Source organism: Paenibacillus sp. HB172176, assembly GCF_011947265.1.
In the GTDB taxonomy this organism is placed as follows: Bacteria; Bacillota; Bacilli; order Paenibacillales; family Paenibacillaceae; genus Pristimantibacillus.
Genome location: NZ_JAATHD010000004.1, coordinates 57,672 through 115,342, shown reverse-complemented (window position 1 = coordinate 115,342; position 57,671 = coordinate 57,672). Strand labels below are relative to the sequence as shown.

40 protein-coding genes (1 of these 40 only partly in view) are annotated in these 57,671 nt (G+C 54.2%); 15 read left to right on the top strand and 25 right to left on the bottom strand.

The window, feature by feature from the left end; all coding sequences use genetic code 11:
* Positions 1–12: 12 nt before the first annotated feature.
* Genes HFP08_RS07800 through HFP08_RS07785 form a run of 4 tightly spaced genes read right to left on the bottom strand, consistent with a single transcriptional unit; the run spans position 13 to position 6,390 of the window.
* Positions 13–2,952, bottom strand: coding sequence for a polysaccharide lyase 8 family protein (locus HFP08_RS07800; RefSeq protein WP_168120027.1), 2,940 nt, complete (start codon positions 2,950–2,952; stop codon positions 13–15).
* A gap of 34 nt (positions 2,953–2,986) precedes the next feature.
* On the bottom strand, positions 2,987–4,033 hold the full coding sequence (locus HFP08_RS07795; RefSeq protein ID WP_168120026.1) for a sialidase family protein: 1,047 nt from the start codon (positions 4,031–4,033) through the stop codon (positions 2,987–2,989).
* Positions 4,034–4,065: 32 nt separating this feature from the next.
* Positions 4,066–5,448, bottom strand: a complete 1,383-nt coding sequence (locus HFP08_RS07790; protein ID WP_168120025.1) for an FAD-dependent oxidoreductase — start codon at positions 5,446–5,448, stop codon at positions 4,066–4,068.
* Positions 5,449–6,390 (bottom strand): N-acetylneuraminate lyase, encoded by a 942-nt coding sequence (locus HFP08_RS07785; protein WP_168120024.1) that lies wholly within the window; start codon positions 6,388–6,390, stop codon positions 5,449–5,451.
* A gap of 142 nt (positions 6,391–6,532) precedes the next feature.
* On the opposite strand from HFP08_RS07785, the gene HFP08_RS07780 reads away from it, so the two are divergent.
* Genes HFP08_RS07780 through HFP08_RS07770 form a run of 3 tightly spaced genes read left to right on the top strand, consistent with a single transcriptional unit; the run spans position 6,533 to position 8,746 of the window.
* The gene (locus tag HFP08_RS07780; protein WP_168120023.1) at positions 6,533–7,411 is read left to right on the top strand and encodes an AraC family transcriptional regulator; all 879 of its coding nucleotides are present in this window, start codon (positions 6,533–6,535) and stop codon (positions 7,409–7,411) included.
* 16 nt (positions 7,412–7,427) lie between these two features.
* Entirely contained in the window at positions 7,428–8,549 is a 1,122-nt protein-coding gene (locus tag HFP08_RS07775; RefSeq protein ID WP_168120022.1) for an SGNH/GDSL hydrolase family protein, read from the top strand.
* 23 nt (positions 8,550–8,572) lie between these two features.
* Positions 8,573–8,746, top strand: a complete 174-nt coding sequence (locus HFP08_RS07770; RefSeq protein ID WP_168120021.1) for a hypothetical protein — start codon at positions 8,573–8,575, stop codon at positions 8,744–8,746.
* 115 nt (positions 8,747–8,861) lie between these two features.
* On the opposite strand, the gene HFP08_RS07765 is transcribed toward HFP08_RS07770, so the two are convergent.
* The 4 genes from HFP08_RS07765 to HFP08_RS07750 all read right to left on the bottom strand — a co-directional run bounded on the left by HFP08_RS07765 (position 8,862) and on the right by HFP08_RS07750 (position 12,836).
* Positions 8,862–9,023, bottom strand: a complete 162-nt coding sequence (locus HFP08_RS07765) for a hypothetical protein (RefSeq protein ID WP_168120020.1) — start codon at positions 9,021–9,023, stop codon at positions 8,862–8,864.
* Between the two features lie 94 nt (positions 9,024–9,117).
* Entirely contained in the window at positions 9,118–9,267 is a 150-nt protein-coding gene (locus tag HFP08_RS07760) for a hypothetical protein (RefSeq protein WP_168119960.1), read from the bottom strand.
* A 171-nt stretch (positions 9,268–9,438) separates the two neighbouring features.
* A complete protein-coding gene (locus HFP08_RS07755) occupies positions 9,439–11,103 on the bottom strand; it encodes a response regulator (RefSeq protein WP_168120019.1) in 1,665 nt (554 codons plus the stop codon).
* Positions 11,100–12,836, bottom strand: a complete 1,737-nt coding sequence (locus tag HFP08_RS07750) for a sensor histidine kinase (RefSeq protein ID WP_168120018.1) — start codon at positions 12,834–12,836, stop codon at positions 11,100–11,102. The genes HFP08_RS07755 and HFP08_RS07750 overlap by 4 nt, the downstream gene beginning before the upstream one ends.
* Positions 12,837–13,119: 283 nt before the next feature.
* Between HFP08_RS07750 and HFP08_RS07745 the strand changes: the two genes are divergently transcribed.
* From HFP08_RS07745 to HFP08_RS07735, 3 genes are read left to right on the top strand one after another with little or no spacing between them, the layout of a single operon-like run.
* The gene (locus HFP08_RS07745) at positions 13,120–14,634 is read left to right on the top strand and encodes an extracellular solute-binding protein (RefSeq protein WP_168120017.1); all 1,515 of its coding nucleotides are present in this window, start codon (positions 13,120–13,122) and stop codon (positions 14,632–14,634) included.
* Positions 14,597–15,619: an ABC transporter permease gene (locus HFP08_RS07740; RefSeq protein WP_240941181.1), complete on the top strand. Its 1,023-nt coding sequence runs from the start codon at positions 14,597–14,599 to the stop codon at positions 15,617–15,619. The genes HFP08_RS07745 and HFP08_RS07740 overlap by 38 nt, the downstream gene beginning before the upstream one ends.
* A gap of 13 nt (positions 15,620–15,632) precedes the next feature.
* Positions 15,633–16,502: a carbohydrate ABC transporter permease gene (locus tag HFP08_RS07735; protein ID WP_168120016.1), complete on the top strand. Its 870-nt coding sequence runs from the start codon at positions 15,633–15,635 to the stop codon at positions 16,500–16,502.
* A gap of 474 nt (positions 16,503–16,976) precedes the next feature.
* Here the strand turns inward: HFP08_RS07735 and HFP08_RS07730 are convergent, their stop codons facing one another.
* From HFP08_RS07730 to HFP08_RS07705, 6 genes are all read right to left on the bottom strand, one after another.
* Positions 16,977–18,254 carry an FAD-binding protein gene (locus tag HFP08_RS07730; protein WP_168120015.1) on the bottom strand — a complete coding sequence of 426 codons (1,278 nt, stop codon included), beginning with the start codon at positions 18,252–18,254 and terminating at the stop codon, positions 16,977–16,979.
* Between the two features lie 260 nt (positions 18,255–18,514).
* Positions 18,515–19,804 carry a hypothetical protein gene (locus HFP08_RS07725; RefSeq protein ID WP_168120014.1) on the bottom strand — a complete coding sequence of 430 codons (1,290 nt, stop codon included), beginning with the start codon at positions 19,802–19,804 and terminating at the stop codon, positions 18,515–18,517.
* A 168-nt stretch (positions 19,805–19,972) separates the two neighbouring features.
* Positions 19,973–25,078 carry a rhamnogalacturonan lyase family protein gene (locus HFP08_RS07720; protein ID WP_168120013.1) on the bottom strand — a complete coding sequence of 1,702 codons (5,106 nt, stop codon included), beginning with the start codon at positions 25,076–25,078 and terminating at the stop codon, positions 19,973–19,975.
* Between the two features lie 83 nt (positions 25,079–25,161).
* Positions 25,162–25,332: a hypothetical protein gene (locus HFP08_RS07715; protein WP_168120012.1), complete on the bottom strand. Its 171-nt coding sequence runs from the start codon at positions 25,330–25,332 to the stop codon at positions 25,162–25,164.
* Between the two features lie 641 nt (positions 25,333–25,973).
* On the bottom strand, positions 25,974–27,302 hold the full coding sequence (locus HFP08_RS07710; RefSeq protein WP_168120011.1) for a 6-phospho-beta-glucosidase: 1,329 nt from the start codon (positions 27,300–27,302) through the stop codon (positions 25,974–25,976).
* Positions 27,299–28,279, bottom strand: coding sequence for an N-acetylglucosamine kinase (locus HFP08_RS07705; RefSeq protein ID WP_168120010.1), 981 nt, complete (start codon positions 28,277–28,279; stop codon positions 27,299–27,301). The genes HFP08_RS07710 and HFP08_RS07705 overlap by 4 nt, the downstream gene beginning before the upstream one ends.
* A 115-nt stretch (positions 28,280–28,394) precedes the next feature.
* Here HFP08_RS07705 and HFP08_RS07700 point away from each other — a divergent pair, with 115 nt between their 5' ends.
* Positions 28,395–29,111, top strand: coding sequence for a GntR family transcriptional regulator (locus HFP08_RS07700; protein ID WP_168120009.1), 717 nt, complete (start codon positions 28,395–28,397; stop codon positions 29,109–29,111).
* A 75-nt stretch (positions 29,112–29,186) separates the two neighbouring features.
* On the opposite strand, the gene HFP08_RS07695 is transcribed toward HFP08_RS07700, so the two are convergent.
* On the bottom strand, positions 29,187–31,739 hold the full coding sequence (locus tag HFP08_RS07695; protein WP_168120008.1) for a two-component regulator propeller domain-containing protein: 2,553 nt from the start codon (positions 31,737–31,739) through the stop codon (positions 29,187–29,189).
* A 15-nt stretch (positions 31,740–31,754) separates the two neighbouring features.
* Positions 31,755–33,536 (bottom strand): S-layer homology domain-containing protein, encoded by a 1,782-nt coding sequence (locus tag HFP08_RS07690; RefSeq protein WP_168120007.1) that lies wholly within the window; start codon positions 33,534–33,536, stop codon positions 31,755–31,757.
* A gap of 585 nt (positions 33,537–34,121) precedes the next feature.
* On the opposite strand from HFP08_RS07690, the gene HFP08_RS07685 reads away from it, so the two are divergent.
* From HFP08_RS07685 to HFP08_RS07660, 6 genes are all read left to right on the top strand, one after another.
* Complete coding sequence (locus tag HFP08_RS07685) at positions 34,122–34,859, top strand: SIS domain-containing protein (RefSeq protein ID WP_168120006.1); 738 nt, start codon at positions 34,122–34,124, stop codon at positions 34,857–34,859.
* Positions 34,850–36,511 (top strand): protein O-GlcNAcase, encoded by a 1,662-nt coding sequence (locus HFP08_RS07680; protein WP_168120005.1) that lies wholly within the window; start codon positions 34,850–34,852, stop codon positions 36,509–36,511. Before HFP08_RS07685 ends, HFP08_RS07680 begins: the two co-directional genes overlap by 10 nt.
* Before the next feature lie 48 nt (positions 36,512–36,559).
* Complete coding sequence (locus tag HFP08_RS07675) at positions 36,560–37,831, top strand: ABC transporter substrate-binding protein (protein ID WP_168120004.1); 1,272 nt, start codon at positions 36,560–36,562, stop codon at positions 37,829–37,831.
* Positions 37,832–37,913: 82 nt separating this feature from the next.
* The gene (locus HFP08_RS07670) at positions 37,914–38,798 is read left to right on the top strand and encodes a carbohydrate ABC transporter permease (protein ID WP_168120003.1); all 885 of its coding nucleotides are present in this window, start codon (positions 37,914–37,916) and stop codon (positions 38,796–38,798) included.
* Positions 38,799–38,816: 18 nt separating this feature from the next.
* Positions 38,817–39,695 carry a carbohydrate ABC transporter permease gene (locus HFP08_RS07665; protein WP_206109204.1) on the top strand — a complete coding sequence of 293 codons (879 nt, stop codon included), beginning with the start codon at positions 38,817–38,819 and terminating at the stop codon, positions 39,693–39,695.
* Between the two features lie 58 nt (positions 39,696–39,753).
* Positions 39,754–41,196: a nucleotidyltransferase family protein gene (locus HFP08_RS07660; RefSeq protein WP_168120002.1), complete on the top strand. Its 1,443-nt coding sequence runs from the start codon at positions 39,754–39,756 to the stop codon at positions 41,194–41,196.
* Between the two features lie 331 nt (positions 41,197–41,527).
* Here the strand turns inward: HFP08_RS07660 and HFP08_RS07655 are convergent, their stop codons facing one another.
* On the bottom strand, positions 41,528–47,524 hold the full coding sequence (locus tag HFP08_RS07655) for an OmpL47-type beta-barrel domain-containing protein (RefSeq protein ID WP_168120001.1): 5,997 nt from the start codon (positions 47,522–47,524) through the stop codon (positions 41,528–41,530).
* A 182-nt stretch (positions 47,525–47,706) separates the two neighbouring features.
* Here HFP08_RS07655 and HFP08_RS07650 point away from each other — a divergent pair, with 182 nt between their 5' ends.
* Positions 47,707–48,510, top strand: coding sequence for a PPK2 family polyphosphate kinase (locus HFP08_RS07650; protein WP_168120000.1), 804 nt, complete (start codon positions 47,707–47,709; stop codon positions 48,508–48,510).
* Between the two features lie 182 nt (positions 48,511–48,692).
* Here HFP08_RS07650 and HFP08_RS07645 read toward each other — a convergent pair whose 3' ends face one another.
* Together HFP08_RS07645 and HFP08_RS07640 are read right to left on the bottom strand one after the other, a co-directional pair.
* Positions 48,693–48,980 (bottom strand): helix-turn-helix domain-containing protein, encoded by a 288-nt coding sequence (locus HFP08_RS07645; protein ID WP_168119999.1) that lies wholly within the window; start codon positions 48,978–48,980, stop codon positions 48,693–48,695.
* A gap of 78 nt (positions 48,981–49,058) precedes the next feature.
* Positions 49,059–49,493 (bottom strand): hypothetical protein, encoded by a 435-nt coding sequence (locus HFP08_RS07640; protein WP_168119998.1) that lies wholly within the window; start codon positions 49,491–49,493, stop codon positions 49,059–49,061.
* A gap of 274 nt (positions 49,494–49,767) precedes the next feature.
* On the opposite strand from HFP08_RS07640, the gene HFP08_RS07635 reads away from it, so the two are divergent.
* Positions 49,768–50,067, top strand: coding sequence for a hypothetical protein (locus HFP08_RS07635; RefSeq protein ID WP_168119997.1), 300 nt, complete (start codon positions 49,768–49,770; stop codon positions 50,065–50,067).
* A gap of 168 nt (positions 50,068–50,235) precedes the next feature.
* On the opposite strand, the gene HFP08_RS07630 is transcribed toward HFP08_RS07635, so the two are convergent.
* The 6 genes from HFP08_RS07630 to HFP08_RS07605 form a co-directional block, all read right to left on the bottom strand.
* Entirely contained in the window at positions 50,236–53,355 is a 3,120-nt protein-coding gene (locus tag HFP08_RS07630; protein ID WP_168119996.1) for an S-layer homology domain-containing protein, read from the bottom strand.
* A 358-nt stretch (positions 53,356–53,713) separates the two neighbouring features.
* Complete coding sequence (locus HFP08_RS07625) at positions 53,714–54,010, bottom strand: hypothetical protein (RefSeq protein WP_168119995.1); 297 nt, start codon at positions 54,008–54,010, stop codon at positions 53,714–53,716.
* A 94-nt stretch (positions 54,011–54,104) separates the two neighbouring features.
* On the bottom strand, positions 54,105–54,566 hold the full coding sequence (locus tag HFP08_RS07620; protein ID WP_168119994.1) for a hypothetical protein: 462 nt from the start codon (positions 54,564–54,566) through the stop codon (positions 54,105–54,107).
* Between the two features lie 210 nt (positions 54,567–54,776).
* Positions 54,777–56,189, bottom strand: a complete 1,413-nt coding sequence (locus HFP08_RS07615; protein WP_168119993.1) for a sialidase family protein — start codon at positions 56,187–56,189, stop codon at positions 54,777–54,779.
* Between the two features lie 38 nt (positions 56,190–56,227).
* Positions 56,228–57,130: a carbohydrate ABC transporter permease gene (locus HFP08_RS07610; protein WP_168119992.1), complete on the bottom strand. Its 903-nt coding sequence runs from the start codon at positions 57,128–57,130 to the stop codon at positions 56,228–56,230.
* A 12-nt stretch (positions 57,131–57,142) separates the two neighbouring features.
* Positions 57,143–57,671 carry the 3' portion of an ABC transporter permease gene (locus tag HFP08_RS07605; RefSeq protein ID WP_168119991.1) on the bottom strand. 428 nt of this gene lie beyond the right edge of the window, so only the last 529 of its 957 coding nucleotides appear in the window; its start codon lies beyond the right edge, outside the window — the gene reads right to left on this strand; it ends in the stop codon at positions 57,143–57,145.

The following is a 57,671-nucleotide window of genomic DNA, read 5'->3' as shown; positions in this document are numbered from 1 at the left end:
GGAAGCTATCGATTAATTGGTAATCTCAATGTCATCCAGCTTCATGGTCATGTTGATGCCGCTGGAATGCGTAGCGAATAGAATCGAATCGATGTCGGATACCGCTCCGGCGAACGCGCCTTGCGACTGGACCAGCACGCCGTCGATATAAATATCGGCCAGATCCGTAGCCGGATCGGCTGCGATCTTGATCGTATACCATGTGGATGGCGAATACCCCTGCAGATCGGTGTAGGTTCCCCCGTTGTAGACCTGAAGCTGGCCGAGGAACGTTCGCAGCCTTATAGCCTCCGCGGAGCCCGATTTCAGCGTCATATAGTACAAGCTGCTCGTCGTTTCCAGCTTCACTTTGAATTCAGCGGTGACCGCCGAGCTCGAAGCCGTGAACGAATGAAGCGCCGACACCCTAGAAGCGCTGCTTGTATCGCTTAGCTTCATGCTTTTGTTCACGGAAGACGGGTCGTCCGCAATATCGACTGTGCCGCCAGACGTGTCGATCGTCCAGCCTGACGGAGCCGCTCCCGTCGTATTCGCGTCGAAGCTGTCGCTCAGCAGCACGTTCTCGGCCCTCTCGAATTTGGCATGGAACGTCTTGCCCCTCGCCCCGGACACATTCACGCTTAACTGGATCGTCGGCTGAAGTTGAACGACCGTCACGCCCGGATCGGCGGAAATCAGCGATGCGGCCGCTTGATTGATTTCAAGCTGGATCGTTCCGCTGTTGGCTTGCGTCGGATCGGCTGCGCCAATCTCCAACTCATCCTCTTGCTCGACCATCACAACGGATGCCTTCGTGCTGCTCGTCAGGACCGGATCCCCGCCGTCATACACCGTCTTGGACGCGGCGTTCCAGAAGTTAAAGCCCGTCGTATGGACGGAACGATCTCTGACCGCCTGCGCTTCATCCGTATTTTCCAGAATATCCACGTCAGGATGGCTCGCATAGTCGTCCAGCTCCGCGGAGGTCACATTCGGCAGAATAACGTAGGAATAGTCACCGTTTACGGGATTTGCCCCATGATCAAACCATAGCGTCAGGAAGTTTCTCGTAAGAATCGTGGAATCCTTTAATTTCACATATTTATTGACGCTTTCCCAAGATCCGGTTCTCGCTTCGCGCAGTCCCTTCACAGTCGTTCCTCCGGGGAAATAATACCCGATATCCGAGTCTGCCGCATTGCCCTGCAGATGAATCCGGCTCACGCCGCTCATCGTCTCGGACCAGCCGAGCGAAGAGGATTTGGCCGAGCCGTTCACCGTCAACGCATTGTCCCCGTCCTCATTGATCTTGCGGTTATCGACGATCGTCTCAATCACATTTCCGTCGGTGGAATGGATTCCCGCTCCCAACGCGACGATCTTGTCGGCGAAGGAGAACCACGACTTCCGGGCGGTGAGGGTGCTGCCGTATGCGTCAAGCTCCATGCCGGCCGCTCCGTAAATACCGGCCGCCGTCGCCCCGCCGACCCAGTTCTTGCTGCTGAGATACGTATTGCCGTCCTTATCCGCCCGCGTTCGGGTATCGACCGTTGTGCCGGGAAGGCGGTAAGGATTCACAAGCCCCCAATATTCATCGCTGTACTGACCGAGATCGCCGTTATACAGATAGGTCATTCCGTCGCCGGTATACCAGCCCTTCAAGTTTTCATTGTTCAGCGATTCATAGTTGTAAATCCGCTTGGAGGACATGCTCAGCGCGAATGCGAAATCCGGGCGGCGCTGCACGGCGCGATCCATCATCGGGAACGAATAATAGCCGAGGGGTTCGCCGCGCGGAACGATCGATGAATCGGCTACGATCGCCTTGGCCAGCGTAAGATGGTAGATCGATCGCATATTGTCCAGCATAGGACGGAACGTATCCGATTGTATCCAATATTTGACCATGCTTTTGAAATTGGCGGCATCCGCCGACGGAGCGAACTGCGCGATCTGGATGACCGACTGGGCGACTCCGCCTCCGGCAGAATGATCCTGGCTCGATCTTCTCGACATGTTCCGTCCCCGCGACATGTCCATCATCGCTCCTTTGTAGAGCAGCGGCTCGAAGGAGTCGTACACCCACTGGAACATATGCTGCAAGCCGGCGGTCGTCACCTCCCAAGCGGAGCCGTTCAGCAGGTTGACAATATTGGCTATGTTGCTGATGAGCGCCGCCCCGTAGCCGCCGGTATAGGCGAATCGACCATGCTGGACAAAGGAGCCGTCCGTATAGAAGCCGTCGCCAATCGTCGGCACGTAAGCAAACACGGCGGTCAGGCCGTCTCTGGCCGCAGCGATCTTGGCGCTGTCCTTCACGATTATGCCTCGAATGGCAATAACGGTCGATTCCCAGACCCGATTCGCTCCGCTCAGGGTTACGGTTGGGTTGAAGGCTTCAATCGCGTCCATGTAGTTGTCAATCTGGGCAGCGGTAAGCTGATCATAGAGCAGCACGGTTATATCGTTCAATTTGAGCGGCGTGCCAATCTCCCAGTCGAACCAGTTGCCGATTTCGGTGCTGCCGGCATTATACTTGTTCGCATGCATCCAATCCAGAGCGCTGATCAGATCCCCCAGCAGCGACGAATCCTGATACAGGCTGGAGCCGGATGTGGCGTAAGCGAGCGCCATTGCCTCAAGCCGATTGTAATTCACTGACATATTGCTCGATTTGGTGGAATTGACGGCTCCCGTATCGTCCAGATCGCTCCATAAGTAGACCCGCGTCGGGGATGTGTCCATCGTGCTCCAGTAGCCTTGCGCGTTATCGGTTATTTCCGTGATAAGATCGGCCACATCGGGATCCGACAGGGAATAAGAACCGCCTGTCAAAAAATCCTTCCATTTGATTCGCAGGTCGTCATATGAATCTGCGGCATACGCGGGCTGAATGAGCCCGTGAAATCCGAATCCGAAGACAAAGTTCAAGGATAGTACGGTCAAGACCACAATGCGAAAACGCTTCCACATTTGAAAAACCTCCCTTATCCAGATATGCCTGCCGCTAAATGCTTAACGTTAGTCCCCACAGTGAATTCGAGCCGTCGAATATGCCGTCATAGAACACGAGAAACCATGTGCCGTCCTCGCATTTGGTCATCCAGGGGTAGCCGAAATCCCGTCTGAGCGGCAGCTGCGGGAATTGGGCGATAACGCCGACCTTCTTCCACTGCAAATCGCCCGCATTCGCCCGGTAAAGCGTAATATGTCCTGGCAAGCTCTTATCCTCCGAAATGACGCGTTCGGTCTGGAAGGCATACACGATATGGGGATTGTCCGGGTCGGGAATAATGGTCGGCGAAGCCGGATTCACTTCCACGCTCAAGCCCGAATCCATCATGTCCCAGCTTGATCCCCCATCCTCGGATACGAACTGCACATAGCCAAGCGCGCTTCCCTTCCTGCCCTTCGCAAGTCCGACGAGCTTGCCCTGGACGCTGCAGAAGGCCGGTTCACCCAAGAAGCGCTTGGTTATGACCTGCGGCGCTCCCCACGACTTCCCGTGATCCTGCGAGAAAGCGATCCACAGCCCCTGCTCTCTAAGCACGGAGCCTTCCCGGAAATGTCCGGTCACGGCCAACCCTCTGCCCGGCGCCTCGAACACATGTCCATACACGCTGCCCCCCGTGTTCTCCAGTTGCTCGGTATTGACGCGCGACCAGGTTGCTCCCGAATCCTCCGAGCGCCAGCCGATAATGGTGCTGCTCTCTCTGCGCTCGCGCAGCGCCATCGCCAGCAAGACGACGGAGCCGTCGGAGGCAGTGCCGAGCGATACATTGCCGGAATGATGGAATTCCATGCCGTCATGCAATTCCATCATCACTTGCGGCTCCGAGAAGCTCTTGCCCCCGTCTCTGGAAACCGCCACAACGGGACAACCGTTTGTCGTATGCGTCGTTCCCGACAAATACGCAAGCACAATCGCGCCATCCCTCGTCCTCACCGCCTTGGGCCAGCCCAAATGCGAGTACCGCGGATTCGCCGGAGCCGGCACGACGAGCCGGGGAAGCCCGAAGTCTCCCGCTTCGGGCGCAATCAACATGTTATTCATAACAATCCTCTCCTCTTGTGTGGAATGACAGGCTAATCAAACGTCCGGCGACCGAGACCTTGTCCGAGCTCCGCGCCTTGGGCGACCAAACGGCGTTGAAGCTCCCGTATGCTCAGCTCGCGAATCGGCTTGCTCTGCTCGACGCTCATCGCCGCGGCGAGACCCGCCGCTTCCGCTTGGGCCATCTGAATCGGGATGACCCGGGTCGAAGCCATCGCTTCATGCGTCGCCGAGATCGGCCGACCCGCCAGCAGCATCCCTTCCAGCCCTTTCGGCAGCAGGCAGGAGAACGGTATTTCGTAAGTGCTGACCTTTTGCGATTGAATGCCTTTATGATCCGGTGAATGCACATCGATGTGATAGCCGCCGAGCGCGATGACGTCGTCGAATGGCTTGCTTGCCGTCAAATCCTCGCCGGTAAGCAGATAATCGCCGACAATGTGGCGGCTCTCCCGAATGCCGATTTGATGTCCCGTATCGATCAGTTGAATCTGCTCGAAGCCCGGCGCGTATTTTTGGAGAAAATCGAATACATCCTTCATCTGAAGCAGCCCCGCCACCTCGCCGTTCGAATAGCTGCGGTTGTTGTTCGGATCCACACCCTCCACTCGGCTTGACACGACGATCATTTGGTCGAATTTCGGAATGCATACGCCGACCAGGTTCGCTCTCGGATAAGGGATGCCGTCGGCGACGGCGCGTTCGATATATTGCTGCAACCCGCCGAGCACGAATACCTCGGACTCCTCCATCTGATCGATCAGCTTCGTGACGACCTCGTCCGTCATCGACCAGGGACGAATCTGCGTCGGATTTTCCCGGAAGTAGTGCAGCAGCGGCTTGAAGTCGATGTTGCGAACCCGGAATACGAGCGTGGACACCTGCGTTTTGTTATCCGCCTTCCTGCCGTACACATACTCCGCTCCGGCGCGAACCGCCGCGTCTCCGTCGCCGCTGCAATCGATAACAACCTCCGCGCTTAACAATTGTCCGCCTTCCTTGTTCTGAATCATGACACCCTTCACCGCGCCGTCCTCCACAATCGTATCCGTCAGCATGCTGTGCAGGAAGAAATCGACGCCGTCCTCCCGAAGCATCTTGGTGACCAGATATTTGAACCAGTGCGGATCGACGCCAAGCACATCGCTTGTAATCGGATCGAGATAAAATTCCGTAGCCGCGCCCATCTCCTGGAGCTTAAGGGCGATTTCGTAAGCAATCCCCCGCACAACAAGCTGACCGTCTTGATTATGATAGCCCAGCAGCGGCAAGCCCGGAATGACATTGCCGCCCACGAAGCCGTTGTATTCGATAATCGCCGTCCTTGCTCCCGCCCGGGCGGCGGCCATGGCCGCAACGATGCCCGTAGCGCCTCCGCCGACGACAACAACGTCGTATGAATATTGTTTGATCAACTAAATCCCTTCCTTTCCTGTCGCTTGCCATGATGCTTCGTTGCGGTAGCTTCCCAGCACGCCGTTCGTCTCGAAATAAGCTCGAATCGCCGCCATTTCGCCCTCACTCAATTGGGTCAGCGGCTGACGCGCTCTCGGGCTGGCGATGACGCCCTGAAGATACAGCATGTATTTCTCGTACGGAATAACGTCGAACTTCAGCATATGGGCGATAATCTCGTTTGCAAGCGCTTGCGGATTTCGCAGCGCCTTCCAGTCTTCCCGGCGGATGCTGTCGAACATGCCTGCATACAGTCCCGGCATCATATTCATCGTGCTGCCGATCGCGCCGTCCGCGCCCATGAGAGCCCCGGCTGCGTACACCTCGTCGTGGCCGTTCAGAATGAGGAAATCGGGACCGCATTTCGCGCGAATTTGCTGCATTTCGAACAAATTCAGGGAAGTGAACTTCACGCCCAGGCACTGAGGATGTGCCGCCATTTCTTCATAGAAGTCCATCGACAGACTGACCCCCGTCGCGCCGGGAAAATGATAAATAAGCATGGGAAGCTTCGTTGCCCGCATGATGCAATCGTAGTGCTTGCGAATTTCCGCCATGCCAAGCTTATAGTAGAACGGAACAACCGCGGAGACGGCGTCCGCTCCCGCCTGCTCGGCATGCTTCGCAAGCCTCGCGCTCTCGTCCGTGCTTATGCAGCCTACATGGGCAATGATCTTGCCTCTGCCGCGATTGGCGCTTAACACGGTTTCCAGCACCGTCTTCCGTTCTTCGCTGGAGAGGATGAAGCCTTCTCCCGTACTGCCGCCTACATAGAAGCCATGAATGCCGCTTGCCAGTTGATGCTCCACCAGACGGACCAGAGATGGCAAATCCAGGCCGCCGTCCTCCGTCATGGGCGTGACCAATGCCGTATAGATGCCCTTAAATGATTCGTGATTCATTGCCGCAATCCTCCAATGCTGAAATTCTACCTTTCTCTATAGTAAAGGAACAGACAGGCGTCAGCCGGTCATTTTTTAGGGGACATATTGCATTTTTTCGGTATAATCAGAAGTAAGACGACCAAGAGAGGTGAGAACGCCGATGAGTGGTTATCCTCGTTACTTGTGGGAATATCCGAACCGAGAAAGCCCCTTTCCTTTCTTCATGGAACGCAAGCTTCGCACCTTCGTCCCGGCCTACCGCGGCGATTTTCTGACGCTTATTCTCGTGCTGGACGGGGAAGGCACAGGCTGGATCAACGGGGTTTCCCATGAAATGGTCCGCGGCACGGCGACCTTCACGCTTCCCTATCAGATTCATGAATATCGCAGCCGCTCCGAGCAGCCGCTCTCGCTCTGGGTATGCAACTTCGACCTCGGCTTGCTGCTCTCTTCCGGCCATAACGATTGGGGCATGGGAGCCTTGCTCGACGAAGTCGACAATCTCGCGCCCTTCTGCCATCTGAACGAAACCGCTTACGGTGAAATGCTGTCGATCTACGAACGGATGTCGCTCGACTATTCGGGGAGCGAGCGCTGGAGGAATGTTTCTCTTCGAGCAAGACTGTTCGAAGCGCTAATTCTGTTCGATCGGCATCGATGCGGGCACCGGCCGCCCGTCAAGGACAGCAAGGACGGGGGAAGCGCTCATGCCAACGGAATTTGGAATGTCATCCATTATGTGCATCAGAACTATCTCGATGCGTTGACCTTGTCCGAGCTTGCCGCGCGCTTTCACTTCAATACGACGCATCTGAGCGAAAAGCTCAAACAAACGCTTGGACAAAATTACATCGATTTCATCCGCGAGCTGCGGATCCGGCATGCGAGCGGCCTGCTCGCCTTCACCGACCTGCCCGTGACGGACATCGCCATGGAGGTCGGCTTCGGCTCCTTCTCCAGCTTCTCGCGTAGCTTTCTCAAGATCCGGGGGAGAAGCCCCAGCGATTACAGGAAAACCATGAAAAACAAACAGGTATAGGAGGCGTTTTTCCGCCATGTCCAATCATTCTACTAAAGTAAACGCGCAGCAGCTCGATCCGAATATGAAGCTGGACGAGAGCCGGCTTCAAGGCTTTGTCTGGCATTCGCCGGACGAAGCTCCGCTCCGTCTGTCCGGCTTTGCCTGGTATCCCCAAGAGGGGCAATATCGCAGAATGCCGATGAATCCGGGCGAAACGCTGCCCCCGGCGGTCGATCAGCTCGCCAATTGCACGGCCGGCGGGCAGATCAGCTTCAGAACCGACTCGCCCCGGCTGGCCGTATCCGTCGAGTTGTCTGCACCGGCGAATATGTACCATATGCCGGCGACCGGGCAATGCGGCGTCGACGTGTATCTCGGAGAGCCCGGGCGGCAGCGGTTCCTTTCAACCGCTCGTTTCGACCGTCAGCAGCAATCCTATGAAGTTATTCTCTATGAACTGCCGCAAGGCGAATCGCGGCATGTCACCTTGAACCTTCCGCTCTATCAAGGCGTGAAGCGGATCATGATCGGCATTGACGAGGGCTCATCCCTGGAAGCGCCCGTTCCTTACGCAAGCGACAAGAAGGTCGTCATCTATGGCACATCCATTACGCAAGGCGGCTGCGCGAGCCGGCCCGGCATGGCATATCCGAACCTTTTAAGCCGCCGCATCCCGCTTGAATTCATTAATTTGGGATTCTCGGGAAATGGCAGGGGCGAGCCCGAGGTCGCGCGGACCATCAGCGAGATTGAAGATCCCGCCCTGTTCGTGCTGGACTATGAAGCCAACGCAGTATCCGTCGAGCTCTATGAAGAAACGCTGCCGGCATTTATCCGAATCCTTCGCGAAGCGCATCCAGACGTGCCGATCTTGGTCGTATCCAAAATCAAATTCGCCGCCGAATTCTGCAAGAGGGACTTGCTGGAGAAGCGACTTGGCATGAAGAAGATCGCGCTTCGCACGATCGAGCAGCTTGAGAAGGAAGGGGCTCGCCAGCTTCATTTCTTCGATGGCGAGCAGTTGCTTGGAGAGGAAGACTTCTATGAATGCACCGTGGACGGCGTCCATCCGACCGATCTGGGCTTCCTGCGCATGGCGGACAATCTCTCTCCGGCATTGCGACAGCTGCTTCAGCCGCATTTGGATAACGACTGAGCTTCCCCGTGGGAAGTCGGCGAATGAGTCTCCTGCCAGCTCGTTATCAAAGACATGAGCCAGGCTGCCTGTTCATCGCGAAAAGAGCTGCCGCTGCGGACGACGAGCCGTCGAGCGCTCTAGCGCTGATCGTCAGCGCTGCAGCTCCGGGCTCCGGGCCGACTGAGGTGTTCTGCAAGTTGGCAATCCACAGTTAATCGGCAGTCTCCCAGCGTTCGTTAGAGCGCCCCCTCTTAACTAGGGAGCACAACGAATAAGAGGATGAAGCCCAGGGCTTCATCCTCTTATTCGTTGTGCTGAAAGGGGTGACGCTCATTTTCGGCTTTTCTTTGAGGCCAGCCAGAATACCAGAATCACGATTGGGATAAAAACAAAAATAGGAATATTAATGGAGCTTTGGGTAATGATTGCAAGCACCAACAAGCCAAGAGAGCCAAGAATGAGCCACAAGCATCCTCTGCCGAACGTTTCCATCTGCATCCATCCTCTCCATGTTGCGAATTCGTTCAGGCGCTGCAAGGGACAGGGTATGATATGACAAAGCAGTTTGTATCATTCTTCTGCAGTTTCATTTCTCTACTACGTTCTCATTCCTCTTTCGTTCCTCATCTCTCTTCATCGCTTCCTTGACATAATCTCTTCGAGGAAGCTTATTATTCATATCCAGCAGGATCCCAATAATAACGAGCAGCAACAGAATGATTACGACATCCACCAAACCTCTGCCTCCCCCTCCTATTTTCCTATAATTGTAACATTATCCTTAATTGTTGTAAGCCCTCTATGCAGAATCCATTCCATTCCTTGAATCCAATTGCCTCGTTCATGATGCCTTCGCGAATACTTGAGAGATATTCTGATCTAACTTCCAAGCTCATCCTCTTGTCCGTCAATCGCGTTCGACTTTCATTCTGCGATAATCCTGAGGGGAAATATTAAGCATGCGATTAAAAAAACGATTGAACGCGATGCCGGACTGATAGCCGACGATCTCGGCGATCTCGTGGATTTTGATGCTGCTGCCATCGAGCAGCTCCCGCGCTTTGGCGATTCGGACTTCCATGATGTAGTCGGACAAGCCAGTGCCGGTCATTTGTTTGTACAGCCTGGACAGATACGTTGGATTCAAATGGACATGCTCCCCGATCCGGGTGAGCGATAAGTCGCCGCCAAGATTCCGCTGAACGTACTGCTGAACCTCGTAGATCAGCTTGCCTCTTCCATGCGATCTCTCGTTCGCCGCATGATTAAACAAGTAGCGCGCGAGCTTGCGATAGAAGAGGGCATGACTGTTCCAGTCGGGATCTTCCTCGACCGGCGGCCATTTGTCAAGGCCCAGCTGCCTTGCCGCGCCGGACAGCAGACCTCTTCGGTTCATGTAGGGGATGAACGCGGAGGCGAGCATATGAATCGCCTCGAGCTTCGGTCCAAGCCTGTCGCCGGCTGCCCGTACGGTTGCCGACAGTTCGTCGAACAACTCGAAGAACCGCTCCTCCTGACCGTCCGCAAGCAGATCCGGCAGCAATGAGAACGTCGTTGCGGGCAGAAGGTACGCCGTTTCACTCTGATCCTTGTCCTCGCCTTGTCTGGAGCGGTTGTTCAGCAGTTCCGCATCGGTCGTGAGCAATTCGACGCTGAGGCCGACGCCGCTTTGCAACAGCAGCTCCAACTCCTGCATATGCCTTCCCAGCGCCTCCCAGCTAGCAGGCTCGGCTCCATGGATGAACGAAACATGCAAATTAAGCTGGTCATGACAGACGTTCTGGACCGTCTCGAGCGTTCCATAGAAAAACCGGAACGCGCGGCTAAGCGCTGTCCTTTCGTCGCCATCTTCTTCCGGCTGCCAGATGACGGCGAGATGGGAGGAGCCGATTTCAAGGATAATCATCCGAACTTTCCGGGACAAGTACTCCTCCATGATGTTCTTGAAGGCATATTTCAGCAGGGCTTTATCCTTCCATGTCATGCTCTGCTTCCATTCATCCATGCGCGCGATCGCGAGGAACGCGGGCTGATCAGGCAGGAACGGCATGCTCAGATCGCGGAATTGCGCTTGCCTGAACGCTTCGTCGGCATGCATGCCTTGAAGCATTTCACGCAGGAATTGCTCTTGCAGCGAAGGCAGTGCCTGCTTGTACTGGGTCTGCACTTTGGCGCTCAACCGCCGGGCTTCTTCCTTCTGCCTCAGCTCGTCGAGAGCATTGTTCACCGCCTGGAGGAGCCTTTGATCGCCTTCGGTTTTCAATATAAAATCGAATACCCCGAGCGTAACCGCTTCCCTCGCAAATTGGAAATCATGATAGCTGGTCAAAAAAATGACCTTGCATTCCGGCCACCTTTCAATAATCTCTCTCAGCAGATCAATTCCGGAATATTGCGGCATGCGAATATCGGAAACGACGATATCGATTTCGTGAGCTTCCATCTGCTCGAACGCTTCCGGAACCGAATAAGCTTTGTATACCTGAACTTGCCCCTTCCATTCCTTGCTGAACAAATCGTGCAATCCGTCGGCGATGATGGCTACGTCGTCTACAACGAGCAATGATTTCATCGCTGCTTGCCCCCCTTCAAGTCGATGACGATCTCCGTCTTCAATCCCCCGAGCGTGCTTCTCGACAAGCGCAGACCGGATTGGCCGCCGAACTTCAGGCGCAGGCGGCGATGGACGTTAATCATGCCGGTCGTCTCAGCCGCAGAAGCGGCTGACTCTCGCAGCGCCTTGTCCAATTCGACGATCCGCTCATCGCTTATCGCCGATCCGCTGTCTTCGATTACGATTCTGCTTATGCTCTCGCCTTGCTCGAACTGTATGCTCATACGTCCAGCCCCAAGCTTGTGCTCGAAGGCATGTCTGTAACTGTTCTCAATGATCGGCTGTACTATCAAGCGAGGCACAAGAATCCGCGCCATATCTCCAGGCAGCGTGTCGAATACGACGATAATGCGGCCGTTGAAGCTGAACCGTTGAATTTCTTCGTAGGTTTTGGCATGGCCAATGTCCTCCTCAAGCGGAATGTCGTCGGCGGATTGTCTGGTGACGAATTGAAAGTATTGCCCCAGATATCCGGTGAATTCGCCGGCGCGATCGATGCGCTTCATCCGTATCAGCGATTGCAGCACGTAGAAATTGTTGTATAGAAAATGCGGGTTGATTTGCGATTGCAGCCGTTTCAGCTCGGAGCGTTCGTTGGCGATTTTCTGATCCGCCACAACGTGGACGAGCTTGTCGAGATTGCCAATCATATCGTTGAATCGCCGGTATAGATAATCGAATTCGTCCTGGCCGCCATGCATGATCGTGAATCGCAAATCGCCGCTCTCAACCTTGCGGATGGCGCCTACGATATTGCGCAGAGGCTTGTGGATCAGCTTGTACAGCCACAAGGAGCAGAGCATGATGATCAAGACAGAGATAGCCGACATCGCATAGAACCATTTGCGGTAGACGCCCAGCGATTGATAGATTTCCGCTTTGGGGGCATACGCGGCCAGAATGGTATTCAGCTGTGAAGAGCGCTGATACGCGACGATATACGGCTCGTCATTCAATCGTATCGTTCGTACTTCCGGGACCGCCAACCCCCTGGTAGGATCGAAGGCCGCAAGCTCCTTCTTTAACTGTTCGGCCGTCCCCGTTCTCTCTTGCGTCGCAATCTCCCACTCTTCCCCGGCACTGTAGTACAGGGCGCCGCCGCCCTTGAAGTTCATGATTTGCGACAGATAAGCCGCGATATGCGAGCTGGACAGGTTGACCGCCAGTATGAAACGGATGGGCCTAACGCTGTTTCTCGTGTCGTACGGCACGCTGACGAACAACTGCTTCCCCGCCGTGACGAACGAAGTCGAATAGTGATTAAGCGACGCATATTCCTCCTGGTCGACGCTGCTCTTCATGCCCTTTGTAGAGCTTATCGTCGTTTGCAACTGGGGGAGCAGAGCGACCGTGTCCGTAATGAAGCGGCTGGAATACTGAATTCGGTTCAGGTCTTTGCGGAAATCCGTTAGTTGGGCTTGCAGAGCGGAATCCGAGCCGCTCACGGCCGTATTCGCATGGGCAACCGCGACATCCCGGGAGAACGCATCCAGCATTTCCCGAATCCGAATCAACTCCCCGCTGACGATATTGTTGTAGGACTTCACCGAGTTCTGCAGCGTCGCCGTTATTTCCTCACGATTTTTCCCGGTAGCCAGATTGTTCAACATGTAATTGAGGGCATACAACGGAATCACGATCAGCAGCAAGCTGACAATCAGCTTTCCCAGAATCGTTGGACGTACAATCATTGCAATAAATCGTTTCCAATGGCGTATCGTAACGCTTCCCCCTCCCGGCGCATCTTCTATCCCTTTCTTACATTATAGTAGAAAAGAGAAAGGGCCGAGCTTAACGGATTTCGCAATTGGTTAACCGATTCATACCTGTTGGGGGAAGAGGTCCTCTCTGCCCAAACGCCTCAAATGCATGACAGCGATACAAGTGTCTATCGATTCATTAATACCGCGTCCATCCAGCTCCGTTATACAATGAAATCAGGCAAAACAATACGACGAGAAGGGGATTGACTACATGTCCAATAAAGGGAGTAAAGCCTTGATCCTTGGTCTCGGCTTAATGACGCTGTTATCGGCTTGTTCCTCCGGGAACGATGCGCCTTCGCGCCAAAGCGGCACAACAGATGGCGGCAAGAAGGCCGCGCCGGTCAAACTGACGATGATGGTGCAGAATCATCCCGCTATGCCGCTCAATCCGGACTGGCCCATCTATGACTGGCTTGGCGAGAACGCGAATGTCGAACTCGAAGTCAGCGGCTTCCAGGGGAACTGGTGGGAGGCGATACCGCTCGTGATCGCTTCCGGCGACATGCCCGACATGATGTGGATGTCGGGACCGGATATCGTGAACAAGAGCGGCGAGGACGGGGCGCTCGTCAATCTGCTTGACTACCGGGACATCATGCCTAATCTGCAAGCTTTCATGGAACAACATCCGGCGGAAACCGAAGCTCTGCTGTCCTCCGAAGGCAAGCTGTTCATGCATCCGGCATACGGCCCCTTCGGCGATGTCGACAGCATGCTCGTCTACCGCAAGGATGTGTTCGACAAGCATAGCCTGAAGGAGCCCCAGACGTACGACGAACTGTTCGATGTGCTGATGAAATTAAAGTCGTTGTATCCGGACAGCTACCCGCTCTTCATCGAGGGACTTGGCGATGTGAACCGGCTGGCGCTTAGCTTCGGGCTCGGCAACAGCCTGTACTATGACGAGGCCGATCAGTCGTGGAAGTATGCGCCGGCGGAGGCGAATTTCGAGAAGCTGCTGTCGTTCATGGCGAACGCCTATGCGAACAAGCTGATTCCGCAGGAATTCGGCAACATGGATATGAAGAAGCGCAACGAGCTTATTGCCAAGGACGAAATCTTCGTCAGCTATGCCTGGTTCGAGCAAGGCGACTTCACGTTTTTCGACTCGTTGAAGAGTTCGAATCCGGACTTCAGGATGATCCAGTTGACGCCGCCGAGCGGTGACGGACATACCGGCTATCACACCCAGCAATATTTGTATCAGGAAGGTCTGACCGTGACCACGACGTCCAAACACAAGGAAGAAGCGCTCCGTTTCATCGATTCGCTGTTCACCGAGAAGGCGAGAGATCTAATGAGCTGGGGCAAGGAAGGCGTCACGTACGAGGTCAAGGACGGTATGAAGCAATACTTGCCCGTCGTCAAGGATGCAGCGTTCCGATCCAACGAATACGGCATCCGCACATCGGCCATGACGGCCTGGTTCGACAATGACGCCAACATCGCCTTGATGTCGGAGGACGAGAAGGAATCGTATATGGAAGCGGTCAAGCATCTGGCGCCCGCGCCGAGAAGCGTCGCGCTGTCCAAGCAGGAACGGGACGCCATCTCGCTCAAGATGACGTCGATCGACAAATACTATCAAGAGAATGTCAGCAAGATGATCGTCGGCCAGCTGCCTCTCGCACAGTGGGACGATTACGTGCAAGGCTTGTACGATCTCGGTCTGAACGATGTGCTCGATGTCTATAACGAAGCGTCCAAGCGGGCGTGGAAGTAAATCGGACGGGGGCGCGGGAGCGCAGGCACAGGCGCTTCCGCGACTGCTTCAGCATGCTCCGGAGAGGTGGAAGCTCATGGCGAGATTGGCAACAAGGCTGCGTGCGAGCAAAATTTTGCTTCTGATGTTCGCTCCGGCCGCGCTTTACTATGCCGTATTCGAATATGGTCCCATGTTCGGCATCGTAATCGCCTTCAAGGACTACAACGTCTTTCAAGGCGTTTGGGCCAGCGATTGGGTCGGTCTGAAATATTTTCGCTACTTTCTGATTGAAAACCCGGACTTCCCCGAGCTCCTTCGCAATACGGCTCTTCTTGGCCTGTATTCGTTGATATGGGGATTTCCCGCTCCCATCGTTCTCGCCCTGCTGTTGAACGAATTTCGGCATCAGCCGTTCAAGCGTCTGGTGCAAACGATCAGTTATTTGCCTCATTTCGTCTCCAACGTCGTAGTCGCAAGCATGCTGATCCTGTTTCTGTCCCCGGACGGCGGCTTGGTCAATAGACTGATCGGCATGTTCGGCGGCGAGCCGGTCTATTTCATGTCGAAGCCGGAATTTTTCCGCACCATCTTCGTCTCTTCCGGCATCTGGCAAAGCGTCGGATGGGGGACAATTATTTACCTCGCCGCGCTGTCCTCCGTCGATCCAAGCTTGTACGAAGCGGCCGAACTGGACGGCGCGGGACGCTGGCGGAAGATGCGGCATGTCTCCCTTCCGGGCATGATGCCGGTCGTCATCATTCTGCTCATCATGGAAATCGGCGGTCTGATGGGCACCGGTTTCGAGAAGGTGTTCCTGCTCTACAATCCGCTCACCTTCGAGACCGCCGATATTTTCTCGACCTATACGTACCGAATCGGTCTGATGCACGGAGACTTCAGCTATGCGACTGCTATCGGCGTATTCAACGGAGCGCTCGGATTCATCCTGATCATCGCTGCCAATTATGCGGCGCGCAGATTCCAGGAAACCAGCCTGTGGTAAAGGAGACTATCGGATGAGAAAGCGCGTGACGGGTTTCGGCATGGCGAACGCCGCATTTATGACGGGGCTCATGTTGATCACGATATATCCCTTCTGGTATATGCTGAACATTTCCTTCAGCAGCGAATTTTATGTTATACGCAACGAGGTGTGGTTTTGGCCAAGAGGCTTTACCTTGATGTGGTACAAGGAAGTCTTCCTTGATGGCCGGATCGGCGCCGGTTACCGGAATACGATCGCATATACGGCGGTCGGCACCGTTCTGTCCCTGATCATCACCTCGCTCGGCGCCTTCGCGCTTTCGCAGCAGAAGATGATGTTTCGCAAACCGCTGCTGCTTGCCATCGTGTTCACGATCTTGTTCAGCGGCGGGATGATTCCGAGCTTTCTGGTCGCCAAGCAGGTCGGCATTCTGGACTCCATCTGGTCGATCGTCTTGCCCGGCGCGGTCAGTACGTTTCACTTGTTGGTGTTCCGCACCTTCTTCCAAAGCATTCCCGAGCCTCTGTACGACGCCGGCAAGGTGGACGGCCTTCAGGATTTCGGCTTGTTCATACGCATCGTTGTACCTTTGTCGAAGCCGGTGTACGCCGCAATTGGTTTGTTCCAAGCCGTGGCGCTGTGGAACGACTTTTACAAGCCTATCTTGTACCTGAAGAGCCCGGACAAATTCCCGCTCACGATTGTCATGCGCGATCTGATTATCCAGGGAACGCTATCCGCCCGGCCGGGCGCGCAATCGGCGGCCGACGCAAGCATGCTCCTATCAGATTCCTTGAAATTCGCCACCATCATGGCGAGCACGCTCCCCATCCTGCTGCTGTATCCCTTCTTGCAGAAATATTTTGTAAAGGGCGTCCTGCTCGGTTCGGTGAAGGAATGAAGAGAGAATAGACAAAATGCTATTCTGACGCAGGGGGTAACGGGCAAGCTGTTGCCGCTCCGTTTCCCTGTCGGGAAACGGGAAGCAACATGGTAGTCCTTGCGCTTAGATCAGGGTCGGATAGACGAAGGCTGATAAACCTGCGGCTCATTTCGCTACATTTATGGAATTGAAGAATCTCAGACCAAGACCATCAGATTCTAAGGAAGATTCATAACGTTATACGCCTGAATCTTCAGCTTGCCTGAATCTAAAGAATATTGATATCGCTATTTCATTAAAGGGAGCAGGATTTCAGCCCAAAACCATGTAATAAGACGATACATCTTCGTTAGATTTGAAATCGATGTCTTTTTATGAGTTTAACGTTATCAATCTTCGTTAGCTTTCCGCCTGGCTGCATCCAAGTCTACTCAAAATTTTATGAATTCTGTAAAGAAACGACAAGGGAATATTCCCTTGTCGCCTCTAAGCTCAGTAAATATATGACTCCAGAAACTCATTTCCGAATTTCCTCTCTGGATCGCATTTGCCGGCAAGCGCTTGAAAATCCGGCAGTTTCGAATATCTCCCTCGAACTGTCTTCGGCTCCATCTCGAACAGCTTGCTCCAATGTGGCCGCACGCCAAAGGGTTCAAGCTTGTCCTCCATTAACGGAAGCAATCGGCGAACCGCAGCCGTATCCGGCTTCCATGTGAAATGGAAGGCGGCGGAGTCCTGATCGTAGCAAGGACTCATCCAGAGATCATCCGCCGCGATCGTGCGAGTCTCCGCAATCATGAGCAGCGGCGCGATCTGCTCCCGGATGCTGTCCAGAGCGCGCAAGGCATCGTAAACATCCTTCCGCGCGACGAAATATTCGCTCTGCAGCTCATTGCCCGAGCTCGGCGTGAAATTCATGCGGAAATGCGGCAGCCGCTCATGCCATGGTCCGGGAATGCCGCACTGCTCGCTGCAATTCAGCGGCGCGCTTCCGGGCACCGGGTTCAGATTGACGCGAGAGAGCGAGGCTCCCAGACCGGCGAGCAATTCTTCGGCATCCGTCTCCTCCCGACCCCTTTTCGCGCCTGCCAGACGCTTCAACCAGACCTGATTGAACGCGGATGCTCGCCAGTCCGTGAACAGGGAGACGCTGTAGCCCAAGGCGAATACTTCGTCGATTCTGCCGTCTAGACGAGCAAGCTGCAGCCCTTCGCAGACATGCTGAGTCATGTCGAAGGAGGGAAGCACGTTCAGCGTCAGCTTCGTCACAACGCCGAGCGCCCCGAGTCCGATAGCCGCTCCCGCCAGCTCGGCATCAGACTGGTCGCGCGTGAACTGTATCGTTTCTCCATTGCCTTTCACAAGCTCCATCGCATGCACGGCAGTTGCAAGATTGCCGTTGCCGTTGCCCGAGCCGTGCGTACCCGTGGCGCATGCCCCCGCTATCGTAATATGGGGCAAGGATGCCAGATTATGCAGCGCATAACCGTTCTCGTGCAAGAAAGTGCATAGCTCGCCATACCGAATGCCGCCTTCTACCGTTACTCTGCCGTTCGCGCGGTCAAGATCTATGACGCGGTCGAGCTTCGCAAGCGACAGATGATCTTCATCCGTATCGCCGATCGAATTGAAGGAATGCCGGGATCCAAGCACCTTGATTCGGCGGCTGCCGGAGACGAGCTCCTGCACCTCCTCGATGCTTTGGGGTTCATGGAAACGTTTGCTGGAATATGAATAATTGCCTGCCCAATTCGATGTCTGTTGTCGCATGTCCTATAACTCCTTCTATGCCATACAAGCCTTCTCCAGGTAAATGGCCAAGATGATGCTTCTTTCAAATGACTCCAGAGCCCTCGCTCATAATCCAGGCTTCGTTTGGAATCCTTCAAGAGAAGGTGATAACAATTCCCCGCTCTTCCTCAGTTTAGCTGAATCGCTGGGAATTGTCTCTATCCGGAGAAAAATCGAATGCGAGCGCAATCCCCCTATTCCTTCAGGCGGCTCCCACTTCCTGTTCGGGATCCTAACGCTTATTCGTACTGACCTCCCGGGTACAAGGTGGACGCGTACAAGCGCTTCTCCTGCTTCAAGGCTCGTCCGGGATTCGAAGGCTTCAGCTTCAGTTCCGCAGCCTTCGAACCTTCCCGGCCGAACACATGAACAGCCTTATTCGTATAGATTAGCACCTGCTCTTCGCCGCTTCCTGTCAGATCGGCATGAGCCGCGTAGCCGTCCACGGGAAAGCTAGCGATCTCTCGCATATACCCATCATAAAGCGTCGGATACACGTCCCCTCCACGGCGATAGGCAAGAATACGATCCAGACCCGAATCATCCCAACCGCGCAGCGTCTCGATAATCGTCAACCAGCCGTCGGTCTTGCGATCCTCCTTCCATACTTCGCGTCCCTGCGAATCCAGCAGAAACATCCCATCCTTGCCGCTCCCCGTCATCCTCGCGCCCGTATCGCCGCGCACGATGCGATCAATCCCCGCGACCTGCAGTCCCGGCAGATCATCTCTGAATTTGCCCAACGCGATATGCTGCGATTCGATCGAGCCCTCATACCGCCACAGCTCGTTGCCGCGGATATCATACATCACCGTCACGCTGCCGCCGATGACGATTTGCTTCTCACCGCCTTGACCGAGCACATCGCCGACCCAGACGCAATCCGCATGATCCTCGAGATCGCGGCATGACCATAGCTTGTTCCCTTTGCTGTCCAGCAAATCGTAGCCGGCCATCACCTCATCTCGTCCATCCCCGTTCAAATCATAGGTCCATGGAAAATGTCCCAAGTTGCCTTCATGCGTCCACATCACTTGGAAATCGCTGTCCAGCGCCCACATGCGGCGATATCTGTCCTTCACGATCAGCTCCCTGGCCGCTTCCCCTCCGCTCAGGTTGGCGATAATGATGCAATCATGCGCTTCGTCATCCGGCAGCGCGCCTTCGCGCTTGACGGCTCCCGTCCGGCCGTCGAGGACGAGCAGCTTCTTGTCCATGACGCAGACAACCTCATTGGCTCCATCCCCGTCAATATCGCATATCTGAGCCGGATAATCCGAGCCGGGTCCGCCCGGCTGCGGATCGGGCTGCCCTGCTTGCCAAAGCAGTTTGCCGTCCAAATTGTAAGCGGTCAGGCACTGCACCTGATGCGGCACATATCTATCGTCGATGCCGCCATTTGCCTGCACCATTAGCAGCTCCATTCTTCCATCGCCGTCCAGATCGCCGAGCAGCAGCTTGCATCTGTCTCCCGCTTCGGCAATGTCGATTTTCCCCACTAATACAGCCTCTCTAGTTGATAGATTCATACCCTTCCGCCTCCTGGTATAAGTTGCGCTTTTGAGCCAAATAAGGTTCTCTGTGCTTTTATCAAAATAGCGCATCTCTTGTCCGTCAAAGCAAGCTGCGTGATTCCTCCTCTGTCCGAGCGCGCAAAGGGGCGGGCCGCTTGCAAGCGGCCCGCCTCGCGAACGCGGTCAGTCCTCCAACTGATAGATGCGGTACAAGAATACAGCCGCTTCCGCTCTGCTCGTCTCGTCCTGCGGATTCAGCATGCCGTCCGCTCCGACGATTAACTTCGATTCAATCAGCGACGCTGCCGCTTCGAGCGCATAATTCGCTACTAATGCCTTGTCGCGATAACTCTCAAGCGCAGCGGCGTCCGATTCATGCAGAGACATACCCGCCGCTTCCAAAGCTCTCGATGCGAGCGTCATCATATCTTGACGGGAGATCGGAGCCATAGGATCGAATCGATTGTCCCCGCTGCCGCTGGCGATGCCAAGCGCTCTCGCCCCGAGCACCGCCTCCGCGTAGTAGGCGTCCAAAGGCACGTCATCGAATGAGTCCGCCCCCTCCGCCTTCAAGCCCAGCGAGCGCATGAGCAAGAGGAGGAAATCCGCGCGCGTAATGGAAGCGTCCGGACCGAACAGGCCGTTCGTCTCGGAGATGCCGCTCACTATGCCCTTGGCAGCCAGCGATTCTACGGCATGGCGCGCCCACTCATGATGCGCAAGATCTCCAAATGTCTTCTGCACAAGCGACAAGACATATTTTCCCGATTGCGCTGCTTCGAAGACGAAAGCCTCCTTGTCTTCTCGATATCTTCCCAGATAAACCGGCTCGCGGCCTCCGTCTTCTCCGATATAGACAACGGCGAGCCGTTCATACTCTCTTGCTTCTTCCTCGGTCAGCGCATACGGCACGGTTACCTGAACGCCTTCACCCTCGAGCGCCAATGGCAGCTGGTTGCCGCCAGCCTCGACGGCAACCATGACTGCCGCGAGCTCCTCCGTCTCGCTCCATGACAGCGCCTGCGCTTCGCCCGATTCTCCAATCCGGTCGACGGAGAATAGAAGATCAATCTCCCCTTCGCCGGATAATGCCGCCTCGCGAAGCAATCGCGCAGGCAGCTCGACAATGCCGGACGCGCTCTCGATCGTGAGCGTGAAGTCGGTCTCTTCGCCGGCGGCCGTCGGAAGCCTCAGCCTGATGGCATCGGCGACATCCGCAAGCTTCAGCTCGATCCGTTTCTTGCCATTCTCGCCGACCGCCGCCTTGGCCAGCGCCGACGCAAGCTCGCTTGCTCCAAGCGTCGCCTCCAGCTCTCCGGTGGAAGCATTCTGCCGTCCCGTTAGCGTCACCAGGACCGAACCGTCTTCCCTTTGCTCCACTGAAGCGGATGGAGCTTGAATGACGCCGCCGGTGTTCGTGCCCGTGTCGTCCGGGCTCTCCGGCTCCTCCGTGGAAGGTCCATTCGTATAGGCAAGCTTCGGCGCATGCAACTCGCCGGCAAGCACCTCATACCTGACATCCTCGCCCAGATAAAAGCCAAGATGCGGCGGCTGATTGTACGCCGTGTTCTGCCAAGCGATCGCGTTGCGGTATACGGGATCATGCATCAGCGTGTACAGGCGATATTCCGTCGGCGTTGTCGTGCTGTATATGCGCAGCTCCGAGCTGTCCTCCGACGGCAGCAGCACCTCTTCGCGCCAATCGCCCAGTATGTCGGCCTGCAGCGACGGCGTCGCCTTTGTTCCGTTGTTGCTGACGACGCCATCGAAGCTACGGATCGTCTCCGCTTGGCCGGTCTCTTCGTTGTATTTTGAAATCGAGGTCTGATCAAGCAGCTCTTGCTGCAGGTCGCCGTCCCAATAGAGCGCAAAGTTGACCGACAATCCCGCATTCCTGAAGCTGTCCGCAAGAACCTCTCCCTGCACGTTGTATATGCCTCCGCCGCTCTCGGCGTCCGCGCCGCCCGTTCCCCAGAATTCGTAGCCGGGAGCGGAAGCGATATTCGCGGCCAACCCGCGGCCTGCATCGACGAATGCATAATAGGAATCAAGCGTCTCTCCAGTTGCGGCATCATGATATTCGACCGAGGCAACCGCCGGAACCTCGTGCACGCCGAATACCTGCAGCCCTTCCCGGTCGGGATCGAACGCGCCGAGATGCAGCGCGTCGCCATGCGAGCCGGTTACGCGTCCCATCTCTCCATCCATCACGTAGAGAATCGATCCGTCTTGATCCAGCGTCAGAGAGCCCGCAACGATTTCATCATACCCGTCATTGTCGACATCGCCGGTCGCAAGGCTATGGTAGCCGAGACCGCCTCCTCTGCCTTCCGCCGCCGAATCGAAGGTCCATTCCTGTACCAATTGATGGTTCACGAGGCTGTACGCGACAAATGTCGTTCTCTCATAATAGCCCCTGCCGAATACAGCGCTGGGCTTCACCCCATCCAGGTAAGCCAGCCCCGCAAGGAAACGATCCGAACGGTTGTACCACGTATCGCCCCATGATGCGACGTCTCCAAGAGGGAACGCATAGTCTACTGTGTCGATGACTTCGCCCGTCTCTCCGTTGAAGGCCGTCATGTATTCGGGACCTCCAACGATGTGGCCTTGCTCATTTACCCAAATGCCGTTGTCGGCAGGGTTCCCAATTTGGGACACCAGCTTGGATTCGTCAGCCATGCCGTCCGTCGCGCCGTATACCGTAGTTCCGTCAGCCGTTTTGATCAGCATCTCGCTCTTGCCGTCCCCGTCGAGATCCGCCACGATGAACTGATTATAGTGGGCGCCCGACGTCAGGTTCAGCCCCATGTTCATACGCCACAGCAGCGTGCCGTCCATTCGGTAAGCATCAAAGATCGTCGGACCCGTCATTCCTTGCTGCGAGCTGTCAATGCTGTTGGTTGGGTACCACTTGACGATCACCTCGTATTGTCCGTCGCCGTCCAGATCGCCGACGCCGGCATCATTGGCTGTGTACGTATAATCCCCCGTCGCCGTCGTTCCTCCTTCCGGCTTCTGCAGCGGAATGGACAAATAATCGTTCTCCGCCGCGATTCGCTCATTCGTTTCCGTCGATGCGCCGTCCACCAACGTCTCGACAGAGTAAGAGTCTCCCGCCGCGCCGGCCTCATCCAGGAAATTCGTCACGGCAAGCGGTGCTTCATTCAGCTTCTCCCCGTTCCGATACAGGTTGAACATCACATCCCGGTCGTACTCGTCGGCAAGCAGCCGCCAGCTGACGAAGATGCCGTCATCCGCCTTCAATGCGATTACGCCGCGATCCAGCCATTCCGCCTGACGTTCCGTATCCGGCGGCAGCAGCCGATTATAGACATAGACAGTCGCGCTTCGTTCAAAGCTGTTGTCCAGCTCTTCCGAATCGGCAAGCTCTCCGCGGAATTCGTACACGCCAGCGACCGCAGGATTCCATGCGCTGCCGATTGTCGTCCATTCGCTAATTTCCGCCTGCGCCTTGGAGCTGTCCGCGAGCGTCACCTGCACAGTCTGCGGAAGCCCGATTGATGAGAAATCTTGACCCGTTTCACCCGCATATACGCGCACATAAGGAATGGGATCGACACTCACGATTGTGTTGTCCGGAATCGATACGTTGTATACGCCGAAATTGTCCAGATACGAGGTCCATGTCTGATTGTTGCCCGAGGTGCGAAGGCCGACAAGCCTGACCGTGGCGACAGAGCCGTCGAACGCGACGCCATCCAGCGATACCGTGTGGGATTCGGTCGACTCGTCCGCAAGGCTCGTCAGCTTCAATTCGGCTGCGTTCCCGGACAGATCGAATTCGATTTCAACGCGATACCATGCCTCCGGATCAGTGAACGCCGTCGCCTCGGCCGTCTCGGCTCGTCCTCCTGCGAAGTAGGTAAATGCCGCGTTATTCGTATAATTCAGCGTGAACACAATGTTGTTCGACGCGTCAAGCACGCGGAACTCACCGCCGTTCTCGTTCGGATTCGCCCCTTTGTCATTCATCTGTCCGGGATACCAATCGAATGCGACGAGAATCCGATTGCCTTTGACAGCCTGCCCGAATGTCTTGGACGCCACGCGTCCTCCGCTTTGATTTTCAATGGCGAATTGCAGCTTGGGCGTGGCGTTGCCGGCAAGATCGCCCTCGTGAATCGAAAGCGCTGCGTTCGCCGTCGCAAAGCCCCAATTCGGAGGAATAACATCTGCCGTATCGCCGAAATCGGTGTAATAAACGGTATCGAAGCCCTCTATTACTGGCAGCTCGGATGAGGCAATCACCGTAACGGCAATTACCGCCTCAACACCGCCGTCATTCGCCACGTTCGGTATGCCCTCCGGGTCGAGCGTTCCCGTGAAGGTGTAGGAACCGAGCTGATTCGCATCATAATCCGCACTGTCCCAAGCAACGGGCATCCCTGATAAGATCGCATCGTTATCCAGCTTGACGTCAAGCTGGGAAGGGAAGGAAGCGATCACAGCCTCTTTCAACGTACCTTGCTCGATCGTTATGCTGCTGTCATACACGCTCGAGATAACGGTAATCTGTTGCAAGCCCTGCGCGGGAGCCGCCTCCGCCGAGCCGTAGATCCCCATATTGTCAATACCGGCAGTGAAGCCCAGCGTGTTGCCGCTCGCCCGGTTTCCTCTAAGGGTAATCGAGGCGATGTGATTCGTATAGTTAAGCGCGCTGAAGGAGATGTCCGAGACCGCAAAGCTGTTCGCCGCATTCGCCTTGTCCGAGACCGAGAGAGACGCCGTCTCCGAAATGAAGTCAAGCCGCATCTCCACTTCAAGCCAGCTTCCATCCTTACTTACACCCGTTACCTCCGTATTGCCCGACAAATCCGTTCCAGTCGTTCCGATGCCGTAGCTGATGCCGCCGTCAGGCCCGCCAGCCTTCGCAAGCCGAAGCAGCGGGCTTCCATTGGCGTCGCTAATCAGTACCTCGCTGGAATTTGTCGCCGTGGAAACCTCCCCGGGCTTCCAGTCGAATTGCATTAGAATCGCCGCTGAATCAGTCGGCTCCACGAGCGTTTTGACAATCTGCCGCGTGCCGCTGCCGCTGCCGCCGGCGTTCAAATAATGGTTCCCTCCCTCCTCCGCATCGACGACGGCCGTGGCGCCTCCTCCGGGAATGAAACCCCAGGTATCCCCATCCTCGAAATCAGTGCTTGAGATAAGCTGATCCGGAACCGGCGCTCCTCCGGTATCCGCCGCCGCGACAAATGCAGCATTGGAACAGAGCAGCGCGAGCGCCAGCAAGCACGAGATATATTTGAGTTTCTTATTCGCCAATGATTATTCACTCCTTATTCTTCAATAGAATTTCGCGAGATTCATCGAGATCATGTATGCGCTTTCGTGATTATGTGTAAGTATTAGCTGGTAATGTGCAGATGTTTTAAGGTATCATGTAGTGCGCTGACATTGCGCTGATGTTCTGCTGATGTCCTGATATCCTGCTGTCCTAATGATCTAATGTCGCTGATGTTGTCCTGACATTCGCTGATTTGTACTACTGTAGAACCGGCAACACGTTGCCCTTCCAAGCCTTACTGTCCCTCCTTTCTCCTGCCCGAGAATGTCCCGCCAAGCTTCTTCTTTCGGCTTCTTCATCAGGCCCTTTTCATCAGCATAAAAATTCCAGGTCGGTTCTAAGGTGGCAACTACCATGCTAGCGGCCTCCAAACCACCTCGTCTATTCCATTTTTTTGCACGCCAAAAAACCTCGCAACACGTAGGATGCCAGGCTATGGAACTATTTTGCAAGATGTCTCTCATTTAGCCGGAATGCTCCAATTGACGCCGCTAAATTCCGTTTCTCAAACACCAGATAGCGTTTTTGAAAACACTCCCCCCTGTAACGGACATTTGGTCCTCTTACACGGCTTTATTTGATGCCTGATTGCTGTAAGGGACATTTGGTCACCTTAGCGGCTAATTCTATCGCACAGACAACTGGATTGAACCGCTAAACGGATCAAATGTCCGTTAAAAATCCGAATTAGAAAAAATGAGCTTCTAAAGGTCGCAAATGTCCGTTACAACTGCGCGGCAGGCGAATCTTTCCGAAGGCCTGAAGGAATCTGTCCGCCAAAAAAGCCCCCTGCGCACCGAAGCGCGCAAAGGGCAACTGAAGCTTGACGCTATGCTGTTATCAGTGCCGCCGATCCGTTACACTCCATTCCCACTACGCCTTCTGCGCATGGAACTGCTTCAAGTAAGGCTCGTTTTCCTTCAAAATATCGTCCAGAACCGCCTTCGCGATCTGCTCGTCGCCGACAAGAGGATGAATCGTGAGCGCCTGCAGCGCTGCATGGTAATCGCCGTGCACGGCAGCTTCGACCGCCAGCTCCTCATAGGCCTTCACCACCTGCAGCAAGCCTCTAATCTGTGGAGGAAGCGGCTTGGTCAGCGCGATCGGATGGGGACCGTCCGACTTGATCACGCAATTGACTTCGATGGTCACGTTGTCCGGAAGGCAGGCGATAATGCCGCTATTTCGGACATTCACCGTTTGAATATCTCCTATATCATTGTAGATCGACTTCATGAGCTGAACGGCGGCTTCGGAATAATAAGCGCCTCCGCGCTGCTCCAATTGCGCGGGCTTCTCGTTCAGCTCCGGCTGCTTGTACAGCTCGAACAATTCCGCCTCCACATGCTTGACCACATCCGCGCGGGTCGTCCCTTCGTTCTTGTATTGCTCCATAATCTCGCGAAGCATCTCTTCCTTCATATAGTAGTAGCGATGATACGCGCAGGGCAGCGCGCCCAGCGATTGCAGAAAGGCGGAATCCCATTCCAGATCGGGAATATTGGCCATCGACAGACTCTTCGAGCCTGACAGTCTCCTCAGGAAATCCTCCGTCATATCCTTTCCTTCAATGACAACCCTGGTTGTCCAGTTCAAATGATTAATGCCCGCCATCTCGATGAACAGCTGGGACTGAGAAATGCCGTACAGCTCCGCAATCTGCATCTTTGTGCTGATTGGCAGATTGCAAAGCCCGACCGACTTGATGCTCGAATATTTGTTAACCGCTTCTGTGACCATGCCGGCCGGATTCGTGAAATTGATCAGGAACGCTTCGGGAGCAAGCTCCTCCATCTCGCGGCAAATATCCAGTATAACAGGAATCGTGCGAAGCGCCTTGGCGAAACCGCCGGCTCCCGTTGTTTCCTGGCCGATCAGGCGATGCTTAAGCGGAATCTTCTCATCACGCGATCTTGCATCCAGCATGCCTACGCGCATCTGCGTCGTGACGAAATCAGCGCCCCGAATCGCCTCCCGTCTATCCAATGTGAGATGAAGCTTAATGGGCTTGCCGCTGGCGTCAATCATTCGCTGCGACAATTCTCCTATAATTTGAAGCTTATTCCAGCCGGCTTCGATATCTACCAAATACAGCTCGGCGACGGGAAAAACATCATGATAACGTATCAGTCCTTCTATTAATTCAGGCGTATAGGAGGATCCACCCCCGATTACCGCTAGTTTCAATTGGTTTCTCTTCATCTGCGATGTCCTCCAAACTTCTCGAAATTCTCTATAATCTCATCTGTAACCTCTATATGCAAATGATCCATCGCCATCATTACGGCTCCGAACACCGGCGCCAGCTCCGGTATAATGAGCTGATACTGCGGATGAGCCGCGCTCACTTCCTTCTCCAGCGCATCCAGCAGCAGCTGGCTTCTGCCCGATTGAAGGATGCTTCCGGTAAGCACAATCGGCACCGTCTCTTCCCCAAAGCCGCCGAGCTTGCGAATAACGGCTGCAGCCGACATGCCCAGCTCCTTACCCATCTCTCCCAACAATTCGCGAGAGAGCCAATCGCCGCTTTCCGCTGCTTCATGAACAATGAACGACAGCTGGAGCGGCGCCGTCTCGATCTCTTCATCCAAATAATAATCCATCATTTCCTGCATGCCCGGGAAGCCGAGCCCGGCAGGCACAAGCTCGACCAACAAACTGTGCGGCTCGCGCCCTTCCCAGGATCGAATCGTTCTGCCGAAGGCTTGCGCGGCCAAGTAATAGCCTCCAGCCCGGTCGCCGAACAATGCGTCAAACCCGCCGACTTGCACGGTTTGCCCTGCTTTGTTCCTGCCCGCCGCATTCGAATTGCTTCCGCAAACCAGCACGACGCCGAGGTGATCGGGGCTGCCGGTCCGCAAGCCCTCAATCGTATCGCATACGACATTCCACTCCCGAAGACGCATCTGCTTCTCGATTTCGGGATGCAATCTATCCATGTCAAAGCGCCTGTCCGCACCCGCGAGTCCGAATTGGACGAAAGAAAGCTGCCCCTCCCTGATCCCGGCCTCCTCCAGCGCCAGAGAGAGCGCCAGCTTCAAATTCGCGACTGCCGCCTCCGCTCCGATCATCTGATGATTTCCGCAACCTGCCGCTCCCGATCCCAGAATCGCTCCATGACTGTCTGACACAACCGCGAATGTCTTGCTTCCGCCGCCGTCCACACCCGCTAGGTACATACATCTCCACTCCTATACTTGACATGATTAGTCTGTCTTGTTCGATAATTTCCTATTTCATCCTTCGATTTTCCATGATATAATGTAACAAATTTGATTTCGGAGGAAAGTTGTAATGACAAAGAGAACGAATAATTCCTTATACTTTAATATTAAAGAACAACTTCTCAAGCAAATTCAATCCGGCGTTTATACAGTCGGAGAGAAATTGCCCACAGAAGCCGATCTATGCGAGCTTTTCTCCGCGAGTCGCACAACCATTCGGATGGCGCTGAGCGAGCTTGAATCGCAGGGCATTCTCGAGCGCTTTCAGGGCAAAGGCACCTTCGTCAAACGCAAGGAGCTTCATCTGATTCAGACGCGCAGCTTCGCTGAGGATGTGCTCATGAACGGCAAGGAGCCTGCCAGCGTTATTATCGAAGCCAAGGTGATGCCTGCCGAAACCCCGCTTCATGAGCTGCTTGGCGTCAAATTGAAGGCTCCAATCAATCAACTGCTTCGCGTTCGCTATGCTGACAACGAGCCGCTTCTCTATGAAACGACCCACATCGCGTGGGATCTGGCTCCGGGACTCGCCAATGATTACAAGGACGGCTCCTTATTCTCGTTTCTCGAATCTGCTTACAAGCTTAAAGCTCATCGCTCCGTGGAGCAATTGAAGCCGGTGCTCGCCGACAAAACCGCCGTCAAGCTGCTTGGCGTGAAGGAGGGCTCGCCTTGCCTTCAAGTCCGCACCTTCAGCTATCTCGAGGACGATACGCCGCTGGAGTACAGCTTCGGCGTATTCCGCGGAGACTTCCCGAGCTATACAATCGAGCGGCAGTTCGAGTGATTGTCTCCATTTTAATAAATTCTAATGTGGTTACAAAGGGGAGGACATTATCCTCCCCCCTTTCTTGCCCTCACCTTATTCTGCAATAATTTCGAAATACCTGCCCATCCAGTACGGCAGCGTGAAGATCGATCCTGCCACGATTTCGCCCGAGCTGTAATTATAGTTTGGATTAACGCCTTCCACTTGATTATCATTCTCGAACGGATTGCCGTTATTTTTCTGACTGCGTCTCTCGTCCGGCGCGAGAACAATGTTCGTCTGCTTATAATCGTCACGATCGCCCGGCTCAATGTAGAAGACATCCTGACGATTCCATTGTACAGGGAAGGTAATCAGATACTCCTGCAAGCGGTACATGAAGTGAACCGCGGACTGCAGATCCACATCCTTCTTGTCCGGATGCGCCAATTGATACAAGAACGTGTAGAACGGATTCTCTTCCCGAACCTCATTCGAATACCATTGATCGAAGGCTTCCACAATCAGCTTATGCTTGGCCTCGTCTTGCTCCAGCGTGACGAGAATGAACACGGGGAACCAGCCCAGCTCTTCATCCGAATAGTTGATATATTGTGTCCAGTCGTTATGCAGGGTCGCGTTCGCGTTCGTGCTGGCTTCGCCGAAATTCTCCGGCGTTACAATCATGTTGTCATTGTCGTTGTATGCATTGGTCGCCTGGCGAACGAGTCTGCGATCGATATAATCGAGCGCCATCTGAATATAGCCCTTGCCGTTCACGTAAGGCTCATCCTTGCTGTAGCTTCCCTCGAAGGTTTGATTGTACGCCTCTTCGTATTTGGCGGAATCCACAGGGAAGCTATCCGCCGTAATGTAGCTCGCCACCTTCAATGCCGCCATAACCTCAAGCGCGTTCAGCGGCCCGTCTTCATAGCCGTAGGACAATGCGTCATCGCCATTCTCATCGACGCCAACCTTCGATTCCCACTGCGCTTGCTGCTCCATAACGCCGATGCTGTCATTGAAATATTTCGCCAGCCATCTCGACCATTGCGTCGATTTGCCGGTTGCGTCTTCAATGTAATAATGATCGTCCTTCAAAATCAATTCCGTCATGCGATGAGTTGCCTCTTCGATAATCGACTTCATCTCCAGCAATTCCGGATCGGTGCTGTCGCCGACCAGATACTTGTAGGCGGTATAGAACATCGCATAATGCCCGTCCACCTCATCGGAGGACGTATCCGCTTTGTACACGATTTGATTCATATCGATATGTCCGTCTACGATGACGCTCTCCGGGAACAAATCATTGAAGAAGGTCGGCATCTGCTCATACACCGGAACGGTCAGTTGGAACAATGGCTTGTTGCTCTCGCCCGTCGTCTTATCCTCAGCCGCATTCTGATTGTTCGTCGCGTTCGTAATGACCGGCAGCACCTGATAGATCGGATTGCCGTCTTCCGTACCGACGATCGTCTTAATGTCGATTCCGAGCTTCTGACCGTCAGGACGCGTCAAGTTAAGCTCATCGATGGCCTCCTGACTCAGGCCAAGGCCATTATAGTTCATTACATCGGTACCGCCGCTCGGGAACAACGTCGAGCCTTGCTTCTTCTCGGCATCCTTCGTCACGCGAACCAGAGAATATCCGATCGGCTCCGCGTCATCGCGCTGCATGCTTGGAATAATGCCGTTCGGATTCACCGCGTCAGGTCCGACGAAATGCTGGAACCAGAAGCCGTTCTGCGACTGATAGCCGTATACGGAATTGCCTACTGTCGCCGCGCTGGCTTCGCTGGTCAGCATGTAAGACCGCGCCGGGAAACCATTGCCGCGCCCCGACACATAATCCAGGAACAGCACGGCCTTCGTTGACCGAATGGCCGTCGCTTTCGCTTCGTCGATCTCCGCTTGCTCCTCCATTGTTGCATTCGCTCCGTACTGCTCTTGCAGAGCTTGATAACGGAATATTTCGCCCATCGCGTACATCGTTGTCCATAGACCGTCATTATCGCTGGTCGTAGCATGCGAAGTGAAAACGCCTGTCGGCGAATTGTAGTCTATTGCGTCGAAGGAGCCATTCGTTTCGGTGAAGGTGAATTTCGTGTCGCTCACCATGCCCCGGCGATCATTCACGGATGCCGTCACATCCTCGTAGATGGCCGCCTTCTCTTCCATCGTTCTCTCCGGCATGGCGATATGCGTAACTCCGCTCGCCGTTCTTGCCCATATGCCGCCCTCGCCATCGCTCGCAAGTCCGGTTACGTGATCGTCCCCCCCGTAGAGATAACGCGGACCCGCCATATACTGCACGATATCCTTCGTATCCGGTTCGCTGAAATTCACTCGCTGCAAGCCCGTTTCGGTGCCAATCCAATAGACCCCGTCTTTATCCTTCACCACGCTGGTCACATCGCCGATCACCGACAGCGGAAGAAAGGCAAGAGCAGTCGAATCCTCGACCCACTCGATGTCGGCGGGAATTGAAGCGGAGCCCGTTTTGTAATACGTCATTTCCTTCGTTTGAACGGCTTCCAATTGTACAGGCGAATAGCTCGATCCCGGCAGCTTCGCAGCGAATACCGAAGCCGTAGGCTGCGCAAGCAGCATCGCAATAATCATTGCGCCGGTAATCGCCTTGCCGCGCTTATTCATTCTCAACATCGCGTAGTCCTCCTCTTATTGATAAATATGTGATACGCCCGTTTCCGTAATCGCGAACACGCCCGTCTGACCGTCCGGTATGAGCAGCAGCACCTTATCATCGCTTAATTGATTATCCTCGGCCTTGTAATCCTTCATCGCATTCGTACTCAGCTTGATCTTGGTCACTCCTTCATCCGTGCCAATCCACAAGTATGTCCGTGATTCATCCAGTACCGATGTGTTCACGCCGCGCATGGACGGGAAGATGGAAGGCTGTACGTCGAATTGATAATTTACAAATGTATTGGCATTCGTCAAATCAGGCATGTCTACGTCGGGATTAGCCGTTGCCGGCGTATAGGTCGGATCCTGCAGGAAGGTCAAATATTGCTTCACGTAGCCTTCGGCGCCAGTAGAGGAGAAGCTGCTTAATGCCTCCTCATAGCTGTACAGCTTCGTTGTCTTGGGCTGCGTCGGCACGACGACGCTGCCGCCGGTTCCGCTGCCGCCCGATACGGCTTCAATATCGGCTTGCGTCATCACCTTGCCCGCGATCGTCACGCTGCCCGCATTCAAGGTCAGATGAGTCGGCATCTTGCTGAATTCGACGCCTTCCACATTAACAACCACAGTATCGATCTCACCCTCTCCCGTAACCGAGCCTGGAGAATCGAATGTCAATTGATTAATCTTCGCTCCTTCATTCAACGTGACATGAGTGCCGGATGCCTCGGCAGTCACCATTAACGCATCAATGCTTCCCGGTCCCACAATTAATTCCGTCTTGCCGCTTACCGTTACCTGGTCCGCATCGCCAGTCCACTGAACGGTTTCGCCATTGTCCGTCATGACATTCACATGCCCGATCGGCGTCGACGACTGATTCTCCACGATGCCCGCAGATTGCACATTCAGCGTACCAGTCGTTGTAGAGCCGCTTGCGACCACGCGAACAGCGCCATTCTTCTTATCGATCACGACTTTGAACAAATCGCTGTCGACAAAAGTGATGCTGTGCGTACCCCCGCCATTGACGTACACCGTCCCGCCGACTTCTGCATTCGTCAAGCCAAGGTTTCCTTCTCCTACACCGGATGTAATGTACAAATTGCCGCTCAGATCCAGATCCGACAACTGTCCTCCAGGCGTATTCACGACCAAATTTCCGGAGGAAAGCCCCTCATGATCTTCGCTGTCCGCAATGAGCTCGCCCATGGCATTGTTGATCATCTTGACCGCTTCGGCGCGGGTCAAGGCCTTCTGCGGAAGAAAGTCGCCTTGCGGCGTGCCGTCGACATAGCCTTCCTCTTTCATTGCATAAACGGCAGCCTTCGACCAATCCGCGATATCCGCATCATCCCTGAAGCTTGACGGCGCATCCGTCCCCGCTTCGGCATGGAATACTCTGCTCAGCATCAACGCGGCTTTCTCGCGGGTCAGAATCTCAAGCGGGTCCCCGTTCCCGTTGCCGCTGCCGACAATGATGCCGGCGGCTGCCGCTTTGTACATATCGGCTGCGTACCATGAGGACAACGGAACATCACCAAAGATCTGGCCGCTCTCTTCGCTGAATCGAAAGATACGATTGATCAGCGCTGCGAATTCCGCTTTCTTAATGCCGTCATTCGGATGAATAAGTCCGTTCTGATCTCCCTCGAGCAGCCCCATGCTTTGCCATGCGGCTATTTCCCCGGATGCCCACGCGGGAATCTTCTCCGGGGCGGCTGTCGACGCAGCAAATACTGACGAGAACGACAACGACAAGGCCGATGTCATGGCAAGAGCTGATACTGTCTGCTTCCATTTCAACTTCATTACGCGCTCCTCCTTCATTTCTCCATCTTTTCAATTACAGTTACAAAGCATTCTTCAACATTCGGCTCTGGAACAAGCATTTACAGCCCCAATCACTTTTGTCCTTCTAGCGTCCCTCCCATACGCGTCACCTCCATGTCAACTTTTATTACTATTTTGTAGTAACAATTAAGTCTATTCTATTTATAATCACAACAAATTGTCAACTATTTAATTTCGTCATATCCAATTTACATATTTTTCTTCTTACAAAAACTTGAATTTCGTAACAATCGTTCAATATCAATATTAGATAACGCTTACAGGATCTAGCTGGATAAACGTTCCAAGTCATGTACTCTTCTATCTATTCCAATTAAAAATAAAACAAATTCATAAAAATAGATTGACTTTTTGTTGCGATCATTACTAATATAGAGTTATGTTGTCATTACAAATTTGCGGTTAGTATTGATTTCCCATCATTTTCCCTTAGTTGTATTTTAAATTACGTCATTTGTATGTAAGGAAATATGACATTAGGCTGATTAACTAAGGTAAATGAAGGCAGCATGTCCCAGGTTGAGAAAAAAGGGGGGATAAGGATTGACAGCAGGCTTGCGATATATGGAAGCCATTACTCGATTGATGCAATCCGTCCAAGATGAGGAGCTGCCTGCTATTAGGCAAGCGGCCGAAAGCACGGCGGACGCCATCCTGCAAGGAGGCAAGCTGCATGTATTCGGAACGGGGCACTCCCATATGCTTGCCGAGGAGCTGTTCTACCGTGCCGGAGGACTCGCTTGCATCAATCCCATATTAGAAGAAAGCCTCATGCTCCACCGAAATGCTTCACTCAGCACAGCCATGGAGCGTCTGAGCGGTCTGTCTGCTTTATTGCTGGCGCAGCAGCCGGCAAAGCCCGGAGACGCCATTCTGATTGCATCGAATTCCGGCCGGAACGCGGTTGTCGTAGAGATGGCACTGGAAGCCAAAGCGATTGGCATGACCGTTATCGCGCTGACCAGTCTGAAGCAAGCCGCGAGCTCGGCCTCCAGACATGCGAGCGGCCTGCGCCTGCATGAGATTAGCGACATTGTGATCGACAATCATGGCTGTATCGGAGACGCCGCCGTTCGCATCGATGGACTCCCGGAGTCGGCGGCGCCCACCTCCACCGTCATTGGCGCCTTCATCGTCAATTTGCTGGCAGCCGAAGCCATTGAATTGCTGCTGCAGCGCGGCTTTCATCCCGAGCTATTCGCAAGCAGCAACTCGGACGGCGGAGATCTCCGCAATGAGCGCCTCATTCAGAAATACAAGGGGGAGATTCGATGTCTATGACGCTATCCGCCGATTGCGACAATTCGACGGATCTTGCTTTCATTCGTTACTGGAGCAATCGACATGGTTATCGCTTCACTACGACGGGTGAGGGGGATATTCATATTCACGTCGTGCGCTCGAACGCAAGAAGATTCACATACATCGAAGAGCTCTGCAGAGCTTCGGACGAAATTTACGAAATGGCTTTAGAAGGCGCGCCCGCAAAGGCTGTACTGAAGATTATGTGCTCATCCATCAGGGGATTGAGATACGCGCTCAACCTCTTTCGCAAGAAGCCGCGACAATCCGTCTGGAATAACGACGTTGCTTATGAATATCCGCATTTCCCGCTGCGGGGCATTGTTGAAGGCTTCTACGGGAAGCCCTGGACGTTCGCGCAGAGGCTGGATATGCTGCAATTCATCGCGGATCAGAATATGAATGCTTACATCTATGCCCCGAAGGATGACGCCTATCACAGAGAGAAGTGGCGGGAGCTGTACAACGAAGAGGCCGGCGCGGATCTGCAGGCGCTCATGCAATCGTCACAGGCGCTGGGCTTGCATTTCTATTATTGCATAGCTCCCGGATTATCCATGCAATATTCCAGCGAGGAGGATTACGCCGCGTTGCTCCTCAAAGCGAAGCAGCTCTATCAGCTTGGCATAAGGCGCTTCGGTCTGCTGCTCGACGATATTCCGGAGGAGCTTCAACATGCCGAGGACAGGCTCGCATACCCGGACCTCGCGGCTGCCCATATCCGGCTGATTAACCGATGCTTTCACGATTTGCGGAAATGGGACAGCTGCATCGAATTAATCGTCTGTCCTACGCAGTATTGGGGAAAGGGCGAGGAATATTACATTACAGCTCTTGGTCAAGCGATCCATCCCTCCATCGATTTGTTCTGGACGGGCCGCAATATCTGCTCACAGGAAATCACTTTAATGGAAGCAGCCGTCTTCACCAGAAACGCAAGCCGTCCTCCGCTTTATTGGGACAATTACCCGGTGAACGACATGGAAATGACCGACGAGCTTCATATCGGGCCGTATCGGCAGCGGGATGCGAAGCTATACTGTTTCTCAAGAGGCATTATCGCCAACGGCATGAGCCTCCCGGAAAGCTCGAAAATCGCCTTTGCCACAATTGCGGATTATGCATGGAATCCCGTCCGCTACGATTCGGAGCATAGCTGGAGGAAGGCGATCGGTCTTGTCGTCGGAGGGACGCTGCGTGAAGACTTCCTCCGCTTTGCGGATAATGTCCGCTATTCTTGCTTGCATCCCTCCGATGCGCCGCAATTGGAGAAAGCATTGACGCGTTTCGAATTCGAATATAAGCATGAGAAAACGGAGGAACGCCCTCTTGCCATCAAGCGAATGAAGCAATTCGCGCTTCGCATGGCGGAGTCCGCCCAAGCCTTGCGCGCAAGCAGCGAGCAATATCCCGCTCTCATGGGGGAACTGGAGCGCTGGCTGTGCAAGTACGAGCAAGGCTGCGAATTATTGCTTCATGCCATTGATTATCTGGACAACGACGCTTCCGGAGGGGCGCTTGAGCAGCTTCAAAGCGAATATGCCTGGTACCGGCAAGACAGCGCCTATGTGTTCGGCGACGTGCTTGCGTCCTTCATGAACAAGCTGCTGGATCAAGGCTTCACCAAATAAATGAGGCAGTTCAAAATGAATAAACCATTCAAAAGGAGCGATTTTCACATGAAAAAATGGATGCTTGGACTTATTGCGGCGATGCTGGTCACCGCGCTTGCCGGCTGCTCGGGCAACACAAACGAGGGGAGCGGACAAAGCACGCTCAGAATCGCCATGGGCTCCCCCGGCGAAGGACTGATCAAGGTGTGGGAGGATCTCGGCAAGCAATTCGAAAGCGAGCATGAAGGCATTAAGGTCGAATTCAATTTCCAGGACGACGACACCTATCAAACAATCGGACTTCCCAACCTGTTAAGCGGCAAGAACGCTCCCGACTTGTATTTCGAATGGGCGGGGCAACGTCTGGATACGAGAGTGGCTGACGGCTACGCCGCGGATATTACCTCGCAGCTTGAAAGCTCCGGCCTGAAGGATATGTTCGCTGACGGAAGCTTCAACGGCATGATTATCGACGGAAAGACGTATATGATCCCTACAGCCGGCGATGTAACCAATGTCATTTTCTACAACAAGCAGATCTTCAGCGATCTCGGGCTCGAACCGCCGACAACCTGGGAAGAGTTCCTCGCCGTATGCGAGGCGGTCAAGCAAGCGGGCATTACGCCGATCGTCATCGGCAACTCGGATCTGTGGACGGCGGGCAACTGGATCGGCCATCTCATCTCCCGCGTGGTCGGAGAAGAGGCGTACAGCGAAGCGCTGCAGCTCAAGCAGCCGTTCGATTCGCCCGACTTCGCCAAGGCTTACGGCTATGTACAGGAGCTGTGGGACAAAGGCTACATTAACGACAATGTCAATGCGATTGCGGACAACGAAGCCGACATGTTGTTCCTGAACGGCAATGGCGCGATGCATCCGATCGGAAGCTGGCTCGTGCCTACGGCGGTCGAGGAAACGCCGGAGCTGGAGCTCGGTTATTTCAATACGCCCGCCATGCCGGACGGCAAAGGCAATCAGGACAGCGTCATCGGCGTGCTGAACGGCATGGTCGTGAACAAAAATTCGAAGCTGATCGACGAAGCCATCGACTTCATGAAGCTGTACAGCTCCGATGAATCGTCGAAGAAGCTGTCGGACGCAGGCGCGGTGCCGATTACGAAAACAGGCATCGACAAGGAAAACACTCATCCGCTTTCCCTGAGCCTGAATGATCTCATGCAGAATGCGCCCGTACTGGTGTCCCCTCCCGACACCGGCTACTCCATCGAAGTGGCAAACGCGCTTAATATGGCGACCTCGCAAGTGATTGGAGGCGCGAAAGCGCCGGAGGCTGCGCTTGACGAGCTTGAGGAGACCATTGCTCCGCTTAAGAAATAATTTGCTCTAGAGGCATGGAGGAGGCGGAATGCCGCAACGCGGTTCCCCTCCTCCTCCCTAGTCTATACCTGGAGGTGTGCCGATGTCCGGCAGAAGCAACAAACTCTCACCCTATCTTTTCACGGCCCCTGCCGTACTGCTATTCGCCTTCATCGTGCTCGTGCCGATTGCCATGACGTTTTTCTTCAGCTTCTATGATTGGAACGGAATTGGCAAGATGGAATTTACCGGACTCGATAATTATACGCGAGCCATTCATGACCGCATCTATATCCATTCCTACGGCCATATTCTCATTTATATCGCGGCTACCGTTGTTGTCGAGGTGCTTGTCGGACTTGGCCTGGCTGGACTCATTACAATGGGTCGCAAGGGCAGCGGCTTGTTCCGGCTCGCGTTCTTCACGCCCGTCATGCTGCCGATGATCGTCGTCTCCTATCTCTGGAAGTTCGTGTACAATTCCGACTTCGGCCTGATCAATTCCATATTGAACGCGATTGGACTGGATAGCTGGACCAGAGTCTGGCTTGGCAATCCCGATACAGCGCTGTACGCCATCTGCATCGTCTCGGGATGGATCTATGCCGGCTTTTATATGACGATTTTCTATTCAGGCATTCAACGCATTTCCAAGGAAATCTTCGAATCGGCCTATCTGGACGGGGCCAATGAACGACAAATCTTCTTCCAGATCAAGGTGCCGATGATTCGCAGCCTGGTGGACACCGCCATCATGCTGTGCGTGCTGACCGGCTTCCAATCCTTCGATCTGTTCTATGTCATGACCAACGGCGGACCGTATAATTCCACCGAGATCGTCACGACTTATCTCGTCAAAGTCGTCTTTAATCATATGAGCATCGGCTATGGCTCCGCGCTGGCCGTCATTATGACGCTCGTCATCGCAATCATTGGCCTTATCGCCAACAAGCTGAAGAGGAAAGACTCCGATGTGCTGGAGTATTAAGAGAAAGAGGTGCTGACCTTGGCGACTACAGCCCTGAGCATTCATAAGAATTCACGCGCCGAAGAGCAAAAAAGCCGCAGCAAGCGGTTCTCTGCGATCTTCTATTATCTGTTTATGATCATCCTGTCCTGCTTCTATTTCTACCCTTTGCTATGGCTCATTCTCTCTTCCTTCCGCGAAAATAGAGAAATCTTCTCCTCGCCGTTCGCCCTGCCCGACAGCATTCATTTCTCAAACTGGTCGGAGGCCTGGACGATCGGCAATATGAGCACGTACGCAAAGAACAGCGTTATCGTCACATCAGCGACTATCGTCGGCATCCTGCTGCTTGCCAGTCTCGCAGCGTTCGCCTTCAGCAAGCTGCGCTTTCGTGGCAGCAGCTTCCTGATGCTGCTGTTCGTCTTCGGACTGTTCATGCCGCTGCAATCTTTCTTTATCGCGCAAAGCTATATTTTCGAACAATTGAACTTGAAGGACACGTATCTGGGACTTATTCTTCCATATGTCGGAACGGGACTGCCGCTTGCGATCTTCCTGCTCAAGGCTTATCTGGATTCGGTGCCGAAGGAGCTCATGGAAGCGGCGCGCATGGACGGCTGCGGCGACTTCCTGCTATTCCGCAAGATCATCTTCCCGCTGCTTATTCCAAGCATGGCGACGGTCGGGATATTCTCGGCGCTCAATGCGTGGAACGAGCTGCTGCTGGCTATGCTGTATATTCAGAATGACGCGCTGAAGACGATCCCCGTCGGCCTTCTCGCATTCTCAAGCCGCTATATGACCGATTACAAGCTGCTCTTCTCGGCGCTCGCGCTCATTACGATTCCGATGATTATTCTCTATATTTTCTTCCATCGTTATATCGTTGCAGGACTAACCGAGGGCGCATTGAAGTAGAAAGGAACGAATGCGTCCTTGTTGGGCGCGTTCCTCACATAGGGGAGGCGAATGGAGCTTGAAGACCGCTATTCTATTAGCCGCAGGCGACGGTACGAAAATATGGCCCTACGCCGAGCTCCGTCCGAAAGCGATGATTCCCGTTGCGGGAAAACCCGTGATCGCGCATCAGGTCGAGAGCCTGCTTGAGCTCGGCTTCGAGACGCTCATTGTAGCGGGCGGACGCATGAGCGAGCAGATCACAAATTATTTCCGGCAGGGAGAGGATGTGTCGCCGCGAGCGCGCGAGGCTGTTCAGGTTGTGCGCGTCGGCGCGGCCGAGCCTCGCGGGACCGCGTTCACGCTGCTCGCGGCGGCGGATCGGCTCGAAGTGGATGAACCGTTTCTGACGCTCTATGGAGATACCGTTGTAGGCAAGGAAGATTTAGCTCGTTTGATTGCCCGCTTCGAAGGAGGGGGCAGCCCTGCGGCAGCGCTCGTCGCTCCGCTGGGAGAAGAGCCCTCGCAGGATTGGATATGCTGCCGGCTTGGAAGGGCTGGTAGTGATGGCGCGGCGGACGGCGGAGAGCCGCTGGAAATCGCCGATATTATGGGGCATCCGCGCGACGGTTATACGCATCGCTTCGGCGCCTTCGCCTTTTCAAGAGAATTCCTGTCCGTCTGCTCCGCCAACTCCGGGCTGTTCTCTCGGGTGCAGGTAGGCATGATGCCCGCCCCGGAGGGCTATCTGGAAATGTCGCTTGTCGATTATCTCCATGTGGGCGGCTCCATTCCCGCTGTAGAAGCGCATGAAGCGTTTATCGATATGGATAAGCCTTGGCATATTTTACAGGCGAACGAGCTGCTGGTAAGCAAGCGGTGCGGAGTGTTGACCGAGCATGAGCTGGCCGAAGGCGCATCAATCGATCCTTCGGCCGATATTCGCGGCTTCGTCCGACTTGGCGAAGGGAGCCGAATCGGCAGGAATGTGTCCGTGTCCGGCAATCTCATTGTCGGGAGCGGCACCGTCATCGAGAATGGCGCTATTTTGCAGGGAAATCATGTCATCGGCAATGATTGCTATATCGGCAATTATTGTTATCTCGCCGAAGGCTCTTCGGTAGGCAGCCGATGCGTCATCAACCATTGCGCGGAGCTGGACGGGCTCATCATGGATAATGTGTACCTGTATCACTATATGGAGTTCTACGGCATTATCGGTGCGAGCACCGATCTTGGAGCCGCCACCGTATGCGGCACGCTGCGCTTCGACGACGGTCAGACGATTCACCGAATCAAGGGCAGACGCGAGCTGCCGCGCGCATACGCGGACGCCGTCTATCTCGGCGATTACAGCAGAACCGGCGTGAATGCCATTCTGATGCCTGGCGTGAAGATCGGCGTGCACAGCATCGTCGGCCCCGGCGTACTCCTGCAGGAGGATGTGCCCAATCGAACGATTGTCAGCGTGAAGCAGGAGCTCACATCGAAGCCCTGGGGTCCCGAGCGATACGGGTGGTAACATGGCCTGTCTGGCTCGGTCGATCAGGCACTATCAGCTCGGACATGCTCTTCGAGTCGGTCAGACTTTCCAATCTTGATCGGGTACGGCCGGGCTTTTCGAGCTCGGTCAGGAGCGGCCGTCTTCAAGCTTCACTCCCATGCGGCGCTTTCTTGATATGCGAACCATGCGCAAAAAGCCGATCTTCTTCGAATAGTCTGAAGATCGGCTGCCTGCCTTTCCATCCTTGTTTCAATCTATGCTCTAGGTATGCTCTAAGGTTACTTTGTACCCCTGCAGACTGATCCACGACCTATTCCAGCTCCCCAGAGTTACTTTCTCCCCCTGCAGACTACTTCGCCTCATCTGCCGCATTTGCCTCGAGCTGTTCATCCTTCTGCGCTTCCATAATACGGAGCAGCATCGTTACCGCTTCGGCGCGCGTGGAGCTGGCGAGCGGATCGAACCTGCCATCGCCGCGGCCATTGACGAAGCCCGCTTGCCGCGCCGCTGCCGCATAGCCCTTCGCCCAATCCGGTATAGCGTCCGCATCGGCGAAGGCTCCGTCGACCGCATCCCCGTCAAGGGGCGCCAGCTTCGCTATCTTGGCGATTAGCGTCACCATCTCCGCTCGCGTGACGAACGCGTCCGGCCTGAAGGTCCCATCCTCGTAGCCGTTCACTAGATCGTAGCGCACCGCCTCGGCCACGGCATTCGCCGCCCAATCCGGAATCGCCGCCTCATCTGCGAACGAGACAGTTTGCTCTCCGCCTCCTGATTGAGAAGCTCCGTCTTCCGCAACATTTTCCCCGCTTCCCGAAGCTTCACCGCTCAAGTCAGCATCGCCGCTTCCCGCTGCATCAGCGTCTCCGTTTGCATCCGCTCCTTCGCTGCCTGCGGACTCTGACAACGCAGCTGAGCCTCCGCTGTCAGAGTCATCTCCCGAATCCCCTTCCGCCTCCTCCAGCGCCTGAATCAGCATCACGACAAACTGAGCGCGCGTGATCACGGCATCGGGGTGAAAGCTTCCGTCCTCGTAGCCGTTCACGACTCCGCAGCCCGAGGCCTTCCTGACCGCTTCCTCCGCCCAATGGCCCGCCGTATCCGTATAACGGCCGCCGGCAGCGCCATTCCCTTCGCAGATTTTCAGCGGAGGCAGAGCATCCAACCCCTCGGAATCCTTGGTCTCCTCCGGCTCTTCCGGCTTGTCGGGAATAATGACGTACGGCACCTTGTATATGTTCACCTTATAGGCTTGAACCGTCATTCCGTCCTGCGCGGTAATCAGGATCGTAATGGTCTGGTTGCCGGTTTTCAGGTCAACGGGATTCTCCACCGGCATGCCGTCCATCTGAAGCTGTACCGTCGCGTTAGGATCCTCGGGTATTGCCGTAATCGTTGTTGACGTACGGCCATAGAATGTGTTGGCGGAATAAACCAATGTATCTCGATCCACCGCTTCCTTGAGCTTAATATCGCTCAGCTCCAATTGCGCAAGAGCCGCATTATCCGAGACCACTGTGAAAATATGCTCTGTCGAGCTTTCGCTTTCGTTGCCCGCCGCGTCAATGGCGCGCACTCTTACTCGGTGCTCACCAAGCTCCAGCGCGTCAGTCACCGTGAAGCTCCAAATACCCTCGTCGTCCGCCTCAAGCATCTCAGATGCGCGATCATCCATATCGAGTACGACCCTGCTTCCCGCTTCGGCTTTGCCGGATAAGACCGGCTTGGTCAGATTAATCGTAGCGCCATTCCCAGGCTCAGTGACAACCGGAACGGGCGGCTTCACCGTATCAACCTTGAAGGTCAAGGAAGCCGATTCCTCGCTCTCGTTGCCCGCGGCATCCCTGGCGACCGCCTTTACCGTATGCGCACCTTCCGTTAGAGCAACGTCGATCTCCAGACTCCACTCTCCCTCTTCATTCGTCGTCACATGCGCCAAGCTTCCCCCGTCCAAAATGACGTCAATCGCCGCGCCCGCTTCGCCGTAACCCGAGAGCTCCGGTTTATTCGTATTCAGAATCGCTGCATCCTGCGGCGCTTCAATAATTGGCGCGGCAGGCGCAATCGTATCGATCTCAATGCTTATTGTTTCCGAATCCTCACCGACATTGCCGGCCCGATCCGCGGCGAAAGCCTTGACGACATACATCCCGTCCGCAAGGTCGCTCTCCATCGCATAGCTCCAATTGCCGACATTCGCTTCAATAGTCGCTTGCTCAGCCCCGTTAATCATTAACGTGACGAAAGAACCCGCTTCGGCCGTTCCATTTATCAATGGGCGATTGCCGTTCAAGCTGGCGCCATCCGCCGGCGATGAAATGACCGGAGCTTCGGGCGCCGCCGTATCCTGCGTCCATACAACAACCGTCGAAGCCGCGCTAACGTTTCCAGCTGCATCCGTCGCCTCCGCCTTCGTCTCATGAACGCCATCAGCAAGAGGATCGGCAATGCTGTAGGACCAATCTCCGCTCGCTTCAACCGCAATTGATTCGTCAATCGCCTCATCGTCCAAATACAGTGTAATCGCCGCCCCCGGTTCGCCCGTTCCGGAGATGATCGGCGCGGCGTTGTTCAAGAACGCGTCATGAAGCGGCGTTTCGATCATCGGAGCCGCGGGGGCCGCCGTATCGATCTCGAAGCTCACGACAGCTATCTCGCTCACGTTGCCCGCCGCGTCTTCGGCGCTGACTTTCAGCGCATATTCCCCGTCCGGCAGCGCGGAGGACGGCGTATAGCTCCAGGCGCCGCCCGCTTCCGCGATAATCGGCGGAAGCTCCGCGCCGTTCAGAACGAGGAGAACCGCACTTTCCCCGTCGGCCGTTCCTTCCATAACAGGCTTGGAATCATTCAGGAAGCTGCCATCGCCTGGCGACGTCACGACTGGCTGCGAAGGCGGCGTTCGATCGATTCGAATCGCAGCCTGAGCGATCTCGCCGACATTCCCTGCGCCATCGATCTCTCTCGCGCTTATGACGCTCTCGCCCTCCGCCGTCAAAGAAATTTCGCCTTCATACAGGCTCCAATCCGCTTCCTCCGCGCCGGAAACCCGATATTCCGTATAGCTTGCTCCCGAGCCGCCTTCATCTCCGCCAGAGGCAATGACGACCGACACCGCAGCCGCCGAAGTCCAGCTCTCCGCATCCCGTTCAATGACAGGCGCAGCAGGCGGCGTTCTGTCGATTAACACTATTGCACTTGCTTCGTCGCTTACATTGCCCGCGGCGTCTATCGTTCTCGCCTTGATCGTAGTCTGCCCCGCAGCCATTAAGGCAATAGGAGAAGAGTAGGACGTCCAGCCCGCGACCGTCGCGCCCGACAAGCTGTACTCAGTCAGCTGCGAGCCCGATCCCTCTCCATCACTACCCGCAATCACCGAAACGGCAACGCTTGCCGCATTCGTCCAAGCCGTCGTTTCCGGCGACAATGCAGGAGCGGTCGGCTCCGTTCGATCAATGCGGACCGTTGCCGACGCTTCCTCGCTCCAATTGCCAGCGGCATCGCCGGATCTAGCGAAGACAACCGTCTCTCCTTCGGCCGTTATCGCCAGCGCGCCCGAATAGGGGGTCCAATCAGACGTCATCGCGCCAGAGAGACGGTACTCCGTCGCGTTCAAGCCGGAGACCGCGTCCGTTCCCGGCGTCAAAGTCACATTAACGTCGGCGGAGGTCCATTCCGCTGCGGAAGCATGCACCCCCGGCACGGTTGGCGCCGTATAATCCAGCTTCACCATTGTCGTCTCTTCATCGCTGCTGTTCCCCGCGTTATCCACAACTCTAGCGGCGATCGTCGTGATGCCCTCGGTCGTGACGGCAATTGGCCCGGAATAGCTTGTCCATGGCGAAGACTGAGCCCCGCTCAGCCGATATTCCACGCGATTCACGCCCGAGCCGCCGCTGTCGGCGCCGGAATCCGCCGTTAGGGCAACGCTCTCCGCGGTTTGCCACTCCTCCGAGCCGCCGCTGATTGACGGCTTGTCGGGTTTGCTCACGTCAATTCGCTCTGCAGCGACTGCGATGCCGCTGATATTGCCTGCATTATCAATTGCTCTGGCCTCTATCGTCGTCTCGCCCTCCGCGCTTATCGTCAACTCGGCCGAATAGGTTGTCCAGTTCCTCGTCATGGCCCCCGACAGCTTGTATTCCACGCGATTCACGCCGGATCCGCCGCTATCGGCAGCAGGAGCAACAGTAACCTGAACGGCAGACGCGCTCCACCCTCCGCTTGCCGGGCTAATAACCGGATCGCCCGGAGAGGCTCGGTCGATCTTAACCAAGCCCGTCGCAACGCCGCTCACATTGCCCACATTGTCGATTGCGCGGGCGGAAATCGTTGTTTCCCCTTCCGCCGTAATCGTCAGCGCGTCGGAATAGGCCGTCCAGCTCTTCGTAGTCGCTCCGCTCAAGCTGTACTCCACGCGGTTCACGCCCGAGCCGCCGTCCGCTCCGCCTGTTATTGCGACGTCCACCGATTCGCTGTTCGTCCATGTCGTCTCGGAAGGCGTGACAACCGGAGCGGTCGGAGCCGTCTTGTCAATTCGCACTTGAGCCGATGCCAGTTCACTGATATTCCCGGCGTTATCCACCGTCCTGGCTTCAATCTCCGTTGTTCCTTCCGCATTGACCGTAATCGTGCCGCTGTACGTCGTCCAGCTCATATTGACCGCGCCCGAGAGTCTGATCTCGGAACGACTTATGCCAGAGCCTCCTGTGTCCGAGCCGTCATCGACCGAGACGCTGACATTGGCCGCGCTCCAGCCGACCGCCCCAATCGTCACCGTCGGAGCTGCGGGAGCCTCGCTATCAATCAAGATCACCGCCGCGCTCTCGGAGCTTACATTGCCTACTCCGTCGACCGACCTGGCATGCACTGTCGTTTGACCCCAAGCCGTTACGGAGACGGCACTCGAATAGGTGGTCCAGCCTTGCGTCTTCGCGCCGGACAGGCTGTACTCCATACGACTCACTCCCGAACCTCCTCCGTCCGAGCTGCTCCCAAGGCTGAAAGAAACCGCAGAAGGACTCCATGACGAGGAAGAACGGTTGATTGCAGGCGCGGTCGGCGGCGTTTGATCGATTTTGATAACACCTGTAGCCAGGCTGCTTATATTCCCCGCCTTATCAATCGTTCTCGCGCTGATCGTCGTCTGTCCGCTGCTCGTAATCGAGATGACATCTCCACTGTTGTACAAGGTCCAGCCCAGCGTTGACGCTCCGGAGAGACTGTATTCCGTCCGATCCACGCCCGTTTCCGCATCCGTACCCGGAGCAATGCCGATCGAAGCAGAGAGAGCAGTCCAACCTGCCGGAACCCCCGACAGTGTAGGTGCCGATGGAGCATTGAAGTCAAAGCTTAGCTTAAACACATGGCGATTCATTTCGTAGGTTTGATCATTATAGCCCCCGAATACATACACATTATTTCCGAAAACGACCATGCTCGCATTCTCGAGATGGCCCGAGTTAACGCTATCCATCGTCCAACTGTTCGAAGCAGGGTCGTATAGATAATAATTGCAATTACCCATCACCAGAACCTTGCCGTTTCCAAGCGTCACCTGAGCATGGCGGAAGAACACATCCGAGCCTTCGTAAGGCAAATCTGCCGCCTTTGTCCAAGCATTCGCAACAGGGTCATAAAGGTAGGAATGGTGTAATAATGCATATCCGCTCTGCCCGCCCGTCAGCAGTACCCGACCATCATTCAGCGTGCTCTGTGCAGCGCCGTAGACAGGAACCGGCAGCGATGCGGCTTCGCTCCACGCATTCGTTCCGGGATCATAGAGATAAGCTTTGTCATAGGTCGCGCTGGTCGATGCACTGTATATTTCATCGGAACCCCCCACGATCATCACTCTTCCATCCAGCAGCGTGCTCTGCGAATTGCCCAGCATCGTAACGGGCAAATTGGCGGCGCTTGTCCACGTGTTATACAGCATGCTGTAGATGCTCGACGAGTTGTTGTACACATAGCCGATGCCGCTGATGAATTGGTTGCCGCCGGTTACCAGCACTCGACCATCATTCAATATCGATTGATGGTGATAGCTCAGTTGCAGCGGGGGAGCGAATGAACTCCAAGTCTGATTATCCGCATTAAAAATATAAGAATGAGCAGCGAATCCGTTCGAATTTGTCTGCCCCCCGGTAACGAGAGCCTGATTGCCTGTGAACACGCGGCTTGCCGCAACACCAGACAGCTGCTCCGGCAAATCCGCCGATGCGGGAAGCTGCTCCTCCATCACCGCCGCGTCCGCCTGCTGCGTCCATCCCATCATCAAACACGCGACGGCGACTCCCAGCATGACTAGAAACCTTATATGTAGACCGCCCCTGTATCTATTCAACATACGAATCATCCCCTCTCAAGAAATAGCAGGGAAATTGTATCAAAATCCAAGCGCAGTCATAACTAACTTTAGTTAACTATGCGAATTTTCTATTTGATGAAACTTTGTGGTGAAATTTGGCATAAGAGGCGCTTTGAAGTAGGATGGAGGAGAGAGAATTTCGATAGAAAGGAAGGAAGATTATGCTGAAAAAATACCGCTTGGACAAGAAGTCGAAGATGTCGCTCACCGGCTTTGATCCCGAGGATACCGCGGGCATTGCCGACAAGGATGAGATTAAAGAAGAATTCGAGCAGTTGAAGGAAGAGCTCGAGGATATTCAGGAGAGACTGTTCGCCTCCAAGACGAACGGCGTTCTTATTCTGTTTCAGGGCATGGATTGCAGCGGCAAGGACGGCGTCATTAAGAAAACACTGGCGGGGCTGAATCCGCAAGGCTTCCGCGCGGAGAGCTTCAAGAAGCCAACCGGCGACGAAGCCGCTCACGATTTTCTCTGGCGCGCGCATAAAGTAACTCCGCCCAAAGGCTATATGACGGCGTTCAACCGCTCTTACTACGAGGATGTTCTTATTACCCGCGTGCATCAACTCATCGACGATAAGGAAGCGGACAAGCGCCTGAAGCATATCCAGCATTTCGAGAAGCTGCTCTCGGACAGCGGTATTGTCCTCATCAAGCTCTTCCTTCACATCGACAAGGACTTTCAATTGCAGAAAATCAACGATCGCATGGAAAATCCGGAGAAGCTGTGGAAGTTTGATCCCAGTGATCTGGAGGAGCGGCGCTATTGGGACGCTTACCAGAAAGCCTATGTAGCGGCGTTCGAGGCCACCTCTACCAAGAAGACCCCCTGGTATGTCGTGCCTGCCAATAACCGTTGGTTCCGTGACTATCTTACGCTGAAAATCATCGTTCATACGCTGAAGGAGCTGAAGCTTGAATATCCGCAGATAGATCTGAACGCCTCAGATTCCAGCAACAGCTGACATAATCAAGACATTTGCCGGCCTGCCGGCAGACTATACTCGCAGTCGCGATTGAACAAACAGAGACCCGCAGCTTTCGAGCCGCGGGTCTCATTTATATACTATCAAAAGGGGGTTGTCTTCATTATAAGCCCCCAACATTAAAGGAACGTGAAGATAAGGTTGCAGTTGGATGACAACTGCTAGTTGATTAATGCGACAGCTTGCTCATCAGTCTCATTTAATTGAATGTTCATGCCAAGAGCAATAGCTGCTTTAAGTAAGGTATCCACTCTAGGAATTTGAGAACTGTTTTCTAACCGCGCTATCTGCGCTTGGGTTAAACCGGCTCTCTTGGCAACTTCATCCTGAGTTAATCCAAGCATCTTCCGACGTTTTACAATGTCAGAAACCATGCGTGCTATTTGCCGAATCGTTTCTGCTTCAATTGTGGTTTCACCAATCTCATGCATAAAATCATCAAATTTCATCTTCAATCCTCCATTCTTTCCATATAACGATAATTATATCGATTACAGCATAAATTATATCATATTCGGAATAAGTACTCAATCCTCCATAAATGATAACACATGCTCCTTCACTCGTACTTTCTCCTCTGCGGTCAGCTCCACCCCTTTAAAATTATCTCCCTCTAAATCCGGAGCTAATATGGTCGAAGGCTCGCTGAGCTCAAGCTTCTGTTCATCAGAGTCTGTCGCTCTGGTTAGCTTGGATAGAGTACCATGGCCATATGTGAATATCGATTTCAAAAAAATGCCGTCTGAATTATAGTAGTCCTCCACCATCTTCACATCGGACTCCATATGGTTGTCGCTCTCTTCAATTAGGGATACAGAGTTTACCTTCTTGTAACCAGTCACTTCGAACATCCCATTGTCCTGTTTTTCTGAATTTTCAATCGTGAAGCTTTCGATATGTTCAGTCCTCTCAACGCTGCCGCATGCGGTGGATAAGAGCATTAACACAAGTACGATTCCCACCGTGACACCGGCTTTGGTCCAATGCCAGCGCCAACTTCTTAGGCTGCTCCAACTCCATCGACTCATTAAATCTCGCACATCACCACTCCCGCCTGTGTTTTTTTACCATTATACAGGACTGAGGCGTCTCCAGCTTCCAATATTAATAATTCCTCAGTATTGGCATCCCCGCGTTTCGTTTCAGAGGAAAGAGTGTATCTTCTAAATACCCGAATACAAGGAGACTCTTCCCTGTCGGCGGGAATCCACGATTTTCCTAAAGGAGCTGTTCGCGATGAGCGCAGTCACGGAGAAGCAATATAAAACAGGTGATACTGTAGAAGAAAGCGGAAAGTATGTTTGTGTGTCGGGAGAAATCAAGGAGCTGCAGGCGGGAGATGTGTTCCCGGATTGTCCCATTACCAAGCAGGCAACAAATTGGCGCCACATGGATCACGAGCATAAGACGGGCGAAGAGGTAACCGCATCAGGCAAATATGTGAGCAATGAAGGACAAGAGGCCGAGCTAAGCGTCGGGAAAACCTTTCCCGTATGCCCGATTTCCGGCAAGGATACGTCTTGGAAGCATGTTTAGATGGACCAAGGTGAAGCTGCTGCGCAGTCCTCTGGAGGCGAAGCGTGTAACACTGCCAGACAATTGCAAGCTTGGATAAAACGCAACTTATACGCTTAGAATAAAAAGAGGATCTCAGTGTCCGCTGTACGGCGGACACTGAGATCCTTTCATATCTTTCATATGCCTTTATATCAAATTGGATTGCTGCAGAAGCCGTTGAAGGAGCTCAGCCGTTTCTGCTCTCGTAATGTTCTCAAGAGGAGCGATGCTATTGCCTCCTCTGCCTTCTACAAGACCTGCTGCTACACAATCCGCAATGCTGCCGCTCGCCCAGCCGGCCACAGCTTCCGAATCCTCGAAGCGGCTTAGAATTTGCTCGTCAGATTGCAAGGAAAGCGCCTCTTGCAGCCCTGTCAGCGCCATAGCCTTTGCCAGCATCTTCATCGCTTCTTGGCGAGTAATCGCCTCATCCGGACGGAAGCTGCCGTCTTCAAAGCCTTGAATCAAGCCGTATGCATAGGCCTCCCCGACCGCGCCTGCAAACCAGTCTGTCTCCAGCACATCTTGGAAACTCGAATCCGATTGAGCAGCCACGGACAAACCAAGCGCCCGTACGAGACTGGCCGCGAATTCAGCGCGGGTGATCGAACGTTCCCCATCAAAATTCCCGCTTCCATCGCCTTCCACAATTAGTCGAGATCCCATGTCGTTTACTGCAGCCTGCGACCAATGACCCGCCACATCGGGAAACTCCAGCGGATTCCAGACTATCGCGTATAGACTGTTCGTCAAGCTGTTGATTTGCGCCCAATCTTGACCGTCAGCTTGAAAAATCTTGGTCGGCACATGGCGCATCGTTCCGTCCGCCTCGATAACAACACCCGTCGTAATACGGCTGCTATCAATATCACTCGGTATAGCGATTGCACGCTCTACATATTGGGGAAATTCCGTAATTTCTACAATCTGATCTCCATAAGAAGCCTTTACTGTGAAGTTAACCGGTGCGCCAGCGAGCTCCACCCCGCTGTCTAAAGCTGCTTGCTCAGCAGCTTCCTGCTGCTCCAATGTAGGAGACGAAATTGTCACTTGAAGCTTAATCTCTTTCAAATCGGCTTCTTGATCAAGCTGAGCTTTCACATTCTCGATATCAATAAGCCCCGCAGGCAGCGTGTAAGAGCCCAGCTCCGTCTGTATGACCAGCACTGCGGATTGTTCCGCCATCTGCTGAACCATCAGTCCGTCAAGCTCGCCGATAACCTCGTCCGCTCCTGTCTTTACCGGGATAATGACAATGGCGTTCTGCCCTTCCTCTTCCAGCTTATCCTTCAGCTTGTCCGGATCGACTGTTACCGTTGTCACTGAACGGCCATTCTCCTCGGTCGTTACCGCTGTCCCGGCATTCTCAACCTTGCCGTTGACGAGAATGTCGATGCCGGACGAGTCATCGGTCTCTTCAACAGGTACGGAAGCAGGAACGTAAATCCTCAATTGAATTTCAGAGGAGACAGGTCCGACATTGCCGACCGCATCCGTTGCATAAGCCGAGAAAGTATGCGTTCCGATATCGAGGTTATTCGTCGGCGTATAGCTCCATTTGCCGTCGCTGCCCGCCGTCAAACTGTACTCTGTACCGTCAATCGTCAACGTCACCGCGCTGCCTGGCTCCGCCGTTCCTTCCACGACTGGTCGGCGGTTCGTTCTTGAAGTTCCGTCTACAGGCGAGGTGATCACTGGCGCTGCAGGCGGAGTCTTATCTACTATGATCGTTCCGGAATAGGTGATGAGATTTCTTTGATTTTCATCATATTCTTCCAAGGGAACAGAAGGTTCCACATAAGATTGATGAATCATTTTCAAGCGAAGCGTATAATCCTGCCCCGGCGTCAAGCCCTCAATACGCGTCGTCAAATCGGCATTATCATTAATAAGGTCGGTCAAATCGATTTGAGGTCCAGCCGCAACCCAGTCGTTCCCAACCTTCTTCTCAATACGTACACTGACCGCTTCTTTTAGTATTTTTTTGATTTCTTCATCAGTTGAGAACGCCAGCTCCGCCCAATTCTCATCCTGATCGACCAACGTCAACACCGGAGACAAATATCCGCCAAGCACAGCGAATCCCCCGTCAATTTCGACCTCATCATCCTGATCCAGCATGATTAATACATTGCCGCCATACGGATAATTCGGATGCGTTGACGTATTGCTCTGCATTAGCGATTCGCCTATGGACCATAGGTTCTCGAAATCGTATGGATCGGTGCATTCTCCATTGTCTTCGCAGGCCGTAATCTCCTCGTCGGTTGGGTATTGGAACGAATCGTCGACAAGCAAACGTCCGTTAATGGTCAACGAGCCTTCAGCCAGTCCGGACCATACCCCCGTAACGCCAAAGCTGTCGCCGTTATCCGTCAACGTGTTGCCTTCAATAATCACGGACGAGTCATAGAAGGCGATCAAGCAAATGGCACCGCTTCTGTAACCCGGCTGGTTCGTGCTGTCATAGCCGCTGATCTGATTGCCTCGAATGGTAATATCGCCGCCATACGTATATATCGCATATTCGTAGCCATCCGTATAACGAAGCCTTCCGGGGTACAACGTCCCTTCGAACGTATTATTCAAGATGTTCGCGTCGCCATAAACACTAATGGCCTGACGGAACGCATTGCCGGAGCCGAAAGTGCTGTTCTGCACCGTCGCCATAGAGCCGTTCTCCAGCAAGATGCCGAAGCTCAACTGTTTTTCATTTGTCCCTCCGCCAGTCAAGTAATCACTGTTATTGAAGAAATTGTCCATCTCGATATGGTCAGCCGCCAGCTTGCCGCCCGATTTTACCCCAATAACGCTAAACAGCATTAAATCTTGTTCACCCTGGAGGAGCACATCATTGATAGTCAAGTCACCGGTGCCGTCCACATACAAAAATGAGTTCACATTTGCATACGGATCCACCCCTCCATCAAACGAACGCGTAAAGCTGACTCCCGAGACACCGCCAGTAACGGTGATGGAAGCGCCATTCCCGTTGATCGTCAGAGGCCGGTCAACCGTGCCGCCGCCGTATTCGTAAGTTTCCGTTCCGACCAAGTTAATGACGGAAACGCCGGGATTCGCCATATAGGTCGCGAAGGTAACAGAATCCGTTGCCGTCACCTCTTGTGGAGTAGGATCTGGCATTGCAGACGCAGGAGTCAGCGGCGCAAATGCACTGAGGAGCAGGGTAAGGATCAGGAATAATCCAAACTCTTTTCGCAGCTTCTTCACCATTTCTCGTTCACCCCGTCCATTGAATATGTACATCCTGCCATCCTCATACCTTCCGACCTCCACTCTCTCAATTGGGACTAAAATTTCATTGTTTAGACATATCGCTTTCTTTTCGACAAATAACTACATTTTTCCTGCATGAATTGCTCCTTCACTTTTATTTTTATGTAAATTATGTCATTAGAGCGATTGAGGAGGTCGCATGGAGCAGGAGTTCCTCCGTCCATTCTCCAAATGAAAAACTCCCGTATATATCTGACAAAGACGCATATTCCTGCGTTCCCATCAGATACATACGGGAGCTTCTCCCAATTATATGCGATTTCCCAAACCGACACTGCAAGATACGGAAGAGATTCCTTCTCCGCAAATCATTGGTTGCTTTTCATAATTACACTTCAGTCCGAGTCCCTGTCAACCTCTCCAACAGAAACGCCAGGCCGTAAGTCCCAACATATGCCCCGCACACAAGAAACAGATGGCTAAGAAACACGCGATGAACCTCGGTCATGAACACTGTGCCATCCTCAACGGTCTGCATAACCGCATCGGCCGCCTTCACTCCGAACACGATATAAGTCGCTACCGCCGCAAGATCGCATATCATTCTCGTCCAAATCATCCATTTCCGCAAAATCCAGATTATAGCTCCGCCGATTAGCAAGCCTGCCGTCAGTAGAATGATCATATCATCACCTCAGTAGGAAGCTTGGGCTATTTTGCGAAGAATTAAACCTTTGGCCGGGCTTGTGTCTTCATTACTACGATGGCGCAGAACAGGCTCACAGCCATCTCATGAACGAGCGATGAATTACCTTCACCTTATTCTGCTCTGCCCAGCTCTCGACAGCTTCTCTGCCGCGTTCCTCGTTGACTGCGAATCGGAAGCAGCGATTGAGAGGAACGATCCAGACGCCATGGGGCTTAATTCCGACGACAGGCTTGAAGTATCCCCGAATCATAATCTCCTTGATAGACTCCGCAGGAATGGACTCGCCATGCAAGTGGAGGGCTCCCCGATTGAATTGCAGCTCGGTCGGTTTTCGGAAGGATCTCACTAATGCAAGAATGATGAAGAAGATAAACAGGATAGACATCCCGCAATTCAAATAAAAGAAAACATCGTAATCCTCTCGATTAAACGCATGGATAGCGCTATACACTTGAGTGAAAGCAAGAATGGACATACTCGCTGCGAGCAATGCTGATGAAGGATTTTTCACTAAATATCTCGTTCTCTTCAATTGAAGCCCCCCTCCCTTACATGTAGAATACCATATATGGATGAGGGTGGAACAGCTCCGCATATCCCTCGAGAATGCTAAACAGTGCAGTTGGTCATTGCACATAAATGTAAAATGCCATCTCTTCATCGTCCGTCCTGCTGCAAAAGAAAAAAAGCAGCCCCGGAAAAGCAACAATCAGTTGCTCTGCCGGGACTGCTCCATTCCTGATTACAACCCTTGCGAGTACCGCCTGAATCTCTCAATCCGATGGAAGGTCGAATAGTTAGCGTCATGAAAATTACGCGCCCCGTTCATCGCGGTGCGGCACTGATAGAGAATGTCATCGCCGTCGATCAGGAAACTGACATATTGAAAGCCTACCTCTTGCGGGTTCGCATCGCGGTAATCGAGCAGCCGCTTCACGATGGAGAAGCGCTGCAAATCTTGAGAGACGGCCAGCGACAGCACATTGCGCTGACTTGGCGCAGCGTCGTCGACGATCTCGCTGACAATGGCCCAGTACGCCCCGGACGGCTCGTCGTACAGCAGGTCGAACTTCGAATTGCTGCCGCCGTTGAAGTCGACAAAGCCGTGAAAGTTCAAGGGAGCCTCCGGCTCTTCCAGATTGCCGCGCAGCATCAGCGCTTTGCCATGAGAAGGGGTACAGCCATTCATCTGGTAACGCAGCACATTGTATAACTGACCGTCCGGTCCGACGACTGCATTGCCCTCCAGCGCGCCGCCGCTCTTGCCCACGGCCGCGCCTTTCCAATCGGCGTCATACGGAAGAAAGTCGGTGCAGCGCCAGTTGTCCGCAACCAGCAGATCGGCATCGCTGTCGATGGAGAGCAGCGCATTGGCATGGCCGCCGGTCGGCCAAGAGCCGTAATCAACCGCCGTATGCAGTCTGCCGCCTGCTTCGATTACCGGCATCGGCGCCTTATGCGGTCCGCGCGCAACCTTGGACCCCGCTCCCGGCAGAATCGTAACAGGAGCGCTCCATGTCCGGCCTTCGTCATGCGAGACGCCAATGATCAGGCTGCCATATTCAGTCGTATGCGCCAGCATGTACAGCGCATTCTTCCATACGAACAGCTTTCCCCAGAAGCACGGGAACAGCTCGGTCACGTATTTCCAGTTGTCTCCTCCGTCATCCGAACGGTAGAGCAGCGTCAAATTTTGCGGTGCTCCGCCGGAGAAGACATCCATCGACGCGAGCAACGCGCCGCCCGGCAGCTTGACGAGCGAAGGGCTGCACAGGCTCCTGCCGGAGAAGGCGTAGATCTCATCCTCCGGGTGCAAATAATGAATGACCGTTCCGACCGCGGCACCGGTGCGGGCAAGCCGGACCACGCTGCGACCGCTGCTGTCCAAGCGCTCCACATAAAGCTCGTAATCGCGATGCGGCTCAAGCCCGTCAATAATTGCCTCCGATCCCGTCAGCTCTGTCCGGGTATACGCCGTCTCCGATCCGCGCGGTCGCCAGTACAGCGCATGTGCCCCATCGCTGCCGGAATCGAACCACTCCAGCGCAATCTCTTCCTCGCCCGGCGCGAGCCTGCAGATATAAGGGAGCTCTCGCTCCCGAATCTGATCCAATGGACGATATGGGCGGTAATGCCAAGCCGATTGTCCTCTCATATTTGCAATTCCTCCTAACCTTTTACCCTTTTAACCTCTTAACCTTTTACCGAGCCAATCATGACGCCCTTGACGAAATACTTCTGCACGAACGGATAGAAGCACATAATCGGCAGCGTCGAGACAATAATGACCGCGTACCGCATCGATTCGACCAGATAGATTTGCGCTGCCGCATCGCCGCCCATGCTGTCCGTATTGCTGGCTGTACTGAGCGCGGACTGACTCACGATCAAATCGCGCAGCACCATTTGCAAAGGCATATGCGCCTCATCGTTCAAATAAATCATTGCATTGAACCAGGAATTCCACTGGCTGACCGCCGCGAACAATACCAATACGGCGATTAATGCCTGAGATACCGGCAAGACAATTCGGAAGAAGAACGAAACATGCGTGCAGCCGTCGATCTGCGCAGCCTCATACAGCTCTTCGGGTATCGAAGACTTGATAAACGTCCGGCTGATGATAATGTTGGTCACATTGACCGCGCCGAGCAATACAATAATGAGTGGATTGCCGTACAAGCCGATCTCCCGCATCAACAGATAAGTCGGGATGAGTCCTCCGTTGAAAAACATCGTTAACAGCATGAAGGCGGTAATCGCCGTCTTGCCGGGAAACGGCTTCCTCGCAAGCGCGTAGCCGGCCATCAAACTCACCATGACCGAGATAACGGTGAATGCCGTTGTATAAATAAGCGTGTTGCGATAGCCCGTCCAGATAGGTCCGTATTTCACGACCTCCAGGTATCCTTTGAAGCTGAACTGCTGCGGCCACAGCAGGACCCTGCCCGTGGCGACCAGCTTCGGATCGCTGATCGAGGCAATGACGACAAAGTACAGCGGATAGGCCACGATGAGCAACAGCGCCATCAGCAGTATGGTATTAATGACATCATAGACGCGGTCCCGCGAGGTGGACTTGATTGCGTTATGCATGCTCTCTCCTCCTTACCATAGCGATTCCTGTCCGAGCCGACGGCTAATCTGATTCACCAGCAGGATCAGAATGAAATTAATTCCCGAGTTGAATAAACCGATTGCGGACGAGAGGCTGTACTGCGCCTCGCGAATACCGATTTTGTACACATACGTATTGATGACCTCGCTCGAGCTGAGATTGAATGCGTTCTGCATCAGGAACACCTTCTCGAAGCCGATATTCATAATCGTGCCGGATTCAAGAATAAGCAGAATAACGATCGTTGGCAGAATGAGCGGCAAATCAATGCGATATACCCTCTGAAATTTCGAGGCGCCGTCAATCACAGCCGACTCGTGCAGCGCGGGGTCGACGGAGCTGAGCGCGCCCAGATAGATGATGCTGCTCCACCCCAAGGTTTGCCACACGCCGCTCCATACATATAGATGCGGAAAGCTGGACGCATTCATCAGCACGTCAAGATTGCCGTCCATCAGCCCCAGACCATGGAGCAAATTGCGCACGATGCCCATCGAGGGAGAGAAGAAGATGTTGAGC

Bases quoted from the DNA above. Each gene is read 5' to 3' on its own strand.
- HFP08_RS07800 (WP_168120027.1), bottom strand. From the start codon at position 2,952: ATGTGGAAGCGTTTTCGCATTGTGGTCTTGACCGTACTATCCTTGAAC.
- HFP08_RS07795 (WP_168120026.1), bottom strand. From the start codon at position 4,033: ATGAATAACATGTTGATTGCGCCCGAAGCGGGAGACTTCGGGCTTCCC.
- HFP08_RS07785 (WP_168120024.1), bottom strand. From the start codon at position 6,390: ATGAATCACGAATCATTTAAGGGCATCTATACGGCATTGGTCACGCCC.
- HFP08_RS07780 (WP_168120023.1), top strand. From the start codon at position 6,533: ATGAGTGGTTATCCTCGTTACTTGTGGGAATATCCGAACCGAGAAAGC.
- HFP08_RS07775 (WP_168120022.1), top strand. From the start codon at position 7,428: ATGTCCAATCATTCTACTAAAGTAAACGCGCAGCAGCTCGATCCGAAT.
- HFP08_RS07770 (WP_168120021.1), top strand. From the start codon at position 8,573: ATGAGTCTCCTGCCAGCTCGTTATCAAAGACATGAGCCAGGCTGCCTG.
- HFP08_RS07765 (WP_168120020.1), bottom strand. From the start codon at position 9,023: ATGGAAACGTTCGGCAGAGGATGCTTGTGGCTCATTCTTGGCTCTCTT.
- HFP08_RS07755 (WP_168120019.1), bottom strand. From the start codon at position 11,103: ATGAAATCATTGCTCGTTGTAGACGACGTAGCCATCATCGCCGACGGA.
- HFP08_RS07750 (WP_168120018.1), bottom strand. From the start codon at position 12,836: ATGATTGTACGTCCAACGATTCTGGGAAAGCTGATTGTCAGCTTGCTG.
- HFP08_RS07745 (WP_168120017.1), top strand. From the start codon at position 13,120: ATGTCCAATAAAGGGAGTAAAGCCTTGATCCTTGGTCTCGGCTTAATG.
- HFP08_RS07740 (WP_240941181.1), top strand. From the start codon at position 14,597: ATGTCTATAACGAAGCGTCCAAGCGGGCGTGGAAGTAAATCGGACGGG.
- HFP08_RS07735 (WP_168120016.1), top strand. From the start codon at position 15,633: ATGAGAAAGCGCGTGACGGGTTTCGGCATGGCGAACGCCGCATTTATG.
- HFP08_RS07730 (WP_168120015.1), bottom strand. From the start codon at position 18,254: ATGCGACAACAGACATCGAATTGGGCAGGCAATTATTCATATTCCAGC.
- HFP08_RS07725 (WP_168120014.1), bottom strand. From the start codon at position 19,804: ATGAATCTATCAACTAGAGAGGCTGTATTAGTGGGGAAAATCGACATT.
- HFP08_RS07710 (WP_168120011.1), bottom strand. From the start codon at position 27,302: ATGAAGAGAAACCAATTGAAACTAGCGGTAATCGGGGGTGGATCCTCC.
- HFP08_RS07705 (WP_168120010.1), bottom strand. From the start codon at position 28,279: ATGTACCTAGCGGGTGTGGACGGCGGCGGAAGCAAGACATTCGCGGTT.
- HFP08_RS07700 (WP_168120009.1), top strand. From the start codon at position 28,395: ATGACAAAGAGAACGAATAATTCCTTATACTTTAATATTAAAGAACAA.
- HFP08_RS07695 (WP_168120008.1), bottom strand. From the start codon at position 31,739: ATGTTGAGAATGAATAAGCGCGGCAAGGCGATTACCGGCGCAATGATT.
- HFP08_RS07690 (WP_168120007.1), bottom strand. From the start codon at position 33,536: ATGAAGTTGAAATGGAAGCAGACAGTATCAGCTCTTGCCATGACATCG.
- HFP08_RS07680 (WP_168120005.1), top strand. From the start codon at position 34,850: ATGTCTATGACGCTATCCGCCGATTGCGACAATTCGACGGATCTTGCT.
- HFP08_RS07675 (WP_168120004.1), top strand. From the start codon at position 36,560: ATGAAAAAATGGATGCTTGGACTTATTGCGGCGATGCTGGTCACCGCG.
- HFP08_RS07670 (WP_168120003.1), top strand. From the start codon at position 37,914: ATGTCCGGCAGAAGCAACAAACTCTCACCCTATCTTTTCACGGCCCCT.
- HFP08_RS07655 (WP_168120001.1), bottom strand. From the start codon at position 47,524: ATGTTGAATAGATACAGGGGCGGTCTACATATAAGGTTTCTAGTCATG.
- HFP08_RS07650 (WP_168120000.1), top strand. From the start codon at position 47,707: ATGCTGAAAAAATACCGCTTGGACAAGAAGTCGAAGATGTCGCTCACC.
- HFP08_RS07645 (WP_168119999.1), bottom strand. From the start codon at position 48,980: ATGAAATTTGATGATTTTATGCATGAGATTGGTGAAACCACAATTGAA.
- HFP08_RS07635 (WP_168119997.1), top strand. From the start codon at position 49,768: ATGAGCGCAGTCACGGAGAAGCAATATAAAACAGGTGATACTGTAGAA.
- HFP08_RS07630 (WP_168119996.1), bottom strand. From the start codon at position 53,355: ATGTACATATTCAATGGACGGGGTGAACGAGAAATGGTGAAGAAGCTG.
- HFP08_RS07625 (WP_168119995.1), bottom strand. From the start codon at position 54,010: ATGATCATTCTACTGACGGCAGGCTTGCTAATCGGCGGAGCTATAATC.
- HFP08_RS07615 (WP_168119993.1), bottom strand. From the start codon at position 56,189: ATGAGAGGACAATCGGCTTGGCATTACCGCCCATATCGTCCATTGGAT.
- HFP08_RS07610 (WP_168119992.1), bottom strand. From the start codon at position 57,130: ATGCATAACGCAATCAAGTCCACCTCGCGGGACCGCGTCTATGATGTC.